This is a genomic window from Massilia sp. BGA-UO-ETr-WB1 (genome assembly GCF_059567845.1).
This window is the reverse complement of record NZ_JCAQOT010000026.1, coordinates 616,079-673,749: the sequence shown is the minus strand read 5'-3', so window position 1 is coordinate 673,749 and position 57,671 is coordinate 616,079. Positions and strand designations below refer to the sequence as shown.

The 57,671-nt window shown below is 66.5% G+C and carries 48 protein-coding genes (2 of these 48 running past the window's edge); 29 read left to right on the top strand and 19 right to left on the bottom strand.

Annotation, left to right across the window (positions count from 1 at the left end; translation table 11 throughout):
- From AC56DV_RS25350 to AC56DV_RS25340, 3 genes are all read right to left on the bottom strand, one after another.
- A protein-coding gene (locus AC56DV_RS25350; protein WP_496316980.1) for an ABC transporter permease crosses the window boundary here: on the bottom strand, positions 1-691 show its 5' portion. Its footprint begins 389 nt before the window's first position; the window shows 691 of its 1,080 coding nt (coding positions 1-691); it begins with the start codon at positions 689-691; its stop codon lies off the left edge, out of view.
- Positions 688-2,217 carry an ABC transporter ATP-binding protein gene (locus AC56DV_RS25345; protein ID WP_496316979.1) on the bottom strand — a complete coding sequence of 510 codons (1,530 nt, stop codon included), beginning with the start codon at positions 2,215-2,217 and terminating at the stop codon, positions 688-690. The genes AC56DV_RS25350 and AC56DV_RS25345 overlap by 4 nt, the downstream gene beginning before the upstream one ends.
- 85 nt (positions 2,218-2,302) lie before the next feature.
- Entirely contained in the window at positions 2,303-3,298 is a 996-nt protein-coding gene (locus AC56DV_RS25340; protein ID WP_496316978.1) for a BMP family lipoprotein, read from the bottom strand.
- A gap of 550 nt (positions 3,299-3,848) precedes the next feature.
- Between AC56DV_RS25340 and AC56DV_RS25335 the strand changes: the two genes are divergently transcribed.
- From AC56DV_RS25335 to AC56DV_RS25305, 7 genes are all read left to right on the top strand, one after another.
- Positions 3,849-6,101 (top strand): TonB-dependent receptor, encoded by a 2,253-nt coding sequence (locus tag AC56DV_RS25335; RefSeq protein ID WP_496317284.1) that lies wholly within the window; start codon positions 3,849-3,851, stop codon positions 6,099-6,101.
- 70 nt (positions 6,102-6,171) lie between these two features.
- The gene (locus AC56DV_RS25330; RefSeq protein WP_496316977.1) at positions 6,172-6,915 is read left to right on the top strand and encodes a DUF969 domain-containing protein; all 744 of its coding nucleotides are present in this window, start codon (positions 6,172-6,174) and stop codon (positions 6,913-6,915) included.
- Positions 6,912-7,868, top strand: coding sequence for a DUF979 domain-containing protein (locus AC56DV_RS25325; RefSeq protein WP_496316976.1), 957 nt, complete (start codon positions 6,912-6,914; stop codon positions 7,866-7,868). Before AC56DV_RS25330 ends, AC56DV_RS25325 begins: the two co-directional genes overlap by 4 nt.
- 12 nt (positions 7,869-7,880) lie before the next feature.
- On the top strand, positions 7,881-8,537 hold the full coding sequence (gene pcp, locus AC56DV_RS25320) for a pyroglutamyl-peptidase I (protein WP_496316975.1): 657 nt from the start codon (positions 7,881-7,883) through the stop codon (positions 8,535-8,537).
- A 161-nt stretch (positions 8,538-8,698) separates the two neighbouring features.
- A complete protein-coding gene (locus AC56DV_RS25315; RefSeq protein ID WP_496316974.1) occupies positions 8,699-9,523 on the top strand; it encodes a phage tail protein in 825 nt (274 codons plus the stop codon).
- 52 nt (positions 9,524-9,575) lie between these two features.
- Complete coding sequence (locus tag AC56DV_RS25310) at positions 9,576-10,397, top strand: phage tail protein (protein ID WP_496316973.1); 822 nt, start codon at positions 9,576-9,578, stop codon at positions 10,395-10,397.
- 33 nt (positions 10,398-10,430) lie between these two features.
- Positions 10,431-16,595, top strand: coding sequence for an Ig-like domain-containing protein (locus AC56DV_RS25305; RefSeq protein WP_496316972.1), 6,165 nt, complete (start codon positions 10,431-10,433; stop codon positions 16,593-16,595).
- A gap of 18 nt (positions 16,596-16,613) precedes the next feature.
- Here the strand turns inward: AC56DV_RS25305 and AC56DV_RS25300 are convergent, their stop codons facing one another.
- Genes AC56DV_RS25300 through AC56DV_RS25290 form a run of 3 tightly spaced genes read right to left on the bottom strand, consistent with a single transcriptional unit; the run spans position 16,614 to position 19,598 of the window.
- Positions 16,614-17,513 (bottom strand): LysR family transcriptional regulator, encoded by a 900-nt coding sequence (locus tag AC56DV_RS25300; RefSeq protein WP_496316971.1) that lies wholly within the window; start codon positions 17,511-17,513, stop codon positions 16,614-16,616.
- A gap of 12 nt (positions 17,514-17,525) precedes the next feature.
- Complete coding sequence (locus AC56DV_RS25295; protein ID WP_496316970.1) at positions 17,526-18,446, bottom strand: pseudouridine-5'-phosphate glycosidase; 921 nt, start codon at positions 18,444-18,446, stop codon at positions 17,526-17,528.
- Between the two features lie 21 nt (positions 18,447-18,467).
- The gene (locus AC56DV_RS25290) at positions 18,468-19,598 is read right to left on the bottom strand and encodes a carbohydrate kinase (RefSeq protein WP_496317283.1); all 1,131 of its coding nucleotides are present in this window, start codon (positions 19,596-19,598) and stop codon (positions 18,468-18,470) included.
- A gap of 255 nt (positions 19,599-19,853) precedes the next feature.
- Here AC56DV_RS25290 and xapA point away from each other — a divergent pair, with 255 nt between their 5' ends.
- From xapA to AC56DV_RS25255, 7 genes are all read left to right on the top strand, one after another.
- Positions 19,854-20,693 (top strand): xanthosine phosphorylase, encoded by an 840-nt coding sequence (xapA, locus tag AC56DV_RS25285; RefSeq protein ID WP_496316969.1) that lies wholly within the window; start codon positions 19,854-19,856, stop codon positions 20,691-20,693.
- A gap of 69 nt (positions 20,694-20,762) precedes the next feature.
- Positions 20,763-21,956 (top strand): phosphopentomutase, encoded by a 1,194-nt coding sequence (locus AC56DV_RS25280; protein WP_496316968.1) that lies wholly within the window; start codon positions 20,763-20,765, stop codon positions 21,954-21,956.
- Entirely contained in the window at positions 21,953-22,909 is a 957-nt protein-coding gene (gene deoC / locus AC56DV_RS25275) for a deoxyribose-phosphate aldolase (RefSeq protein ID WP_057153405.1), read from the top strand. Before AC56DV_RS25280 ends, deoC begins: the two co-directional genes overlap by 4 nt.
- Positions 22,910-22,936: 27 nt before the next feature.
- Positions 22,937-25,321, top strand: a complete 2,385-nt coding sequence (locus tag AC56DV_RS25270) for an aldehyde dehydrogenase family protein (RefSeq protein WP_496316967.1) — start codon at positions 22,937-22,939, stop codon at positions 25,319-25,321.
- A gap of 85 nt (positions 25,322-25,406) precedes the next feature.
- Positions 25,407-26,729: a thymidine phosphorylase gene (deoA, locus tag AC56DV_RS25265; RefSeq protein ID WP_496316966.1), complete on the top strand. Its 1,323-nt coding sequence runs from the start codon at positions 25,407-25,409 to the stop codon at positions 26,727-26,729.
- 66 nt (positions 26,730-26,795) lie between these two features.
- Positions 26,796-27,200 carry a cytidine deaminase gene (locus AC56DV_RS25260; RefSeq protein WP_496316965.1) on the top strand — a complete coding sequence of 135 codons (405 nt, stop codon included), beginning with the start codon at positions 26,796-26,798 and terminating at the stop codon, positions 27,198-27,200.
- A 5-nt stretch (positions 27,201-27,205) separates the two neighbouring features.
- Positions 27,206-28,429 carry a nucleoside deaminase gene (locus AC56DV_RS25255; protein WP_496316964.1) on the top strand — a complete coding sequence of 408 codons (1,224 nt, stop codon included), beginning with the start codon at positions 27,206-27,208 and terminating at the stop codon, positions 28,427-28,429.
- Positions 28,430-28,440: 11 nt separating this feature from the next.
- Here the strand turns inward: AC56DV_RS25255 and AC56DV_RS25250 are convergent, their stop codons facing one another.
- From AC56DV_RS25250 to AC56DV_RS25220, 7 genes are all read right to left on the bottom strand, one after another.
- The gene (locus tag AC56DV_RS25250; protein ID WP_496316963.1) at positions 28,441-30,060 is read right to left on the bottom strand and encodes an outer membrane protein assembly factor BamB family protein; all 1,620 of its coding nucleotides are present in this window, start codon (positions 30,058-30,060) and stop codon (positions 28,441-28,443) included.
- A gap of 77 nt (positions 30,061-30,137) precedes the next feature.
- Positions 30,138-30,521 carry a YybH family protein gene (locus tag AC56DV_RS25245; protein ID WP_496316962.1) on the bottom strand — a complete coding sequence of 128 codons (384 nt, stop codon included), beginning with the start codon at positions 30,519-30,521 and terminating at the stop codon, positions 30,138-30,140.
- A gap of 11 nt (positions 30,522-30,532) precedes the next feature.
- Positions 30,533-30,961 carry a VOC family protein gene (locus tag AC56DV_RS25240; RefSeq protein ID WP_496316961.1) on the bottom strand — a complete coding sequence of 143 codons (429 nt, stop codon included), beginning with the start codon at positions 30,959-30,961 and terminating at the stop codon, positions 30,533-30,535.
- A gap of 91 nt (positions 30,962-31,052) precedes the next feature.
- The gene (locus tag AC56DV_RS25235) at positions 31,053-31,814 is read right to left on the bottom strand and encodes a LytR/AlgR family response regulator transcription factor (RefSeq protein WP_496316960.1); all 762 of its coding nucleotides are present in this window, start codon (positions 31,812-31,814) and stop codon (positions 31,053-31,055) included.
- Positions 31,814-32,740: a sensor histidine kinase gene (locus tag AC56DV_RS25230; protein ID WP_496316959.1), complete on the bottom strand. Its 927-nt coding sequence runs from the start codon at positions 32,738-32,740 to the stop codon at positions 31,814-31,816. The genes AC56DV_RS25235 and AC56DV_RS25230 overlap by 1 nt, the downstream gene beginning before the upstream one ends.
- 15 nt (positions 32,741-32,755) lie before the next feature.
- The gene (locus AC56DV_RS25225; protein ID WP_496316958.1) at positions 32,756-33,019 is read right to left on the bottom strand and encodes a hypothetical protein; all 264 of its coding nucleotides are present in this window, start codon (positions 33,017-33,019) and stop codon (positions 32,756-32,758) included.
- A gap of 132 nt (positions 33,020-33,151) precedes the next feature.
- A complete protein-coding gene (locus AC56DV_RS25220; RefSeq protein ID WP_496316957.1) occupies positions 33,152-33,700 on the bottom strand; it encodes a GNAT family N-acetyltransferase in 549 nt (182 codons plus the stop codon).
- 62 nt (positions 33,701-33,762) lie between these two features.
- On the opposite strand from AC56DV_RS25220, the gene AC56DV_RS25215 reads away from it, so the two are divergent.
- Complete coding sequence (locus AC56DV_RS25215) at positions 33,763-34,857, top strand: collagen-binding domain-containing protein (RefSeq protein WP_496316956.1); 1,095 nt, start codon at positions 33,763-33,765, stop codon at positions 34,855-34,857.
- Here AC56DV_RS25215 and AC56DV_RS25210 read toward each other — a convergent pair.
- Positions 34,823-35,530 (bottom strand): TetR/AcrR family transcriptional regulator, encoded by a 708-nt coding sequence (locus tag AC56DV_RS25210; protein WP_496316955.1) that lies wholly within the window; start codon positions 35,528-35,530, stop codon positions 34,823-34,825. The genes AC56DV_RS25215 and AC56DV_RS25210 overlap by 35 nt on opposite strands.
- 11 nt (positions 35,531-35,541) lie before the next feature.
- Positions 35,542-37,020 (bottom strand): aminotransferase-like domain-containing protein, encoded by a 1,479-nt coding sequence (locus tag AC56DV_RS25205; RefSeq protein ID WP_496316954.1) that lies wholly within the window; start codon positions 37,018-37,020, stop codon positions 35,542-35,544.
- Positions 37,021-37,195: 175 nt separating this feature from the next.
- Here AC56DV_RS25205 and aptA point away from each other — a divergent pair, with 175 nt between their 5' ends.
- The 12 genes from aptA (at position 37,196) to AC56DV_RS25145 (ending at position 53,406) form a co-directional block, all read left to right on the top strand.
- On the top strand, positions 37,196-38,512 hold the full coding sequence (aptA, locus tag AC56DV_RS25200; protein WP_496316953.1) for an omega-aminotransferase AptA: 1,317 nt from the start codon (positions 37,196-37,198) through the stop codon (positions 38,510-38,512).
- A 32-nt stretch (positions 38,513-38,544) separates the two neighbouring features.
- Positions 38,545-39,660: an alanine dehydrogenase gene (gene ald / locus AC56DV_RS25195; protein ID WP_496316952.1), complete on the top strand. Its 1,116-nt coding sequence runs from the start codon at positions 38,545-38,547 to the stop codon at positions 39,658-39,660.
- Between the two features lie 15 nt (positions 39,661-39,675).
- On the top strand, positions 39,676-41,178 hold the full coding sequence (locus AC56DV_RS25190) for a CoA-acylating methylmalonate-semialdehyde dehydrogenase (protein ID WP_496316951.1): 1,503 nt from the start codon (positions 39,676-39,678) through the stop codon (positions 41,176-41,178).
- Positions 41,179-41,240: 62 nt separating this feature from the next.
- A complete protein-coding gene (locus AC56DV_RS25185; RefSeq protein WP_496316950.1) occupies positions 41,241-42,608 on the top strand; it encodes an NAD(P)-dependent oxidoreductase in 1,368 nt (455 codons plus the stop codon).
- Entirely contained in the window at positions 42,608-43,888 is a 1,281-nt protein-coding gene (preA, locus tag AC56DV_RS25180; protein ID WP_496316949.1) for an NAD-dependent dihydropyrimidine dehydrogenase subunit PreA, read from the top strand. The genes AC56DV_RS25185 and preA overlap by 1 nt, the downstream gene beginning before the upstream one ends.
- 48 nt (positions 43,889-43,936) lie before the next feature.
- On the top strand, positions 43,937-45,421 hold the full coding sequence (locus tag AC56DV_RS25175; protein ID WP_496316948.1) for an NCS1 family nucleobase:cation symporter-1: 1,485 nt from the start codon (positions 43,937-43,939) through the stop codon (positions 45,419-45,421).
- A 20-nt stretch (positions 45,422-45,441) separates the two neighbouring features.
- Positions 45,442-46,836 (top strand): dihydropyrimidinase, encoded by a 1,395-nt coding sequence (hydA, locus tag AC56DV_RS25170; RefSeq protein ID WP_496316947.1) that lies wholly within the window; start codon positions 45,442-45,444, stop codon positions 46,834-46,836.
- Between the two features lie 23 nt (positions 46,837-46,859).
- The gene (locus tag AC56DV_RS25165; RefSeq protein WP_496316946.1) at positions 46,860-48,098 is read left to right on the top strand and encodes a Zn-dependent hydrolase; all 1,239 of its coding nucleotides are present in this window, start codon (positions 46,860-46,862) and stop codon (positions 48,096-48,098) included.
- Complete coding sequence (locus AC56DV_RS25160; protein ID WP_496316945.1) at positions 48,095-49,813, top strand: putative bifunctional diguanylate cyclase/phosphodiesterase; 1,719 nt, start codon at positions 48,095-48,097, stop codon at positions 49,811-49,813. Before AC56DV_RS25165 ends, AC56DV_RS25160 begins: the two co-directional genes overlap by 4 nt.
- Before the next feature lie 53 nt (positions 49,814-49,866).
- On the top strand, positions 49,867-51,150 hold the full coding sequence (locus AC56DV_RS25155) for a paraquat-inducible protein A (protein WP_496316944.1): 1,284 nt from the start codon (positions 49,867-49,869) through the stop codon (positions 51,148-51,150).
- Positions 51,143-52,756, top strand: coding sequence for a PqiB family protein (locus AC56DV_RS25150; protein ID WP_496316943.1), 1,614 nt, complete (start codon positions 51,143-51,145; stop codon positions 52,754-52,756). Before AC56DV_RS25155 ends, AC56DV_RS25150 begins: the two co-directional genes overlap by 8 nt.
- Entirely contained in the window at positions 52,753-53,406 is a 654-nt protein-coding gene (locus AC56DV_RS25145; protein WP_496316942.1) for a PqiC family protein, read from the top strand. The genes AC56DV_RS25150 and AC56DV_RS25145 overlap by 4 nt, the downstream gene beginning before the upstream one ends.
- Before the next feature lie 19 nt (positions 53,407-53,425).
- Here AC56DV_RS25145 and AC56DV_RS25140 read toward each other — a convergent pair whose 3' ends face one another.
- On the bottom strand, positions 53,426-53,839 hold the full coding sequence (locus tag AC56DV_RS25140) for a tellurite resistance TerB family protein (protein ID WP_496316941.1): 414 nt from the start codon (positions 53,837-53,839) through the stop codon (positions 53,426-53,428).
- Positions 53,840-53,873: 34 nt separating this feature from the next.
- On the bottom strand, positions 53,874-54,839 hold the full coding sequence (locus AC56DV_RS25135; RefSeq protein WP_496316940.1) for a TerC family protein: 966 nt from the start codon (positions 54,837-54,839) through the stop codon (positions 53,874-53,876).
- A gap of 106 nt (positions 54,840-54,945) precedes the next feature.
- Here AC56DV_RS25135 and nhaR point away from each other — a divergent pair, with 106 nt between their 5' ends.
- Positions 54,946-55,845: a transcriptional activator NhaR gene (gene nhaR, locus AC56DV_RS25130; protein WP_496316939.1), complete on the top strand. Its 900-nt coding sequence runs from the start codon at positions 54,946-54,948 to the stop codon at positions 55,843-55,845.
- On the opposite strand, the gene AC56DV_RS25125 is transcribed toward nhaR, so the two are convergent.
- The gene (locus tag AC56DV_RS25125; RefSeq protein ID WP_496316938.1) at positions 55,824-56,735 is read right to left on the bottom strand and encodes a LysR family transcriptional regulator; all 912 of its coding nucleotides are present in this window, start codon (positions 56,733-56,735) and stop codon (positions 55,824-55,826) included. The two genes, nhaR and AC56DV_RS25125, sit on opposite strands and share 22 nt — an antisense overlap.
- A 79-nt stretch (positions 56,736-56,814) precedes the next feature.
- Here AC56DV_RS25125 and AC56DV_RS25120 point away from each other — a divergent pair, with 79 nt between their 5' ends.
- A complete protein-coding gene (locus AC56DV_RS25120) occupies positions 56,815-57,567 on the top strand; it encodes a sulfite exporter TauE/SafE family protein (RefSeq protein ID WP_496316937.1) in 753 nt (250 codons plus the stop codon).
- A 13-nt stretch (positions 57,568-57,580) separates the two neighbouring features.
- Here AC56DV_RS25120 and AC56DV_RS25115 read toward each other — a convergent pair whose 3' ends face one another.
- Positions 57,581-57,671, bottom strand: the end of a protein-coding gene (locus AC56DV_RS25115; RefSeq protein ID WP_496316936.1) for a LysR family transcriptional regulator. Its footprint extends 818 nt past the window's final position; 91 of the gene's 909 nt are visible here — the last part of the coding sequence; the start codon falls outside the window, past its right edge; the stop codon is at positions 57,581-57,583.

Genomic DNA, 57,671 nt, shown 5'->3' with positions numbered 1-57,671 from the left:
CGGTGGCGCGCAGCTTGTAGCCCCAGGCTGAACGGCTCACCACCACACCGTACACGGCCAGCGCGAAGATGGCCAGCAGGAAGCTCACGTTGAGCGGCGTGTCGCCCAGCACCGGGAACCAGCTGTTCAGGCGCGGCATTTCGGCGGCGGCCGAGAACACGCGGCTGGCGGTGTTCTGCTCGCCCGGCGGGATCAGGTATTTGACGATGAAGAAGTTCATCAGCGAGGCCGCGATGAAGTTGAACATGATGGTGGTCACCACGATGTGGCTGCCGCGTTTGGCCTGCAGGTAGCCCGGCAGGAAGCCCCACAGCGCGCCGAACAGCCCCGCGCCGAGGATGCCGCACGGGATCAGGAGCCACCACGGCAGCGTGGCGTCGAACGCCAGCATGGCCAAAGTCAGCCCCAGGCCGCCGATGTACATCTGGCCTTCGGAGCCGATGTTGAACAGGCCGGCCTGCATGGCGATCGACACCGACAGGCCGGTGAAGATGAAGGTGGAGGCGTAGAACAGCGTGTAGCTCAGGCCTTCCGGGTTGACGATGGCGCTGTTGATCAGGATGCGCATGGAGTCGACCGGATCTTCACCGAGCAGGTGGATCACCAGGGCCGCCACCAGCAGCGCCGAGAGCAGGTTCAGTACGGGCAGGACAAAGGCTGTCGCCCAGCGTGGCATATCGTTAGTGTTCATGATTTATGCATGCCCCCCATCAGCAGGCCGATGCGGGTGGTGTCGAATTCGTCGATTTTCAGTTCGCCGGTGATGCTGCCGCCGCACATGACCAGGATGCGGTCCGCCAGCGCGCGCACTTCCTCCAGCTCCACCGAAACCAGCAGGATGGCCACGCCCGCGTCGCGCAGCGCGAGCAGCTGGGTGTGGATGGACTCGATGGTGCCGATGTCCACGCCACGCGTGGGCTGGCCCACCAGCATCAGCTTGGGCTTGGCCAGCACTTCGCGCGCGATCACCACTTTCTGCTGGTTGCCGCCGGAGAGCAGGCCGATGCGCAGGTCCGGATTGGCCGGGCGCACGTCGAAGGCTTTCAGCAGGCCGGCGCAGCGCTCGGCCACGCCCTTGAAGTCGATCAGGCCCCAGGCGTTTTTCACCCGGTCCTGGTAGCCGAAGAAGGTGTTGTGCATGACCGAGAAGTTCTTCACCACGCCGTCGCGCAGGCGGTCTTCCGGCACGTGGCCGATGCCCAGGTGGCGGAATTCCAGCGGCAGGCCGTCGGCGTCCGAGCGGCCGGCGTAGGGCAGGGCCTTGCCCTGGAAGTCGACTGCGCCGGAAGTGGGCAAACGCATGCCGGACAGGATTTCCATCAGCTCGCTCTGGCCGTTGCCGGACACGCCGGCGATGGCGACGATCTCGCCCGCGCGCAGCGTGAAATTGAGCTTGTTCAGCAGGGTCACGCCCTGGTCGTCGGTCAGCTGCAGGTCGCGCACTTCCAGCACCGGCGCGCCGGGGTTGTAGGCGCCGCGCGGCAGGTTGTTCTCGATCGGGCGGCCCACCATCATGTTGGCCAGGTCCTCTTTCGAGGTCTGCGCGGTTTCCACTGCGCCCACCACGCGGCCGCCGCGCATCACGGTCACGGTGTCGGTGATGTCGAGGATTTCCTGCAGCTTGTGGGTGATCAGGATGATGGTCTTGCCCTGTTCCTTGAACAGGCGCAGGATCTCGAACAGCGAGGCGGTCTCCTGCGCGGTCAGCACGGCGGTCGGCTCGTCCAGGATCAGGATGTTGGCGCTGCGGTAGATCTGCTTGAGGATCTCGACGCGCTGCTGCGCGCCCACCGACAGGTCGTGGATGGTGGCCAGCGGATCGACGTCCAGGCGGTAGCGCGCGCAGATCTCGCGCAGCTGCGCTTCCACGGCGGCGCGCTTGCCGGCCAGCTTGAAGCCGCCCTCGGCGCCCAGCATCACGTTGTCGAGCACGGTCATGTTCTCGACCAGCATGAAGTGCTGGTGCACCATGCCGATGCCGAGGCGGATCGCCTCGTGGCTGCTGTGGATGTTGCGGACCTGGCCGTCCAGCAGGATGCTGCCGCTGTCGGCGCGGTAGTATCCGTACAGGATGCTCATCAGGGTCGATTTGCCGGCGCCGTTCTCGCCCACCAGGCCATGGATGGCGCCCTTGGCGATACTGAAGCTGACGTCCGTGTTCGCCTTGACCGCCCCGAAGTGCTTGGAGATGCCGCGAAATTCTACTGCTGGGTGCATAGGATCACTGGATGATGGTTGCTATGACTAAAAAACGCGCCGGACGGGATAACCCGCCGGCGCGTTCTCTTTTTGAATCACGTGATTAGACCGGGCAGCTGTTGCCAGTGCGGTAGTCGATCACCTTGATCTTGCCGTCGATGATGTCTTTGCGGACGCCCAGGACTTTCTTTTCGATTTCCGGGGTGATCAGCTTGCGGTTGTGCTCGTCCAAAGCCCAGTCCACGCCGCCTTCTTTCAAGCCCTTGGCCTGCACGCCGGCCTTCCAGGTGCCGTCTTTCATTTGCGTGAAGGAGTCGTACACGGCGTTGTCGATGCGCTTGACCATGGAGGTCAGCACGCTGCCCGGGTACAGGCTGTTCTGGTTGGAATCGACGCCGATCGACAGCTTGCCTTTTTCCTTGGCCGTCTGCAGCGTGCCCATGCCCGAACCGCCGGCCACGGCGAACACCACGTCCACGCCGCGCTCGAACTGCGAGCGCGCCAGTTCGCCGCCCTTGGCCGGGTCGTTCCACGCGGCCGAGGTGGTGCCCACCATGTTCTGGAACACTTCCGCTTTCTTGTCGGCCGCCTTCGCGCCTTGCGCGTAGCCGCAGGCGAAGGTGCGGATCAGCGGAATGTCGATGCCGCCGATGAAGCCCAGCTTCTTGCTTTTCGACGCCATGGCGCCGGCCACGCCCACCAGGTAGGAGCCTTCTTCTTCCTTGAAGGTGATCGAGTTCACGTTGGCGCCTTGCGCCACGCCGTCGATCAGCACGAAGCGCACTTTCGGGAACTCCTTGGCCACCTTCTGCACCGCCTGGGTCTGGGCGAAGCCGATCGAGGCGATCAGGTCCATGTTCTTGCGCGCCAGGCCGCGCAGCACCTGCTCGGCTTGCGTGTCGCTGCTGGCCTGCACTTCGATGAAGTTGATGCCGGTGTCTTTCTTGAAGCGCGAGGCGCCTTCGAAAGCGGACTGGTTGAACGACTTGTCGAACTTACCGCCCGCGTCGTAGACGACGGCCAGTTTCGGGGCAGCGGCGGAAGCGCCGGCGGCCACGCACATGGCGGCTATCGTCATACTGAGTTGTTTGATTTTCATGAGTAGGCTCCTGGAAGTTCGATATTGTATATTTTTTGCGGCCCAAACATGTAATTTGGCCTGTTTTTTAGAGGCCCGCATCCGTATCGTTGTTACTATGGCATCGCACTAAAAACGTGAAACTTGGTCATATTGTGTCGGGCCCATGTCGTGCTGATGCAACATTGCCGAAACACTGAAAATTATTTTCACCTGTTGCTTTTTCATGCTGTTGCCGATTGGTATTGCCAAATCGGCACCGCCGTCCCGCCCCACCGCCACCCTCTGCCGCACTATGGCGCCGGCACACTATATAAATGGTCTGCCTGGCGGTTGGATAGTCGCTTACTATGCATGAGCCGGTATATGTATGGCAAATACGTTTTTTGTTGCTTATTTATATGCTAAACATATAAATTGAAACTATTGCGCCGTAATTTCCAGTCAAAACTTTTCATGCTAGGATTCGCGCTTGTGACGTTTTTTCTTTGTTTTTTGTAAAGCTTAAACGAATGTTGCACGACTTATTTCGCACCGCCCGGTGTAAATCCCAGCAAGGAGTTGGTACATGATGACAAAAAGTAAGTACGCGTCCCGCACGCTGATCGCCCTGGCGGTCGCCGGCGCCTTCCCACTGCAAGGCGCGATGGCCCAGGAAGCCGCCCCAGCTGAAGCCAAGGCGCAAGCCGGCCAGCTCGAGACCGTGATCGTGACGGCAGCGCGCCGCTCGGAGAACATCAAGGATGTGCCTATGGCCATCTCCACCATGAAAGGCGAAAAGCTGGACGTGCTGACCGCCGGCGGCGACGACATCCGCTTCATGTCCGGCCGCACGCCGTCGCTGAACGTGGAATCGGACTTCGGCCGTTCCTTCCCGCGCTTCTACATCCGCGGCCTGGGCAACACCGACTTCGACCTGAACGCATCCCAGCCGGTGGGCCTGGTTTACGACGGCGTGGTGCAGGAAAGCCCGATGCTGAAAGGCTTCCCGGTCTTCGACGTGGAACAGATTGAAGTGCTGCGCGGCCCGCAAGGCACGCTGTTCGGCCGCAACTCGCCGGCCGGCGTGATCAAGTTCGACTCCGTCAAGCCATCCAACAAGCAGGAAGGCTACGTGTCGGCCGGCTTCGGCAAGGACGGCGTGTTCAACGCCGAAGGCGCGTTCAACCTGCCGGTCAACGAAATGATCAACGCCCGCGTGTCGCTGCAGTCGCAGTCGCGCGACGACCGCGTGCACAACCCGCGCATCACCGGCACCCAGGACTTCGAAGGCTACAAGGACAATGCGGCCCGCGTGCAGGTGGCGTTCAAGCCTAACAAGGACTTCAGCGCGCTGTTCAACATCCACCACCGCGACATGGACGGCAGCGCCACCCTGTTCCGCGCCGGCATTATCAAGAAGGGCACCAACGAGATCGTCGACGGCTTCGACTACGGCCTCTACCCGACCGACGGCTTCAACACCCAGAAGCTGAAAGTGACCGGCTCCAGCCTGACCCTGCGCTACGACCTGCCGGGCATGACGCTGCACTCGATCACCGGCTACGAAAAGGCCAAGTTCTACAGCCGCGCCGACGTGGACGGCGGCTACGGCACCGGCGCCACTTCCGGCCCGGCGCCGGCCTTCATCCCGTTCACGGCCGAAACCGCCGACGGCCTGCCAGACCACAAGCAGATCTCGCAGGAGTTCCGCGTCGAGTCCAACACCAAGGATCGCCTGCAGTGGATCGGCGGCGTGTACTACTTCAAGGAAGACATCGTTGTCGACAGCTTCAACTTCGACACCCTGGGCGGCGGCGTGGTCAACGGCTACGCGCAGCAGAGCCAGAACTCGCGTTCGTGGGCAGCCTTCGGTTCGGTGAACTACGCGCTGAGCGACGTCTGGAAAGTGCGCGCCGGCGTGCGCTACACCGACGACAAGAAGGACTTCGTGGCAGCCCGCACGCTGACCCCGTTCGGCGGCAAGAACGTCGGCCCGCTGCGCGCCAACCCGCAGGACACCAACATCAGCTGGGACCTGAGCACCAACTACGAGATCGACAAGAACACCAACGTATACGGCCGCATCGCGACCGGCTACCGCGCACCGTCGATCCAGGGCCGCGTGCTGTTCGGCGACACCATCTCGGTGGGCGAGTCGGAGAAAAACCTGTCGGTGGAAGCCGGTATCAAGCAGGACTTCCTGAACAAGCGCGCGCGCCTGTCGGCATCGGTCTTCAAGTACCGCGTGAAAGACCTGCAGCTGACCGCAGGTTCGGGCGCCGTCAACCAGAACCGCCTGGTCAACGCGGACAAGGCTGAAGGCCAGGGCTTCGAGCTGGATCTGCAAGCTATTCTTTCGGACGAATGGCGCGCCACCATCGGCGGCAGCTACAACGACACCGAGATCAAGGATGCGGGCCTGTTCGTATCGCCATGCGGCAACGGCTGCACCGTGACCAACCCGACCCAGACCGTGGGCGGCGGCACCATCGCGCTGATCAATGGCAATCCGCTGCCGCGCGCGCCCAAGTGGGTGGGCAACTTCACGCTGCGCTACAGCACCCCGGTGGGCAACGGCGAGCTCTACGCGTACACCGACTGGGCATACCGCGACAAGTACAACATGTTCCTGTACGAAGCGAAGGAATACAAAGCCAAGTCCATGCTGGAAGGCGGCCTGCGCGCCGGCTACAAATGGGCCGACGGCAAGTATGAAGTCGCCGCTTACGGCCGCAACATCACCGGCCGCGAGCAAGTCATCGCCGCGATCGACTTCAACAACCTGACCGGCATCGTCAACGAGCCGCGCACCTACGGTGTGCAGTTCAAAGCGAACTTCTGATAAGTTCCTTTATTAGCGAAGCCCGCGCATCGTAAGATGTGCGGGCTTTTTTACTTTCGGGGAGCGGCGCATGCAGTCTGCAGTGAGTTTATGGCCCTTGCTGGGCGTGGGGGTGATCGTGGCCGGCTTCCTGCTGCGCGCGCACCCGGTGCTGGTGGTGGTGGCGGCGTGCTTTACCACCGGCTTCGCGGCCATGATGCCGGTGGAGGCCTTGCTGGCGTCGCTGGGCCGGGCCTTCGTCAAGACGCGCAACCTGCCGCTGATCTACCTGCTGCCGCTGGCCGCCATCGGGCTGCTGGAGCGCTACGGCTTGCGCGAGCACGCGCAGGCGGCCATTGCGCGCGTGAAGTCGGCCACGGCGGGGCGCATCCTGATCGTCTACCTGACGGTGCGCGAACTGTCCGCCGCCGGCGGGCTGACCAGCCTGGGCGGGCATCCCAACATGGTGCGCCCGCTGGTGGCGCCGATGGCCGAAGCGGCGGCCGAGCTGCGCCACCCGGGCCTGAGCGAACGCCTGCGCCAGCGCGTGCGCGCCATGGCCGCCGCCACCGACAACGTCGGCCTGTTCTTCGGCGAGGATATCTTCGTCGCCTTCGGCGCCATCGTGCTGATGCAAACCATCCTGCACGGCGAGGGCATCGAAGTGAACCCGCTGCACGTGGCCCTGTGGGGCATCCCCACCGCCGTCACGGCCTACGTGATCCACGCCTGGCGCCTGCACCGCCTGGACCGCGAGCTCGAGCGCGAACTGGCCGCCGCTGCCGCCAAGGCCGCCGCCGGGCCAGCGGCCGCGCAGCCGGGAGCCCAGCCATGATCTTCAAGCTCGAATACTTCTACCTGCTGCTGGGCGCCGTGCTGGGCCTGATCGCGCTGCTCACGCTGACGGACCGCAGCAATCCGCGCCGCTACACCACCGCGCTGTTCTGGGCGCTGTACGCCGCCATCTACCTGGCCGGCGAAGCGCTGCCGGACGCCACGGCCGGCGCCATCATGATCGCCATGGCCCTGCTGGCCGGCTTCGGCGGCGTGCGCATGGGCGCGCCGAAGAACCTGCCCGAAGCGGAGCGCCGCGGCAGTGCACAGCGGCTCGGCAACAAGCTGTTCGTGCCCGCGCTGGTCATCCCGGTCGTCACCATGGCCTGCGCCACGCTGCTCAAGGACGTGCAGCTGGGCGGCCTGTTCCTGTTCGACCAGAAGCACCTGACCCTGGCCGCGCTGGGCTGCGCCTCCGTGATCGCCGTGGCCGTGGCCTGCGTGATGCTGCGCGCCTCGCCGCTGCAAGCCGCGCGCGAGCAGCGCCGCCTGGTGGACGCCATGGGCTGGGCCATCGTGCTGCCGCACATGCTGGCCGTGCTCGGCCTGCTGTTCACCGAGGCCGGCGTGGGCAAGGCGGTGGCGCACGTCAGCACCTCCTATATCAATATGGACTGGAAGCTGGTGGCGGTGGCCGTGTACTGCGGCGGCATGGCGCTGTTCACCATCGTCATGGGCAACGGCTTCGCCGCTTTTCCGGTGATGGCGGGCGGCGTCGGCATCCCGGTGCTGGTCAACGTCTACCACGCCAACCCGGCCATCATGGCCGCCATCGGCATGTTCAGCGGCTACTGCGGCACCCTGATGACGCCGATGGCCGCCAACTTCAACATCGTGCCCGCCGCGCTGCTCGACCTGCACGACAAGCACGCCGTCATCAAGGCCCAGATCCCCACCGCGCTGCCGCTGCTGGGCGCGAATATACTGCTGCTGTACTTCCTGATGAATTACTAGTCAATCAATGCGATGAAAACCATACTGCTGACCGGCTTCGAGCCTTTCAACCAAGAGACCATCAACCCCGCTTGGGAAACCGTGCGCGCGCTGGACGGCTGGAGCGAAGAGGGCTTCCGGGTGGTGGCGCGCCAGCTGCCCTGCGTGTTCGGCGAGGCCAACGAAGCGATGGCGCGGGCGCTGGCCGAACTCGATCCGGCCGTGGTGATCGCGGTGGGGCAGGCCGGCGGCCGCTGCGACCTGTCGGTCGAACGCATCGCCATCAACATCGACGACGCGCCCATCATGGACAACCGCCAGCAGCAGCTGGTGGACCAGCCCATCGTGCCCGGCGGCCCGGCGGCCTATTTCTCCACGCTGCCGATCAAGGCCATCGTGCAGGCCCTGCGCGCCGCCGGGTTGCCGGCTTCCGTGTCGCAGACCGCCGGCACCTTCGTCTGCAACCACGTGTTCTATGGCCTGATGCACGCCGCCGCCGCGCGGCCGGGCGCGCTGAGGGCCGGCTTCATCCACATCCCCTATCTGCCGCAGCAGGCGGCGGCCCATCCCGGCATGGCGAGCATGTCGCTTGCAGATATGAAGGAAGGCTTGCGCATCGCCGTGCGCAGCGCTTTGTCGGCGGATTACCACAGTGGCGCCGTGGCGGGACTGGGCGGCGCCACGCATTGACAGGGCGGCGGCCCCAAATAGCGCGTTAGTTAGAAATGGAGAGATTCTGGTGCATGCGCATGCACTAGACTTTATTTTGCCGATGATTACCTGCGGCAATAAATGTTGCTTACAAATAGCAAGTCTCCCGCCAGCATGCTGGCATCTAACTGGAGAGCTTCGTGATAAAAGTCCGCCGCCCCAAACGTGCCGCCCTGTTTTGCGCTGCCGCCCTGGCCAGTTCCGTTCCCCTGACCGCCGCCGCATGCGACTCCGAACCCTTCCTTGCGTCCATCTGCACTTTTGCGATGGACTGGTGCCCGAGAGGCTATGTGAACGCCGATGGCCGGACGCTTCCGGTCAACCAGAACAATGCCCTGTTTTCCCTGATCGGCTTTACCTATGGCGGCGACAATGTCAGCAATTTCGCCGTGCCCGACCTGCGCGGACGCGCGCCGGTCGGCACCGGCCTCGGGGGCGGGCTGGCCCTCACGGTGGCGCTGGCGCAAAAGATCGGCCAGCAGCAACTGCTGCTGAACGCCGCGCAGGTGCCGCTCGCGCCGCACACCCATACGGCCACCTTCACGCCGACCACGGGGCCGGCCACGCTGAACATTCCCGCCACGCCCGGCAACTTTAACGTGACGGCCGCACTGCCGGTCAGCACGGGGGGCGGTTTGAGCGGCACCACGGTGGGCCTGCCCGCCGGCCAGAACGGCTACCTGTCCGGCATGAAGGGCACCACCGGTGTCGACGACGTCACTTTCACCGGGCCTTACACCGCCTCGGCGCCGACCGGACCGGCCTACCTGCCGGCCACCGTGAAGGTGACCGGCTCGCCGTCCACGGCCGCCGCCAGCGTGCCGGTATCGATGTTCAACGGCGGCACCGTCACGTTGGCGCAGGCCGGGCAGGCCGCCGCCGCCGCGGTATCGACCCAGTCGCCGGCCATGGGCATGTCCGTGTGCATCGCCACCGTGGGCTTGTACCCGACACGGCCCAACTAGGCCTGCCGGCGGCCGCATCCATACCATCCCCTTCCAAGATCAGGAGCTCTCCATGGCACAACGCTTTCGCATGAACCGTATCGTTGCCTGTACCGCAGCCTTGCTGGGCGCGGCCCCCATGATGGCGCAGGCCTGCAGCAGCGAGCCTTATGTCGGCACCATCTGCACCTTCGCGATGTCCTGGTGTCCGCAAGGGTTCGTGCCGGCAGACGGCCGCCAGATGTCGATCAGGGAGAACACGGCGCTGTTCGCCGTGCTCGGCTTCCAGTATGGCGGCGACAACCAGAACTATTTCAACGTGCCCGACCTGCGCGGCCGCGTTGCGGTCGGCACGGGGCAGGGCACCGGGCTGACCGCCCCGGTAGTCCAGGCACAGAAGATCGGCCAGCAGCAGCTCTTGCTGACGGCGGCGCAGGCGCCGCTGCAGACGCACACCCATAGCGCCACCTTCGTGGCGACCACCGGCCCCACTACGCTGAACATCCCGGCCACGACCGGCAGCCTGAACGTGACGGCGGCGCTGCCGGTCAGTCCGTCGGTCGGCTCGGTGAGCGGCACCGTGGTGGCGCTCGGCGCCGGCCAGAACGGCTACCTGGCCGCCATGAAGGGCACCACCGGCGTCGACGACGTCACCTTCAGCGGCCCCTACACCGCCTCCGCGCCGACCAGTCCGGCTTACCTGCAGGCCAATGTGCAGATTACCGGCTCGCCGTCCACCGCCGCCGCCAGCGTGCCGGTGACGATGGTCACCGGCGGCAGCGTCACGGTGGCGCAGGCGGGGCAGGCTGCCGCCCAGGCGTTTTCCACCCAGTCGCCCGCGCTGGGCATGAGCGTCTGCATCGTCACGACCGGCCTGTATCCGTCGCGTCCCTGATCCACTACGTCAACCCAAGGTAGAGAGTCCGTCATGAACCACCAAGCCACCACCTCCGTTCCACTTGCCCGTGCCGCCCTGGCGGCGTACGGCCGCCGCAGGGAGGCGCTGCTGATCGATGCGGCGCTGGACGACTGCGACGTGCTGGCGGCCGGCGCGCCCGCCGGCATGGAGGTGGTGCGCTTCGGCGGCAGCGGCGACGGCCTGGCCGGGCTGGCGCGCTGGGCCGCCATGGCACAGGACTACGACGTGCTGCACCTGCTGTGCCATGGCGAGGCCGGGCGCCTGATGCTGGGCGCGCGCGCGCTGGACCGCGCCGCGCTGGCCGAGCCGCAGGTGTGGCAACAGCTGGCGGCGCTCGGGCAGGCGCTGGAATGGAACGGCTGCGTGCTGCTGTACGGCTGCAACGCGGCGCAGGGCGCCGAAGGCCGCGCCTTCATTGCCGAACTGGCGCTGGCGCTCGGCGTGCCGGTGGCCGCGTCCGCCGGCCTGGTCGGCGCGGCGGCGCTGGGCGGTAGCTGGACGCTGGAGCACACCACCGGGGAGGTTCACGCCGGCGCGCTGGCCTGGCCCGAGTATGGCGGCACGCTGACCATCGCGTCGACCACCACCGATTTTGCCAGCATCGGCGCCACCACCAATTACCAGGTGCTTATCTCGGGCTTTCCAGCCCCGGCGACCTTGACTCAGACCGACATCGCTAGCTCCGGCTGGGATGTGAGTGCGCAGGCAACCGTCAACAGCGCGGCTTTCCAGCTGCGCGGCATCAACTCGGCGGGTTTTGGCGATGGGGACAATACTTCGATCCGCATCCAGGCAGCGGATGTCGACTACGTCATCTTCAAATCCAACGCCAACGGATTCTATTTCGATCTCAGCACTTTCGCCATTCGCAACACTAGCCCCGCCAGCTTCACCGTGCAGGCGCTCGATGTCAACGGCGCGTTGACGGGCAGTGCGGTGGCGTTGTCCATTCCCGGCGGCGCCGGTTTCAGTCCGCTGTCGCTGGCCGGGAATTCCGACTTCACCGGAATCTTCGGCTTCAAGATCACGTTCACCACAGCGGCGGACTCGCCGTACATCGACAACCTGGTTGTTGCCAACATCGGCATACCAGCCGTGCCCACCACCACCGTGGCCACCGCCGCGCTGTCGGCCGACACCGGCGGCAGCAACAGCGACTTCGTCACCTACACGGCGGCGCAGACCATCAGCGGCACCTTGAGCGCCAACCTCGCCAGCGGCGAGACGGTGCAGGTCTCCTACGACGGCGGCAGCAGCTGGAACAACGCCGCCACCTTCAGCACCGGTTCCAGCGCATGGAGCACCAGCACCACGCTGGCCGGCAGCCACACCTTCATGGCGCGCGTGACCAATAGTTTCGGCAGCAGCACGGCGTACAGCCACAGCTACACGCTGGACACGGCGGCGCCGTCCGCGCCCGCCGCGCCGGACCTGGACATGGGCAGCGACAGCGGCAGCACCAGCAGCGACAACATCACCAGCGATGCCACGCCCACCGTCTCGGGCACGGCCGAAAGCGGCAGCAGCGTCACCCTGTACGACAGCGACGGCAGCACCGTGCTGGGCACGGCCACGGCCACCGGCGGCAACTGGTCGATCACCTCGTCCGCGCTGTCGCAGGGCACCCACAACCTGACGGCCAAGGCCACCGACCTGGCCGGCAACGTGTCGCTGGCCTCGTCCGCGCTGGCGGTGGCGGTCGACACCACGGCGCCGGCCAGCCTTGGCCTGAGCGCCAGCACCGTCACCACTTCCGGCGCCGGCGGCGGCGCCACCATCGGCACCCTGTCCGGCACCGACAGCCACGCCATCACCTACGCGCTGGCCACCGGCAACGGCATCAACGACGCCGGCAACGGCAGCTTCGCCATCTCCGGCACTTCGCTGAACGTGGGCGGCTCCGCGCTGGGCGCGGGCAGCTACAACGTCTACCTGTCGGCCACCGACGCGGCGGGCAACGTCAGCTACCTGGCGCAGACCGTGACGGTGCAAAGCGTGCCGGCCATCAGCTCCATCGTGCGCGCGGGCGGCGCCTCGGCCGGCGTGGCAGGCAGCGCCACCTCGGCCAGCTACACCGTCACCTTCAGCGAAAGCGTCAGCAACGTGGACGCGGGCGACTTCGCGCTGACCGCCACCGGCACGGCCAGCGGCGCCATCTCCGGCATCAGCGGCAGCGGCGACACTTACACGATAACGGTCAACACGCTGGCGGGCGACGGCACGCTGCGCCTGGACCTGAAGGGCAGCGGCACCGGCATCCTGGCCAGCGACGACGGCGTGGCCGTCGCAGCCGGCTACACCTCCGGCAGTACCTACACGCTGGACCACACCGCGCCGTCGGCGCCATCGACGGCGGACCTGAGCAGCGGCAGCGACACGGGCAGCGCCAATAGCGACAACATCACCAGCAGCACCACGCCCACGCTGACCGGCACGGCCGAAAGCGGCAGCACGGTCACCCTGTACGACAGCGACGGCAGCACCGTGCTGGGCACGGCGGTGGCCACCGGCGGCAGCTGGTCGATCACCTCGTCGGCGCTGGGGCAGGGCACGCACAACCTGACCACCAAGGCCACCGACGCGGCCGGCAACGTGTCGCCCGCGTCGTCCGCGCTGGCGGTGGTGGTCGACACCGCCGCGCCGTCCGCCCTGGCGCTGAGCGGCAATCTGGTCGCCACCCTGGCGGCCGGCAGCGGCGCTTCCGTCGCCACGCTGTCGGCCACCGACGGCCAGGCCATCACCTATGCGCTGGCCACCGGCAACGGCACCAACGACGCCGACAATGGCGCCTTCGCCATCTCCGGCAACACGCTGAGCGTGGGCGGTTCCGCGCTGAGCGCGGGCACCTATCTGATCTACCTGTCGGCCACCGACGCGGCGGGCAACGTCAGCTACCTGGCGCAGACCATCACGGTGGCCAATCTGCCGACGGTGAGCTCCATCGCGCGCGCCGGCGGCGCCTCCGCCACGGTGGCCGGCAGCGCCGCCACGGTGGACTACACCGTCATCTTCAGCGAAAGCGTGACCGGCGTGGACGCCGGCGACTTCGCCCTGACTTCCACCGGCACGGCCGGCGCCAGCATCGCCGGCATCAGCGGCAGCGGCGACACCTACACGGTGACGGTCAACACGCTGGCGGGCGACGGCACGCTGCGCCTGGACCTGAAGGGCAGCGGCACCAACATCGAAAACGGCGGCAGCCTCGGCATCGCCTCGGGCTACACCTTCGGCGCCACCTACACGCTGGACCATACCGCGCCGGCAGTGTCGTCGATTGCGCTGGGCGGCGCGGCCAGCACCAATGCCACCAGCGTCACTTACGTGGTGACGTTCGCCGAGAGCGTGACCGGCGTGAACGCGTCCGACTTTACGCTCACGGCGGGCGGCAGCGCGGCCGGCACCGTGGCCACGGCAAACGGCGGCGGCACCACGTACACCGTCACCGTCAACAACGTAACCGGCGACGGCACGCTGCGGCTGGACCTGAATGCCAGCGGCACCGGCATTACCGATGCGGCGGGCAACGCCATAGGCGCCGGCCACACCGGCGGCGCGTCCTACACTTTCGACCATACGGCGCCGGTGGTTTCTTCGATCGTCCCGGCGGGCGCCGCGGCCACCAACGGCGCCAGCAGCACCTACACGGTAACCTTCGCCGAAAGCGTGAGCGGCGTCGATGCATCCGATTTCGACCTGGCCTTCACCGGCACCGCCAACGGCAGCATCGCCTCCATCACCGGCAGCGGCGCCACCTACACCGTCACGGTGAACAACCTGTCGGGCGAGGGCACGGTGCGCCTGGACTTGAACGGCAGCGGCACCGCCATCGTCGACAGCGTGAACAATGCGGCGGCGGCAGGCTACACGGGCGGAACGGTGCTGACGCTGGACCAGACCGCGCCCACGCTGGCCATCACCAGCGACAAGGCGGCGCTGGCGGTGGGGGAAACGGCCACCATCACCTTCACCTTCAGCGAGGACCCGGGCGCCAGCTTCACCTGGAACGGCAGCGCGGGCGACATCGCCGTCAGCGGCGGCACGCTGGGCGCCTTGTCCGGCAGCGGCGCCGTGCGCACCGCAACCTTCACCGCGTCCACGGCGGGAGCGGCCAGCGTCACCGTGGCCGCCGCCAACTATACGGATACGGCGGGCAACAGCGGCGGGGGCGGCACGTCGCCGGCGCTGACGGTGACGGCGGCACCGACCGGGCCCACCACGCCGACGCCGGTGCCCGGCACGGTGGACGGCGTGGCCACCCAGACCGTGACCACCACCGACCCCGCCACCGGCCTGGTGAACCAGGCCGTCACCGTGCCGGTGATTACGCCGGGGCGCCAGGAGGACCCCAATTCGCCGCACGCCGCGCTGGCCGATATACCGCTCGGCATCGCCGCCAGCGGCGGCGGCCAGGGCACGCAGCTGACGGTGAGCCTGCCGACCGGCACCGGCCTGGTGGCGTCCGGCGCCACCACGCTGCTGTCGAACAGCCAGGCCTTGCTGGACCTGATACTGCGCATCGAAAGCCGCACCGCCAGCGGCTCCCAGACCCAGGCCGACATGACTGGCCAGGGCGGCGGCTTCCTGTCGCAGCTGGGGCAGGACGTGAAGCTGCAGACGCAGACGCTGGTGCTGAGCAGCGCGCCCGGCGCGGGAGCCACGGCGATCGAGATCCTGGGCAGTTCGGCGGCGCCGCCTGCCGGCGGCAGCAACGCCACCGCCATCGGCATCGTGATCGACGCCAGCCAGCTGCCGGGCGGCAGCACGCTGACGCTGAACAATGTGGACTTCGCCGCCGTGGTGGGCGCGGTGACGGTGCGCGGCGGCAGCGGCCAGAACTTCGTCAGCGGCGACGGCGCCAGCCAGAACATCATGCTGGGCGCGGAAGACGACTTCCTGTCCGGCGGCGCCGGCAATGACTTCATCGGCAGCATGGGCGGCAACGATACGCTGGACGGCGGCGCCGACAACGACCTGGTTGCCGGCGGCGCCGACAACGACGTGCTGCGCGGCGGCAGCGGCAGCGACATGCTGCAGGGCGGGCGCAGCGACACCGGCGGCTGGCAGTTCCTGGTCTCGGCCAGCGGCCAGTTGACGGCGCAGCACGACCACGCCGTGTTCGCGAACGGCCAGCTGGAAACGGTGCTGGCGTCGGAACTGAGCGGCACGGCCCAGGGCCTGGCCTTCCTGGCCGGCAGCAGCAGCGCGCTGGTGGACGTGGCGCTGCTGTATGGCGCGCTGGAGCGGGCGCCGGACCTGGCCGGGCTGGACTTCTGGGCGCAGCGCGGCCTGTCGCCGCTGGACGTGGCGCATGGCATATTGCAGTCGCCGGAATGGCAGGCCGCCAACGGCGCGCAGAGCGACGGCGCCTTCGTCTCCAGCCTGTACCAGCACATCCTGGGGCGCGCTGCGGAAGCGGCGGGCCAGCAGTATTGGGAGGGCTTGCTGGCGCAGGGCATGAGCAGGGCGCAGGTGCTGCTGGGCGTGGCGCTCAGTCCCGAGCACCGCGCGCTGGCCGTCACGGCGCAGGGCTACACGGTGGGCAGCGGCAGCGTGGCGCTCGAGCAGGGCTGGTTCGCCAGCAGCGGCGACGACCGCCTGGATGGCGGCGCCGGCAGCGACACGCTGGCCGGCGGCGACGGCACCGATACGGCGGTCTACAGCGGCACCCAGGCCGGCTACCGCTTCCTGCTCGACGCGGACGGCCAGCTCAAGGTGGGCGACAAGGCCAACGCGGACATCGATACGCTGAGCAGCATCGAGGCGGCCGCCTTCAGCGACGTCACGCTGGACCTGGCTTTCCTGCAGGCGCCGCAGGCGCAGCTGGAAAAACTGGGCCTGCTGTACCAGGCGGTGCTGGACCGTGCAGGCGACGTGGCGGGCGTGCGCTGGTGGCTGGCGCGCGGCGACAGCGTCAATAGCGCCGACAGCGGCGGCTGGGCCGCAGGCTTTGCCGCATCGGCCGAGTTCACGGCGCGCTACGACGGCATCAGCGACGCGGCCTTCGTGCAGGCGCTGTACAGCAACTCCGGCCTGGCCGAATCGGCCGCCGGCGGCATCGCCGCGTGGCAGGCCTACCTGGCCGGCCACACCCGGGTGGAACTGATCGGCGCGTGGATAGCGCAGGACGCGGTGCAGGCCGCGCAGTTCGGCACCGACGGCTTGTGGCTGGTATAAGTTCTGGTGTAACCGGGTTCAGGTGGCCGGCTTGAGGATGTTCAGGAAGGCGCGCACCACCGGCGCGTCGTCCAGCGTGGTGTAGGTGATGTACAGGTTGGCCGACGGCGGGTTGGTGCGGATCGGCACGAACACCACGCCGGGCCAGCCGATGCGGCTGGTGGTTTCCGGCAGCAGCGCCACGCCCAGGCCCGCGCCCACCATGGCCAGCAGCGTCTGCGGTTCGGACGCCTCCTGGAAGATGGTGGGCTGGAAGCCGGCCTTCACGCAGCACTGGATCAGGTAGCGCGGGAAGGCGGACTTGTCGAGCGCCAAGGTCAGCATCGGCTCGTTGGCGATGTCGGTCAGCTCGATCGCGTCCTGCTTGGCCAGCGGGTGGTGCTCGTTCAGCGCCACGCACACGTTCTCGCGGAAGCACAGCTCCTGGCGCAGGTTGTCGTTCTTCAGGTCGTCTTCGTTCAGCTTGGGCTCGCGCCAGAAGCCCACGTCGATCTGCTTGGCGCGCAGCGCCTCGTACTGCACCGTGGGGCCGAATTCATGGATGGTCCACGTCACGCGCGGGTACTTGCTCTGGAATTCCTCCAGCAGCGAAGGGATCGGTCCCCACATCGCCGAGCCCACGATGCCCACCCGCAGCCGGCCCACTTCGCCCCGGTCGATCTGGCGGATGGTGTCGATGGTCATGCGCATCTTGGCCAGCAGGTCGGACGCTTCGGACATCAGCGCCTTGCCCGCCACCGTCAGCTCGAAGGTGCGCGTGGTGCGCGCGAACAGGCGCACGCCCAATTCGCTTTCCAGCTTCATGATCTGCTGGCTCAGGGGCGGCTGCGAAATGTGCAGGCGCTCGGCGGCGCGGCTGAAACTCTTTTCTTCTGCGACGGCGAGGAAGTACTTTAGTTGTTTCAGATCGATGGACATGACATGCCTTCGTTATACGACAGGGTGCTCCAGCAGGGCGCGCGCCAGTTCGGCGCCTACCCGCGCGTTGTTCTTCACCAGCGCGATATTGGTGGCCAGGCTGCGGCCTTCGGTCAGCTGCTTGATGCGCGCCAGCAGGAAGGGCGTGACCTTTTTGCCGGCCACGCCGCCCGCCGCCGCCTCGCCCAGCGCCTGCGCGGTGATGGCGTCGATTTCCGCCTTCGGCATGGCCTCGGCCTGCGGCACCGGCGCGCTCACCACCACGCCGCCCTTCAGGCCCAGCTTCCACTTGGTGTTGATGAAGGCGGCCTGCTCGGCCGGCGTGTCGAGCTGGAAGTCGGCGTTGAAGCTGCTCTCGCGCGTGAAGAAGGCCGGGAAGCCGGGCTGGCCCACGCTCACCACCGGCACCCCGTGGGTCTCGAGATACTCCAGCGTCAGGCCGATGTCGAGAATCGACTTCACGCCGGCGCACACTACCGCCACCGAAGTCTGCGCCAGCTCCTGCAGGTCGGCCGAGATATCGAAGCTGGTCTCGGCGCCGCGGTGCACGCCGCCGATGCCGCCGGTGACGAAGACGTGGATGCCGGCCAGTTCGGCGCAGATCATGGTGGCGGCCACGGTGGTGGCGCCCAGCTTGCCCTGCGAGAGCACGTAGGGCAGGTCGCGGCGGCTCACCTTCATGGCGTCCGGCGAGTTGCCCAGCAATTCCAGCTGCTCGGGCGACAGGCCGATGCAGATCTTGCCGCCGATGATGGCGATGGTGGCCGGCACGGCGCCCGCGTCGCGGATGATCTGTTCGACTTCCTTCGCCGTCTGCACGTTCTGCGGGTAAGGCATGCCGTGCGAGATGATGGTCGATTCCAGCGCCACCACGGGTTTGCCCGCCGCGCGCGCGTTGGCCACTTCGGCCGAGTAGGAGAGGAATTGGTGCATGGTAGGGTTCCTTGGGTTTCCTTATGGGGCCGGGGCCTGGTATTGGAATGCGCTGATCTCGTCGAGGATGTCGGCGGCCAGCAGCGGGGAGACGGTATCGGGGCTTTCCAGCGTCATGGCGGCCACCTTCAGGCCGCGCCGGCAGGCCAGCGTGAGGTCGCCGCTGCCCTGGTAGATGGACCAGCACACGCCGGCCGAAAACGCGTCGCCGGCGCCGGTCACGTCCACCACGTCCACTTGCGGCGCGGGCAGCCAGCTCAAGCCGTCCACGCCGGTGTGAGAATTTGTGTGATACACGCCCTCGCCGCCGCAGGTGATGATGATGTCCCGCGCGCCTTGCTCCTGCACTTCGCGGCAGGCCGCCGACAGCGCCGCCTCGTCCGGCAGCGCGCGGCCGACGCGGGTTTCCAGTTCGCCCCGGTTGAGCACCAGCAGGCGCAGGCCGTGCAGCTCACGCGGCAGGCGCGCCATCTTGGGCTGCGACACGGCCACGATGACCAGCGCCACCGCGTCGCGCCGCGCGTCCTGCAGCAGGGCGGCCACGCTGTCGAGCGGCAGGTTCAGGTCGGCCACCACCATGGCCGCGCCGCTGCGCTGCGGCGCGCGGCTGGCCAGGAAGTCCGGCGTCATCTGGTCGTACAGCGCCATGTCGGCCAGGGCCAGCACCATTTCGCCGCGCTCGTCCAGCACCGCCGTATAAGTGCCGCTGTAGGTGTCGTTCAAGCGCAGGCTGCCTCGCGTGTCGATGCCGGCGCTTTCGGCGCGCGATTGCAGCGAGTTGCCGGCCGCGTCGTCGCCCACCGCCGTCAGCAGCGCGGCGGGCAGGCCGAGGCGGGCCAGGTTCTCGGCGATGTTGCGCGCCACGCCGCCGTGCACTTCCTCGGCGTAAGCCGGATTGGAGGTGCCCATTTGCAGCGCGGCCAGCGTGCGCAGCTTGCGGTCCAGGTTGGCAGCGCCTATACAGAGTACAGGACGTTTATCCGGCAGCACGTAGGCGCGGCCGAGCAGGCGGCGTTCGCGTATCAGGCTGGCGACATGGCCGGCCACGGCCGAGCGCGAAAGGCGCAGCTCGACCGCCAGGTCTTGCTGCGACACGAAAGGATTGGCGCGGATCAGCTGGTAGAGCTGTTCTTTTTTGGAGGTGTCCGTCACGGGCGGGAGCCTTGTAAACATTTGTCCTTCATCGTAAACATGTGTTTGTTGATTGTCAAACCCCTTCAAACCACCGCGTCAAACCGGGCGCCAAGGGTAATTTATATGAATTTACTATAAATGACCAAGAAAAATGGTATTTGCCATACATATAGCCGCTAAGGCATAGTGTCGCCTGTATATTCATACGTCAGATATCCGCCACACGCAGCAGCCCAATCTCATAGTTAAAACATCTTAAAAACGAGGATAACCATGTCTAACAATTCTCCATTCCAGGCCGCCGCCATTGTCCGTTCGCGCATGCCGGCGAGCTTCCAGCCGCGCCTGGCGATGATCCTGGGTTCCGGCCTGGGCGTACTGGCGGAACAGATGACGGACGCGGTGACCATCGGCTTCGACGAGCTGCCGGGCTTCCCTATCTCCACCGTGCACGGCCACGCCGGCGCCATGGTGCTGGGCACGCTGAACGGCGTGCAGGTGGTGTGCCTGAAGGGCCGCGGCCACTTCTACGAAGGCTACGGCCTGGGCGTGATGACCTCCGCCGTGCGCACCCTGAAACTGCTGGGCGTGGACTTCCTGTTCGTCACCAACGCGGCCGGTTCGCTGCGTCCCGAAGTGGACGCCGGCTCGCTGGTGGCGCTGACCGACCATATCAACTTCCTGCCGGGCACCCCGATGATCGGCCCGAACGACGAACGCTTCGGCCCGCGCTTCTTCAGCATGGCCAATGCCTACGACGCCGAGCTGCGCAACCTGCTGAAGAGCACCGCGGCCGAGCAGTCCATCACGCTGCACGAAGGCGTCTACATCGCCTACGCCGGCCCCAACTTCGAAACCCCTGCCGAGATCCGCGCCTTCAAGACGCTGGGCGCGGACGTGGTGGGCATGTCGGTGGTGCCGGAAGTGGTGCCGGCGCGCCACTGCGGCCTGAAAGTGGTGGGCGTGTCCGTCATCACCAACCTGGCCGAAGGCCTGTCGCCGTTCCCGCTGTCGCACGAGCAGACCCTGAAATACGCCGCCATCGGCGCCGAAAGCCTGATCAAGCTGATCCTGGGCTTCGTGGAGAACGTGGCAAAAACGCCCAAGGCGTAACAAGAAAGGGGCGGCTGGACCGCCCCTGTGCTTTATTCGGCATAAACTGACCTTTTGAGCGAGCCTATCATGTCACGCGCATTCATCCTCCTATTGGATTCCTTCGGCCTGGGCGCAACGCCCGACGCCGGCAAATACGGCGACAGCGCCGCCAACACCTTCGGCCACATCGCCGCCTGGGCTGCCAGGGAAGGCAAGCCGATGTCGCTGCCGAACATGGAAAAACTGGGCCTGGCCGCTGCCGCCCACGCAGCCTGCGGCCAGTGGGCCGAAGGCTTCGCCCAGCGCGACGGCTTCACCGCAGCCTACGGCGCGGCGCGCGAACAATCGACCGGCAAGGACACGCAGAGCGGCCACTGGGAAATCGCCGGCGTGCCGGTGCTGTTCGACTGGGGCTACTTCCCGAAAACCGTGCCGTCGTTCCCGAAAGAGCTGACCGACAAGCTGCAGGAACTGACCGGCGTGCCCGGCTTCCTGGGCAACTGCCACGCATCCGGCACCACCATCATCAACGAGCTGGGCGACGAGCACGTCGCCAGCGGCAAGCCGATTCTGTACACGTCGGCCGACTCGGTGCTGCAGATCGCCTGCCACGAAGAGCACTTCGGCCTGGAGCGCCTGTACGACATGTGCGAGAAGGCCTACGAGCTGGTCAAGCCGTACAACATCGGCCGCATCATCGCGCGTCCCTTCACGGGCGCCGACGGCAACTACAAGCGCACCTCCAACCGCCACGACTACGCGATTCCGCCGCACGCGCCCACGCTGCTGGACCACGTGCATGACGAAGGCGGCGAAGTCATCGCCCTCGGCAAGATCAGCGACATCTACGCCGCCAAGGGCGTGAGCCGCGTGGTCAAGGGCGCGGACAACATGGCCCTGTTCGACGCGCTGCTGAAGGTGCAGGACGAAGCGGGCGACAAGTCGCTCACCTTCGTGAACTTCGTCGACTTCGACCAGGCCTTCGGCCACCGCCGCGACGTGGCCGGCTATGCCAACGCGCTGCATGAAATGGATGCGCGCCTGCCCGAGTTCCTGGCCAAGCTGAAAGACGGCGACCTGTGCGTGATCACCGCCGACCATGGCTGCGATCCAACCTCGCCCGGCTCGGACCACACCCGCGAACATATCCCGATGATCTTCTTCGGTCCAGGCGTGCAAGGCCGCCCGCTCGGCATCTCGGAGACCTTCTCCGACATCGGCCAGACGCTGGCCCACCACCTGGGCGTGAAACCACTTTCCAACGGAACCAACCTCCTATGACCATCCCGCACGACTTCAAGCGCACCGAGGCCATGGCCCTCGACCTGAGCTGGCTGAACCATATCCACGTGAACAAGGCGGCGGCCGACCGCCGCGCCGCCTCGCTGGCGAACCGCCGCTCGGTGAAGAAAGAGTACCAAGCCGCCTGGCTGGTGAAGGCCATCGGCCTGATCGACCTGACCACGCTGTCGGGCGACGACACCCCGGGCCGCGTCGAGCGCCTGTGCATGAAGGCCATGCGTCCGCTGCGTTCGGACCTGGTGGAAGCGCTGGGCATCTCCAACGTGACCACCGGCGCGGTGTGCGTGTACCACGAGATGATCAAGCCTGCCGTGCAGGTGCTGCAAGGCCGTTTGCCGATTGCCGCCGTATCGACCGGCTTCCCTGCCGGACTAACCAGCATGGAAACCAAGGTGCGCGAGATTGAACTGAGCGTGGCCGCAGGCGCCACCGAGATCGACATCGTGATCACCCGCCAGCACGTCCTGACCGGCAACTGGCAGGCGCTGTACGACGAAATGCTGGCCTACCGCAAAGCCTGCGGCGAAGCGCACGTGAAAGCCATCCTGGCCACCGGCGACCTGGTGACGCTGGAAAACGTGGCCAAGGCATCGTGGGTCTGCATGATGGCTGGCGCGGACTTCATCAAGACCTCCACCGGCAAGGAAGGCGTGAACGCCACCATCCCGGTGTCGCTGGTGATGGTGCGCGCCATCCGCGAATTCTACGAGCAGACCGGCTTCAAGATCGGCTACAAGCCTGCGGGCGGCGTGGGCACCGCCAAGGGCGCCTTGCAGTACATGACCGTGATGAAAGAGGAACTGGGCAACGAGTGGCTGGAGCCGCACCTGTTCCGCATCGGCGCATCGAGCCTGCTGACCGACATCGAGCGCCAGCTTGAGCACTACGTCACCGGCAACTACTCCGCTGCCCATCGTCATGCCCAACCCTGACGCGCAACCATAATCGAAGACACCGCTATGCCAACTATTAACGAGATCCTCAACACCATGGAATACGGCCCGGCACCAGAAAGCCAGAAAGAAGCGCAAGCGTGGCTGGAGCAGAAAGGCCGCCAGTTCGGCTTGTTCATCGACAACGCCTGGAGCGACGCCGGTGAAACCTTCGCCTCGAACAATCCGGCCGACGGCAAAGAGCTGGCCAGGCTGACGCAAGCGACCGGCGACGACGTCGACCGCGCCGTGGCAGCCGCGCGCCGCGCGCAGCCGGTATGGCAAGGCCTGGGCGGCCACGGCCGCGCCAAGATCCTGTACGCCATCGCGCGCCTGATGCAGAAGCACGCGCGCCTGTTCGCCGTGCTGGAAACGCTGGACAACGGCAAGACCATCCGCGAAACCCGCGACGCCGACCTGCCGCTGGTGGCGCGCCACTTCTACTACCACGCAGGCTGGGCCCAGCTGCAGGACGAAGAATTCGCCAACCACCGCCCGGTGGGCGTGGTCGGCCAGATCGTCCCGTGGAATTTCCCGCTGCTGATGCTGGCGTGGAAAATCGCCCCGGCGCTGGCCGCCGGCAACACGGTGGTCTTCAAACCGGCCGAATTCACTTCGCTGACCGCCATGCTGTTCGCCGACATCTGCGTGCAGGCAGGCGTGCCTGCCGGCGTGGTCAACATCGTCACCGGCGACGGCCGCGTGGGCGAAGCCATCGTCAAGCACGCGGGCATCGACAAGCTGGCCTTCACCGGCTCGACCGAAGTGGGCCGCCTGATCCGCCAGACCACCGCAGGCAGCGGCAAGAAGCTGTCGCTGGAACTGGGCGGCAAGTCGCCCTTCATCGTCTTCGAAGACGCCGACCTGGACGCCGCAGTCGAAGGCCTGGTCGATTCCATCTGGTTCAACCAGGGCCAGGTCTGCTGCGCCGGTTCGCGCCTGCTGGTGCAGGAATCGGTGGAACAGCGCTTCCTGCACAAGCTGCGCGCGCGCATGGACAACCTGCGCCTCGGTTCGCCGCTGGACAAATCGATGGACATCGGCGCGCTGGTCGATCCGGTGCAGCAGCAGCGCATCGCCGGCCTGGTTGAATCGGCGCGCAGCGAAGGCTGCACCGTGTACCAGCCCGCCGGCTGCGAAATCCCGGCCGACGGCTCGTGGTTCCCGCCGACGCTGATCACCGGCGCCTCGACCTCCGCCGCCGTGGCGCAGGCAGAAATCTTCGGCCCGGTGCTGGTGGCGATGAGCTTCCGCACCCCGCCCGAAGCGGTACAGCTGGCCAACAACACCGTGTACGGCCTGGCCTCCTGCGTCTGGACCGAGAACATCTCGCTGGCGCTGGACGTGGCGCCGCAGATCAAGGCCGGCGTGGTGTGGATCAACACCGCCAACCAGTTCGACGCCGCCTGCGGCTTCGGCGGCTACCGCGAATCCGGCTACGGCCGCGAAGGCGGCCGCGAAGGCATGTACGAATACCTGGTGCCGGTGTCGGAAGACGCGCGCCCTGCGGCGCCGCTGCTGGCCGCGCCTGCGAAAGCCAAAGCGGCTCCGGTGGCGGCCGACGCGTTCGCCATCGACCGCACCGCCAAGCTGTACATCGGCGGCAAGCAGGCCCGCCCGGACGGCGCCTACAGCCGCGCCATCCACGGCGCGGACGGCAAGTTCATCGGCGAAGTGGGCGAAGGCAACCGCAAGGACATCCGCAACGCCGTGGAAGCCGCGCACAAGGCCACCGGCTGGACCAAGGCCACCGCGCACAACCGCGCGCAGGTGCTGTTCTACATCGCTGAAAACCTGGCCGCGCGCGGCGAGGAATTCGCCGCCCGCATCGGCGCCATGACCGGCGCCAAGAATCCCGAGAAGGAAGTGCAAGCGGCCATCGAGCGCCTGTTCTACTGGGCCGCGTGGGCCGACAAGTACGACGGCCTGGCGCACCAGCCGCCGATGCACGGCATCACCGTGGCGCTGAACGAAGCCATCGGCGTGATCGGCATCGTGGCGCCGAACGAATCGCCGCTGCTGGGCTTCATCTCGCTGGTGGCGCCCGCCATCGCAGTCGGCAACCGCGTGGTGGTGGTGCCTTCCGAAGCGCATCCGCTGTCGGCCACCGATCTGTACCAGGTGTTCGATACCTCGGACCTGCCGGCCGGCGTGGTCAACATCGTGACCGGCTCGGCCGACGAACTGGCGCGCACGCTGGCATCGCACTCGGACATCGACGCCGTGTGGCGCCATGACGGTTCGGCCGAAGGCTGCGCCGAAGTGGAACGCCTGTCGGCTGCCTCGCTGAAGCGCACCTGGACCGGCGGCGCCAAAGGCCGCGACTGGTACAGCACCGCGCAAGCGGGCGGCCGCGCCGTGCTGGCGCACGCATCGCAAGTGAAAAACATCTGGATTCCATACGGCGTATAAGGCGCCTGTGAATCGTGGGGCCGCCGCGCCATCGCAACAGCGATGGAGCGGCGGCCCCAAGTACCTTACAAGGAAGAGAAAAACCATGTTCCTCACCCAAGAGATCATCCGCAAAAAACGCGACAAAGGCGCCCTGAGCGCTGAAGAAATCCAGTTCTTCGTGCGCGGCATCACCGACGGCAGCGTCAGCGAAGGGCAGATCGCCGCGCTGGCCATGGCCGTCTTCTTCAATGACATGAACATGGACGAACGCGTGGCCTTCACCCTGGCCATGCGCGATTCCGGCCAGGTGCTGGAGTGGAAATCGCTGAACCTGCCGGGCCCGGTGATGGACAAGCACTCCACCGGCGGCGTGGGCGACGTGGTGTCGCTGATGCTGGGACCGATGATCGCCGCCTGCGGCGGCTTCGTGCCGATGATCTCCGGCCGCGGCCTGGGCCACACCGGCGGCACGCTGGACAAGTTCGACTCGATCCCCGGCTACTCGACGGTGCCGGACAACGACAAGTTCCGCCAGGTGGTGCGTGACGTGGGCGTGGCCATCATCGGCCAGACCGCCTCGCTGGCGCCGTCCGACAAGCGCTTCTACTCGATCCGCGACGTCACCGCGACGGTGGAATCGGTGGCCATGATCACCGGCTCCATCCTGTCGAAGAAACTGTCGGCGGGCCTGGACGTGCTGGCGATGGACGTCAAGGTAGGCTCCGGCGCCTTCATGCCGAGCTACGAAAAATCGGTCGACCTGGCCGAGAGCATCGTCAAGGTCGGCAACGGCGCCGGCACCTTGACCTCGGCGCTGCTGACCGACATGAACGAATCGCTGTCGCCGTGGGCCGGCAACGCGGTCGAAGTGCGCGGCGCGATCGACTACCTGACCGGCAAGTTCCGTCCGGCGCGCCTGCACGAAGTGACGATGGCGCTGTGCGCCGAGATGCTGGTGCTGGGCAAGCTGGCCGCCACCGAAACCGAAGCGCGCGCCAAGCTGCAGCACGCGCTCGACTCCGGCGAAGCCGCCGAGCGCTTCGCGCGCATGGTGACCGCGCTGGGCGGCCCGTCCGACCTGATGAGCAATATGGACAAGCACCTCGAGCAGGCGCCCGTCGTGGTTGACGTGCCCGCGCTGACCTCGGGTTATGCCAGCAAGACCGTGTGCCGCGACATCGGCCTGGCCGTGGTCGCCTTGGGCGGCGGCCGCCGCCTGCCGACCGACAAGATCGACTTCGCCGTCGGCCTGACCGACCTGATCGAGCTGGGCCAGCCGGTGCAAGCCGGCCAGCCGCTGGCGAAAGTGCACGCCCGCACCGAAGCGGCAGCGCAAGCCGCCGTCGCGCAGATCCAGGCCGCCTACACCATCGCCGACACCGCGCCCGCCGCCAACCCGGTCATCTACCGCACCATCCGCCCCTAATCAGCCGAGCTGAGCCGCATTCGGGGTCAGACCCCGAATGCGGCTCAGACTGCTTCCGGAGAGAGCATGAATAACGAACAATTGATCGCTGAAGCCGCGCAGGCGCGCTTGAAGGCTTACACGCCGTATTCGAACTTCAAGGTCGGCGCTGCGTTGCTGACCAACGACGGCAAGGTGTTCCACGGCTGTAACGTGGAGAACGCGTCCTACGGCCTGTGCAACTGCGCCGAGCGCACCGCTTTCTTCAGCGCCATCGCGCACGGCTACAAGCCGGGCGACTTCGACAAGCTGGCCGTGATCGGCGAGACCGACGGTCCGATCGCCCCGTGCGGCGCCTGCCGCCAGGTGACCCTGGAGCTGGGCGGCAACGAGCTGCCGGTGGTGCTGGCCAACCTGAAGGGCGACATCTTCGAGACCACCGCGGCGGCCCAGCTGCCGAACGCCTTCGGCGGCGCAGATCTGAAGAAGTAAGCATCTTGAAGAAGGTCATCGACGTACAGGCTGCGGTCGCCGTTGCGGCGGCCGAGGCCATCGTGGCGAAAACGCAGGGCACTTTCGGTGTCGGTGGCGCCATGCTGGATCAAACCGGCAAGGTGCTCAAGTCGCTGCACAACAACGTCATCCGCCAGGGCATGGTGTACGACCCCACGGCGCATGGCGAGCGCCAGCTGATCGACTGGTATTACGCCGAGCGCGCCAAGGGCGTGCCGCTGCCCGAGCCGAAGGACATCACCATCGTCACGTCGCTCGACCCGTGCTGCATGTGCACCGGCGCCATCCTGGCCGGCGGCTTCAACGTGCTGGTGGCGGCCACCGACGCCAACGCCGGCATCAACTACGACAGCACGGCGCGCTTCGATGCGCTGCCCGAGGGCCTGCGCGCGCAGGCGCAAGCCACCTTCGGCTACCCGGCCGTGCTGGGCGATTCGCAATACGCGCGCGCCGCGCACGGCATGGCGCCCAAGTCCTTCTTCATCGGCAAGACCATCGCCGAGCCGACGCAGGCCTTGTGCTCGCTGGTGTTCGAGGCCACGGCCAAGGGCGCCATGGCGCTGTTCAATGTCGATCCACCGCGCGCGCAGCTGAAGGACCCGGCCACGCTGTCGCCCAAGCACGCCATCGTGTGCGCGCTGAAGAAGGTGTTCCCGGAGGCGCTGTCGGTGCGCTGCGAACCGCAGCGGCCGGACGCGCAACTGGCGCCGGCCCTGAAGAAGGCCATGGCGCGCGACAGGGTGATGGGCGGGCGGGGCGACGCGGTGGCTTTGCTGGACTCGTTCGGCAACCTGCTGCTGTGCATGCCGGGCCGGCGCAACAAGTCCGGCATCCGCACCGCGTTCATGGAATGCACGCGCGCGTATGCGCAGCTGCGCTTCAAGCTGCTCGATGGCGCCAAGGCCAGCGCCGAGCAGCGCGAGGAAATCCGCCAGTACCTGGGCCACCCGAAGGACGGTACGTTCGTGTTTGCGAACGGGCCGGACGACGGCGCGCTCAGTTTCATGGAGTTGGGGGCTTACGGGTCGACAATGGAGGGCGAACTGCCGGAATCGAATCCGGCGCAGTTCCAGTATGTGCGCCCGGCCTTGCCGCAGCAGGCGCTGGAGCACATCTGCCGCTCCATGCCGCCGCTGTACCGCCACCTGATCCGCATCCGCCCGGTGCAGGTGGCGGACGCGGAACTGGTGGCTGCGCTGGGCGCTTAGATCAGCGCAGCTTAGCGCAGATTAATCGCCACCAGGCCGTTGACCGGGTGGGTGATGTAGAGGATGCCGTTGTCCGAAATGGCGATGGCGCCGCCTGCCGGGTACTCCCACACCACGTTGTGCGTGGCCAGGTCCACCGCCACCACGCGCGACTGCGACGCTGCGAACACCAGGTTGTTGGTGGCCAGCACCTGGGTGTACGGCCCGCCTGCGCCCAGCGCGGGGCTGCTCCACAGCGGCATGCCGCTGGCCGTGTTGCGCGCTTCCAGCTTGTCGCCGTTGACCGCATACACCACGCCGGCCGCCACCGCGGGATAGGTGGTGAAGTTCGCCTGTACCTGCCAGTTCAGTTTGCCGGTCGCCGGATCGAACGCGGCCAGGCCGCCGCCGAAGCTGTCGGACTCGGTCACGAACAGTTGGCCGTCGGACAGCACCGGCGCCATGGTGGCGGGCGCGCTGACGTAAGGCAGGCGGCTGGCCACGGCATATTTCAGGGTGCCCGTGGCCGCTTCAATGCCCAGCATCCAGCCCTGGCTGTAGTTGTAGATCAGGCTGTCGTCGGTCGTGATGGCCCAGCCGCCATTGTTGCGGCGCGCATCCTTGTAGCTCCACTGCAGCGCGGTGGCTGCCGCGTCGAACTTGGCCAGCGTGCCGACGGCGCCATACTGCCCGTAGAACATGCCGGACGACACCAGCGGCGCGCCGTAGGGCGCAGTCAGGGTGCCGGCATTGCTGATGGTGAGGGCACTGATCTGCCCCGTGCCGACGTTGTAGTTGCGGTAGCCGTTGCTGGCGGGGCCGGAGATGAGCAGGCTTATGCTGCCGCCGGCCAGCACCGGCGCGCTGACCTGGTTCCATTTGCCCACGTCGCCGCGCCAGCGCTCCTGGCCGTTCGATTCTTCTATGGTTTGCAGCGTCCACTGGGGATCGGCGCTGCCGGCGCTCGGCGCGCTGCTCAGCATGTACACCGTCTTGTCGGCGACCACGACCGGGCTGTAGCGGCGTTCCTTGGCGCTGTCCGCATCCACCGACCAGCGGAAGTTGAAGGCCGACGGCGTGAACGTGGCCGGGATAAAGCTGGTGCGCGCGGCGTCGTACTGGGCCTGGGTCCAGGCGTGCATGCCGGCCACCGGCGTGAGCGCGCTCAGCGTGCCGACCTTTTTGACCGTCAAGGTGACCGGCAGCAGCCATGGCGAACCGGCCACCGGCTGGCGGCAGGTGGCGGCCGCGTCGGTGCACAGTTTCACTTCGATGGTGCTGGTGTAGGTGCCCGGCAGCAGCGCGGCGCTGGTGGTGATGCGCGCTTCGTACTCCTGCGCCGACACGGTGGTCAGGCTGGTGTTGGTGAACAGGTCCGCCTTGGCCGCGACGGCCGCGTTGACGTTCGACGGAACGGCCTTGTTGGCCTTGATGCTGACGGTGAAGGTGGTGGCGGTGCCGGCGTTCTGCGTCACTGCGGCGGGCGACGGCGCCAGCGTCAGCACGATGGGTTCGACCGGGGCGGGCGGCGTGACGGTGCCAGGGTCGGTTCCGCCGTTGCCGGGCGCGGTAGTGCCGCCGCCCCCGCCGCCGCCGCCGCAGGCGCTCATCGCCAGCAGCGCGGCGGCCGTCATCATGTTTGAAAAGGTCAAGCGCATGTCGCCTCTCTGGTGTGTTTCCCGAAAGCACCAGTATAGCGCAGCCAGGTTGCCCTGGCGTAACCAGCTTATCAAATAGGCACCGGAACCAGCAGATTGGCGTCGCGCGCCAGTTGCCAGGCACCGTCGTGGCGCCTGCGGAAGACCGACAAGGTGTGGCCGGCGCGCCGCATCGGGCGGCCGCCTTCGGCCAGCGGCAGCACGCGCACCTCCAGCGTGGTGCGGCACCAGGCCATGTCGCCGCACACTTGCACTTCGTCCACCGTGCTGTCCGATTCGATGCGGTGCGCGGCCAGCAGTGCGCGCATGCCGGCCGCGAAGCCGTCGCGCCCGTGCATGGGCGGCTGGCCCGCCACCAGGAACACCACGTCCGGCGTCATCAGGGTCAGCACTTTGTCCACGTCGCCGGCGCGTGTCGCTTCCACCCAGGTGGCGACCAGGCGCCGGATTGCCATCTCATCGTCCATCAATGGGCCCAGGGATCGTACGTTCCCACGCTCCACAGCTGGCCTTCCGGGTCGCGGCAGGTAAAGCCGCGTCCGCCGTATTCCTCGTCCTTGAGCGGCATGACGATGGGCGCGCCGGCCTCGACCGCGCGCTGGTGCACCAGGTCGGCGTCGTTCACCACCAGGTAGCAGCACTGGGTGACCTTCATGCCGGTGTCGGCCGGCTGCGCCATCAGCTCGCCGAATTCGGTGTTGAAAATGGAACTGAGCATCACCATGCCGTTGCCGTAGGTGAGCTGGGCGTGCGCGATGGTGCCGTCGTCGTTGGGAACAACCAGTGCCCGCTCGAAACCCAAAGTGCGGCACAGCCAGTTGATGGCGGCGGGCGCGTCGCGGTAACGCAAGCAAGGCGTAATGGTGGCGCGTGTGGTCTTCGGTATGCTGGACATGTGCTCCCCCTGTAGTGTGAGTCTAGTCCAAACAATATAGACCAGCGGGCGAGGGGGAGCAAATTGTTGCAGTGCGCGAGTGGCGGGGATTCTACATCTGCTGGAACAAGTGGGTGTTGCCCCGGCTGACCTCGAGTTCCTCCGCCGAATGGCGCACGCGCACCATCTGCCGGCCGCGCAGGTCGCGCTTGACTTCGGCGATCGCGTCCACCCGCACCAGCGTGGAGCGGTGGATGCGCCAGAATTCTTTCGGGTCCAGCTCGTCTTCCAGCTCTTTCAGCGTCTTGCGGATCAGTACTTCGCCTTCCATGGTCTGCACCCGCGTGTACTTTTCGTCGGCGCGGAAGAACAGCACTTCGCGCGTGCTGATCATGCGCAGGCTGCTGCCCACCTGGGCCTGTATCCATTTCAGGAATTCCTGCGGCTTCTTGCGCTGCGCGGTGTGCGCCAGCAGCTGGCTCAGCTGGCGTTCGATGTTGTCGGGCGCCTTGCCCAGGCGCGCCTGCAGCCGCTCGCAGGTGGTCTTCAGGCGCTCGCCGCCGGCCGGTTTCAGCAGGTAGTCCAGCGCGCCCTGTTCGAACGCTTCGATGGCGTACTGGTCGTAGGCGGTGACGAACACGATGTGGCAGCGGTTGAACAGCATGCGCGCCGCTTCGATGCCGGACAGGCCGGGCATGCGGATGTCGAGGAACACGATGTCCGGCTGGTGCAGCCCGGTGAGCGCGATGGCTTCCACGCCGTTGGCGGCCTCGGCCACGATCTCCAGCTGCGGCCACGCCTCGTGCAGGCGCGCGCGCAGCAGCTGGCGCATCGGTTCCTCGTCGTCGGCGATGATGGTGGTCGGGGTCTTCATCACAGCTTGCTTCCGGCAAAAATATCGGGGGCGAAGGGCATGCGGATGATGGCGCGCGCGCCGCCGTCCAGCGGCGCTTCAATGATGAGCTGGGCGCGGCTGCCGTACAGCAGGCGCAGGCGCTCGCGGATATTGGTCAGGCCCAGGCCGTCGCCGGCGTGCACGTCGAAGCCCACGCCGTCGTCCTGCACCTCCAGCTGCAGCACGTTGCCGGCGGCGGTGCTGCTGGCGCTGGCGCGGATGTCGATGCGGCCGCCTTCCACCTTGGGCTCCAGGCCGTGCTTGATGGCGTTCTCGATCAGGGTTTGCAGCATCATCGGCGGGAAGGACGCGCTCAGCAGGTCCGGCGCCACGTCGATCGACACCGCCAGGCGCTCGCGCATGCGGGCCTGCATGATGGCCAGGTAGGCGCGCGACATCTCGATCTGGCGGCCCAGGGTGCCGTTGCCCTTGGCGCGCATCTGCGGCAGCGTGGCGCGCAGGTAGTCGATCAGGTGGGCGTGGATCCTGGCCGCCTGCGGCGGATCGGTCTCGATCAGCTGGCCGATCAGCGCCAGCGTGTTGAACAGGAAGTGCGGCTCGACCTGCGCCTGCAGCGCGGCCATCTGCGCTTCCACCAGGCGCCGCTCCAGCGTTTCGGTGCCGGCGTGCTGCTCGGCCTCGCGCGCCTGCCCCTCGGCGCGGCGCTTGCCGCCCGCCAGTACTTTCAGGCCGACCGAAAAGACAATGAACATCGACACCGCTTCGCCGAGCTGGAACGGCGCGGCGACGATCAGCGCCACCAGGGCGATCACGGCCAGCTTGCGCCATTCGACCTGGGCCAGCCAGTCGAAGAAGTTCCACCACAGGGTGCGCGCGGTGTCGCCCACCTCGCCGATAAACGCGACCAGGCTGCGGGTGCCTTTTTTAGTGCGGCTGAATGCCATTTCAGTATTCCTTGCTTAGTGTTCTTTGTTTTCGTGGATATGCTTGTTCGCGTTGTGGCCGGCAATCAGGGCGATGGCGATCTTCAGCAGCAGGAAGATGGCAAACAACGTCAGCGCCAGCGGCAGGATGGTGAGCAGCAGCGCCATCATGATGCAGCTTGCTAGCAGGGCCGGCCAGGACATGCGCGACAGCGCGCGGGTGAAGGCGCGGCCGATCTGCCGGGCTGCCTGGCCCACTTCGCGGAAGACGCCGCCGACTGTGCGATTGATGGTTTTCATATGGACCTCCGTGGTTGGTATGGTCCCAATGTATCAATCCGCGCGGCGCGCCGCAGCCGCTTTCCGACGAATTGGCATTTCCGCGGGATAAGCTGTGCCCAGCGGGCGCCGAACTGCGCCGCCCGCAAGCCCTTATTGGCCGCGTGCGGCGTCCCAGTCCGAGCGCAGCAGGCCGAAAAAGTCGGTATCGCAGATTTCGCCGTCCACGATCCAGCGCTGGCGCAGGTGGCCTTCGTGCACGAAATGCAGGCGCTTGAGCAGGACCGCCGAAGCCGTGTTGCGCGGGTCGACGTCGGCCTCGATGCGGTGCAGGTCGAAGGCCTGGAAGCCGTGGCTGATGGTGGCCGCGATGGCTTCCTGCATATAGCCCTTGCCCCAGTGCGCGCGCGACAGGATGTAACCCATTTCGCAGCGGCGGTTCTGGCGGTTGAACTGGTGCAGGCGGCACGTACCGATCAGCTCGCCTGTTTCGCGCAAGGTGATGCCCATCGTAAAGATGGAGCCGTCCTCGTAACCGGCCCGCGTCATGGCCACGTGGGCGTGGGCCTGCGCCATCTCCTGCCATGGCGGGCTGCTCCAATAGCGCATGGTTTCCGGGTCGGAATAAATGGCATACATGGCCGGGGCGTCGTTTTTTTCAATCGGACGCAACAGCAACCGCTCTGTCTTGAGGTTTATCATGCTAAAATTATACACACTGTTGCCGTAATGTAAAATAATCAAAGTTGCGAAAGAGCCCATTCATGCCGTTTCGTCCCGTTCTTGCCACCCTGGTCCTGACCGTTTCCGGTCTGGCCTCCGGTTCCGCCCACGCTGTATCGCTGTCGTCGTCGGAGATCCTGAAGCAGTTTAATACGGTTGTGCTGGGCAGCGCCACGTCCAGCTCGCATACCGATGGCCGTACCTATGTCGGCGGCGCGCTGTCGGGCGGCGATTACGTGCAGCATATAAACCAGACTCCGCAGTCCAGCTACGCCGGGCTGACCGTGGCCGGCGCGGCGACCAACGTCAAGGTGAACGGCCTGGGCGCGGTGGTCGGCGGCGGCCTGAGCAACTCCACCGTCAACAAGGGCAGCAGCGTGATCAAGGGCGGCGTCAGCAACAGCAACCTGAACGGCGCGGCCTACGTCGAGGGCAGCAGCAGCGGCAATTTCAACGGCGGCAAGCTGGACACGCCGGATGAGGTGATGGTGGCCAACCTGGTGGCCTCCACCTCCACCAACTTCGGCAACGTGCTGGGCGGCCTGTCGAACAGCCTGAAAACGCTGGGCAGCACCGGCAGCAGCGTCGTCTTCGACGGCAACCTGGCCATCTTCAACGCGGTGGCCAACGCCAGCGGCGTGGCCGTGTTCGACCTGACCGCGATCGACACCGTGCTGTTCTCCAAGGGCGAGTTCCTCTTCAACCTGAACGGCGCCAGCAGCGTGATCCTGAACACCGACGTCAAGAGCGCCAACATCAGCGCCAACTTCCTGGGCGGCTCGGCGCAGCAGTACGGCAGCAAGCTGCTGTGGAACTTCTACGACGCCACCGACCTGACCATCAACAACCAGTGGGGCGGCTCGCTGCTGGCCACCGGCGCCTATCTGACCAACAACCAGAACATCGAAGGCGGCGTGTTCGTCAACGGCCTGAACCAGCGCGGCGAAATCCACCTGCAAAGCTTCACCGGCACGCTGGCCGGCAATGGCGGCGACGGCGCCGCCGGCGCGCCCGCCTCCAGCGTGCCGGAACCGGGCAGCATGGCGCTGTTCGCGGCCGGCCTGGGCGTGATGGGCTGGCTGTCGCGCCGCGCGCGCCGGCCTAGCGCGCCGCGCCATCAGCCGCTGGCTGGCTGACCACCGCCGGCTGGCTGATCGCGGCCAGCACCATGCGCACGATGGTGTCCTCGCCATCGTCGTAATCCTTGCGGGCCAGCTGCCTCTTGTCCAGCACCAGCGCCATCTGCGCCGAGAAGTCGGCGTAGGACTGCGTCATGGCCCAGATCATGAAGATCAGGTGGGTGGCGTTGAGCGGCGCGATGCGGCCCGCCGCAATCCATTTTTCAAACACCTCGATATCCTTGCGCAGCAGCGGCACCACGCGGCGCCGGATCTGCTCGCCGTACAGCTGCGCGCCGCTGATGACCTCCATCGCATACACGCGGGACGCCCACGGCTGCTCGCGCGAAAAGCGCAGCTTGGCCTGGATGTAGGCGCGCAGCACGTCGCGCGGGTCGTGCTCCTCGTCGGCCAGGCTCTCCATGCGTTTCAGCCAGTCGTCCAGCACGTCGTCCAGCACGCGCTGGTACAGCGCCTGCTTGGTGGGGTAGTAGTACATCAGGTTCTGCTTCGACATCTCGGCCGCGTCGGCGATCGCGGCGATGGACGTGCCTTCGTAGCCGCACTCGGCGAACATGCGCACCGCCACGGCGGCGATGTCGGCCTCCAGCTTGTCGCGGTTGATGACGCGGCGCTTGCTCTTGGGGGCGGCGGCGAGGCCGGGAACCACATTCAGTTTGGCTGCTGGCATGGCGCTCTCTTTCAACTTGGACGAACCGATTGCAGGAACTGGCGCAGCTGCGGGCTGTCGCTGTAGGCGGCGTTGAAGCGGAACCAGATGCTGGTGCAGGGGCGCAGCATGAAAAACTCGCCCGGCGACAGCAGGATGCCGGACTTCAGCGCCAGGTCGGCGATGGTCCTGCCGTTCATGGCGGGCGAGGGCGGCTGTTCCCAGCCCGCGCTGACGAACATGCCGCCGCGCGGCTGCGCCAGCGGCCGCACCCCGGCCGCCGCCAGGTTCTCGATGCTGCGGCTGCGGCCTTCCTCCAGCTGGCTGGCCAGCTTCTCCACCATGCGCCGGTAGGGCCGCGCGGTAATCGCGTGGAACACCGCGCGCTCGTTGATTTCGGAGGTGGTGAGGCCGGCCAGCATTTTCACGCGCAGCAGTTCCGGCAGCAGCGAGTTGGAGGCCGAGATGGAACCGACCCGCAGCACCGGCGACAGGGTCTTGGAGAAGCTGCCCACGCGGATCACGCGGCGCAGCCCGTCCATCGCCGCCAGCGAAGCTTCGCCGCGCTGGGTCAGCTCGCGGTAGATGTCGTCCTCCACCAGCCAGAAGTCGAACTGCTCGGCCAGTGCCAGCAGGCGGTGCGCCTGGGCGTGCGTGAGCGAGGTGCCGAGCGGATTTTGCAGCACCGTGTTGACGAACATCAGCTTGGGGCTGTGGGCCTTGGCCTGCTCGGCCAGCGCCGCCATGTCCAGGCCGTTGGCGTCGCGCGCAATGCCGACCGGGATGCAGCCGTGGTGGCGTATCAGCGACAGCAGGTTGCTGTAGCCGGGGTCTTCCACCAGCACGGTGTCGCCCGGCTTGGTCAGGGTACGCAGCACCAGGTCGAAGGCGTGGGTGGCGCCGTGCGTGAGCAGGATCTGCTCCGGCTCCACCGGGTACAGCTCCTCGCTCAGCACCGCCGCCATGTGCTGGCGCAGCGTGGGGAAGCCGAGCGGGTGGCCGTAGCCGCGCAGGCGGTTGGCGGGAATGCGCATGGCCTGGCGCACCGCGTCCAGGATGGTGTCCTCGCCGTACCACTCGGGCGGCAGCCAGCCGGCGCCGACCGGCAGCGCCTCGGACACGCCGGAATACAGCTCGGGCGTGAGCGCGTCGATGTGGACCGGGGCGGGGTGGTGCGGCTGCGGCAGCAAAGTGGCGGGCACGTCCTGGCGGGCCACGAAATAGCCGGAACCGCGCCGCGAGGACAGCAGGCCGAGCGTGACCAGGCGGTCGTAGGACTCGACAACTGTAAAGGTGGACACGCCATTACACTTTGCGAATTGTCTAACCGACGGCATTTTCGTGCCGATGCGCAACTCGCGGCGGGCTACCATGCCGGTGATGGCGGAAACGATCTGGTCCACCAAGCTGCCTTTGCGGGCCCGCTCTATGGACAGCACGGGCCAGCCGCCGCCATCGTCCTGGCCGCAGCCCTGCTCGTCCGCCGGCGCTGTGCTCACCGCTTCATCCATTAAATGGTTTCCAAATAAAGTTATTACAAAACTGTATCGTTTTTGTGACCTGTACGGTTGGCTGGTTTTGCTGATTGTGTATCTGTGCCATAGTGAAGCTGCTGACTATTATTGCACCATGATTTTGCCAACTGGTAAAGACTTTTACGGTTTGTAAAAAATTAAGGAGAAATGCATGAACGAGTCCCGCCCCGCATCCATGTCGTCGTTCTGGATGCCCTTTACGAACAACCGCGATTACAAGGCCAATCCGCGCCTGCTGGTGTCGGCCGAAGGCGTGTACTACAAGGACGTGGACGGCAACGCCATCCTGGACGGCACGGCCGGCCTGTGGTGCGTGCCATGCGGCCATGCGCAGCCGAAGATCGTGTCGGCCGTGCGCGAGATGATAGGCCAGCTCGATTTCGCGCCCACCTTCCAGATGGGCCACCCGGCCGCCTTCGACCTGGCCGAGCAGCTGATGGAGTACACCAACCACAAGTTCGGCCACGTGTTCTACACCAACTCCGGTTCCGAAGCGGTCGACACGGCGCTCAAGATCGCGCTGGCGTACCACAAGGCGCGCGGCGAGGCCAGCCGCACCCGCTTGATCGGCCGCGAGCGCGGCTACCACGGCGTGGGCTTCGGCGGCATCTCGGTGGGCGGCATCGCCGGCAACCGCAAGCCCTACGGCGTGATGCTGCCCGGCGTGGACCACCTGCCGCACACGCACAACCTGGAAAAGAACGCCTACACGCGCGGCGAGCCGGAACACGGCGCCAACCTGGCCGACGAACTGGAACGCATCGTCGCGCTGCACGACGCGTCCACCATCGCGGCGGTGATCGTCGAGCCGGTGGCCGGTTCCACCGGCGTGCTGATCCCGCCCAAGGGCTACCTGAAGCGCCTGCGCGAGCTGTGCACCAAGCACGGCATCCTGCTGATCTTCGACGAAGTGATCACCGGCTTCGGCCGCCTCACCACGCCGTTCGCCGCCGACTACTTCGGTGTGGAGCCGGACATGATGACCACCGCCAAGGGCCTGACCAACGGCGTGATCCCGATGGGCGCGGTGTTCTCCAAAAAATTCATCCACGACGCCTTCATGGAAGCGCCGGCCGGCATCGAGCTGTTCCACGGCTACACCTATTCGGGCCATCCGGTGGCCTGCGCCGCATCGCTGGCGACGCTGGAAGTGTTCAAGGAGCAGAACATCCTGGAGCACGCCAAGGGCATCCAGGAGTACTGGGCCGACGCGGTGCATTCGCTGAAAGGCCTGCCGCACGTGATCGACATCCGCAGCATCGGCCTGATCGCCGGCATCGAGCTGGCGCCGATCGAAGGCAAGCCGGGCGCGCGTGCCTTCAACGCCTTCAAGAAGGCCTTTGCGGACGGCATTTTGATCCGCACCACGGGCGACATCATCGCGCTGTCGCCGCCGCTGGTGTTCGAGAAGAAGCACATCGATGAACTGTTTGAGAAGCTGGCCAAGGTACTAAAAAATCTCGACTAAGACTATAAGACTAAACCCACAAGGAGACAGTCATGCTGGTAGGCGTACCGAAAGAGATCAAGAATCAGGAATCCCGCGTTGGCCTTACCCCGGCCAGCGTGAAAGAGCTGGTCCTGCGCGGACACCAGGTGCTGGTGCAGAAAAACGCAGGCGCGGCCATCGGTCTGACCGACGCGATGTACGAGGGCTCGGGCGCTTCCATTATCGATACGGCGGCTGAAATCTTCGCCCGCGCGGAGATGATCGTGAAGGTGAAGGAACCGCAGCCGCAGGAATGCGCCATGCTGCGCGAAGGCCAGATCCTGTACACCTATCTGCACCTGGCTCCCGACCCGGAGCAGACCCGCGCGCTGGTGAAATCCGGCGCGGTCTGCCTGGCGTATGAAACCATCACCGGCGCCAACGGCGGCTTGCCGCTGCTGGCGCCGATGAGCGAAGTGGCCGGCCGCATGTCGATCCAGGCCGGCGCCGCGCACCTGGAGAAATCGAAGGGCGGCATGGGCCTGCTGCTGGGCGGCGTGCCGGGCGTGGCGCCGGGCCACGTGGCCATTATCGGCGCCGGCGTGGTGGGCACCAATGCGCTGCAGATGGCGGTGGGCATGGGTGCGCGCGTGACGGTGCTCGACAAAAGCGTGGACCGCCTGCGCCAGCTGGACCTGGTGTTCGGCAACCGCGTCTCCACCATGTACTCCAACGCGCACACCATCGAGGAAGCGGTGCTGGACGCGGACCTGGTGATCGGCGGCGTGCTGGTGCCCGGCGCGGCTGCGCCCAAGCTGGTGACCAAGGACATGATTTCGCGCATGAAGAAGGGCGCCGTGGTGGTGGACGTGGCCATCGACCAGGGCGGCTGCTTTGAAACTTCGCACGCCACCACGCACGAGCAGCCCACCTTCATGGTGGACGGGGTGGTGCACTACTGCGTGGCGAACATGCCGGGCGCGGTGGCGCGCACCTCCACCTTCGCACTGAACAACGCCACCATCGCGCACGCGGTGGCGCTGGCCGACAAGGGCTGGAAACGCGCGCTGCAGGCGAACCCGCATTTGAAGAACGGACTGAACGTTTGCCTGGGCCAAGTCACCTATGAAGCGGTGGCGCACGGCCTGGGCTACCCCTATATTTCGGCCGACTCGCTGTTGGCCTGACCGGAGCAAAGAAGCATGAGCAATTTAGACACCATCACCCATTTCATCAACGGCGCCAAGGCGGATACCACGAGCGGCCGGTATGGCGACGTGTTCAATCCCGCGCTGGGCGAACCGGTTGCGCGCGTGGCGCTGGGCACGGCCGAGGAAGTGGATGCGGCCGTGCAGGCCGCCGCTGCAGCCTTCCCGTCCTGGTCGGCCACGCCGCCGCTGACCCGCGCGCGGGTGCTGTTCAAGTACCTGCAGCTGTGCCAGCAGCACACCGACGAATTCGCCGCCATGCTCACCCGCGAGCACGGCAAGACCTTCAGCGACGCGCAGGGCGAAGTGGCGCGCGGCATCGAGATGGTGGAGTTCGCGGTGGGCATCCCGCAGCTGCTGAAAGGCGAATTCACCGACCAGATCTCGCGCGGCATCGACGCCTGGTCCATGCGCCAGCCGCTGGGCGTGGTGGCCGGCATCACGCCGTTCAACTTCCCGGTGATGGTGCCGATGTGGATGTTCCCGGTGGCCATCGCCTGCGGCAACACCTTCGTGCTCAAGCCTTCCGAACGCGACCCGTCGCCTTCGCTGCTGCACGCGAAACTGCTGAAGGAAGCCGGCCTGCCGGACGGCGTGTTCAACGTGATCCAGGGCGACAAGGTGACGGTGGACGCCATCCTCGACCATCCGGTGGTGCAGGCGGTGAGCTTCGTCGGCTCCACGCCGATCGCCGAATACATCTACGCGCGCGGCAGCGCAAGCGGCAAGCGCGTGCAGGCTTTGGGCGGCGCCAAGAACCACATGGTGGTGATGCCGGACGCGGACATGGACATGGCGGTCGATGCGCTGATGGGCGCGGCCTACGGTTCGGCCGGCGAACGCTGCATGGCGATCTCGGTGGTGGTGGCCGTGGGCGACGCGGGCGACAAACTGGTGGGCGCACTGAAACAGCGCACCGCTGCACTGAAAGTACGCGACGGCATGGAGGCGGGCGCTGAAATGGGGCCTGTGGTCACCAGCGCCGCCAAGCAGCGCATCGAGCGCCTGATCGGCGAGGGCGTGGAGCAGGGCGCCACGCTGGTGGTCGATGGCCGCGATTTCAAGGTGCCGGGACGCGAGAACGGCTTCTTCGTCGGCGGCACCTTGTTCGACCACGTCACCTCCGACATGACCATCTACAAGGAAGAAATCTTCGGCCCCGTGCTGTGCGTGATGCGCTGCCCGGACGTGGTCCACGCCGTGGAGCTCATCAACAACAACGAGTACGGCAACGGCGTGGCCATCTTCACGCGCGACGGCGGCGTGGCGCGCGAATTCGTGCGCCAGATCCAGGTGGGCATGGTGGGCGTGAACGTGCCGCTGCCGGTGCCGATGGCCTTCAACAGTTTCGGCGGATGGAAGCGCAGCCTGTTCGGCGACCATCACGCCTACGGCCCGGAAGGCGTGCGTTTCTACACGCGCCACAAGGCCGTGATGCAGCGCTGGCCCAACACCGCCAGCGCTGGCGCGGAATTTGCATTTCCGCAGATGAAGTGACTTTGACTGCAGGGGCAGCCCCAATAGGGGCAGGCCCCAGAATTTTTTCTCGGGATAAAAACATGATCGCCACACTCACTCACCTACCGCAGCCGAAAGCCACGAACGCCGAGTTGGGCGAACACTTCACCGACCTGGCGCCGCCGCTCAACGCGCGCCAGGCCGCGATTGAAAGCGCGCGCTGCCTGTACTGCTACGACGCGCCGTGCACGCGCATCTGCCCTACCGAAATCGATGTGGCCAGCTTTATCCGCAACATCCACGACCACAACGTCAACGGCGCGGCGGTCGGCATCCTGAAGCAGAACATCCTCGGCGGCAGCTGCTCGCGCGTCTGCCCCACCGAGATCCTGTGCGAGGACGCCTGCGTGCGCAACCACGACGCCGAAGGCCAGCCGGTGAAAATCGGCCTGCTGCAGCGCTACGCGCTCGACAACATGACGCTGCAGGAGCATCCCTTCCAGCGCGCCGCATCCACCGGCAAGAAGATCGCCGTGGTGGGCGCCGGCCCGGCCGGCCTGTCCTGCGCGCACCGCCTGGCCATGCTGGGCAACGACGTGGTGATCTACGAGGCGCAGCAGAAATCCGGCGGCCTGAACGAATACGGCATCGCCAAGTACAAGCTGACCAACGACTTCGCGCAGAAGGAAGTCGAGTTCCTGCTTGGCATAGGCGGCATCGGAGTGCGCCACGGCCAGACCCTGGGCGGCAACCTGCAGCTGAAAGACCTGCACGCGCAGTACGACGCCGTGTTCCTCGGCCTGGGCCTGGGCGCCAGCCGCCAGCTGGGCCTGACCGGCGAGGACGCGCCAGGCCTGCTGGCCGCCGTGGACTATATTTCCGAGCTGCGCCAGGCCGACGACCTGAGCAAGCTGCCGGTGCCCAAGCGCGCCATCGTTATCGGCGCCGGCAACACGGCCATCGACATGGCGGTGCAGATCCAGCGCCTGGGCGCGGAGGAAGTCACGCTGGTTTACCGGCGCGGCTTCGGCGACATGAGCGCCACCCGCCACGAGCAGGACATCGCCAAGGCCAACCAGGTGCGCATGCGCACCTGGGCCGCGCCGCAGCAGGTGCTGCTGGACGGCGACGGCAAGGTGTGCGGCATGCGCTTCGAGAACACGGTGCTGGAGAACGGCCGCCTGGTCGGCACCGGCGTCACCTTCGAGCTGCCGGCCGACGCCGTGTTCAAGGCCATCGGCCAGAGCATGGACGGCGCCAGCCTGTCGGACCCCATGGCGTCAACCATCGCGCGCGAAGGCGACAAGATCCACGTGGACGGCCATTACCGCACCGTGGTGCCCGGCGTGTACGCGGGCGGCGACTGCGTGGCGCCGGGACAGGACCTGACGGTGCAGGCGGTACAGCACGGCAAGTTGGCAGCGCAGGCGATTCATCACGACATTCTTAACCAAGTGGAGGCTGCATAATGGCCGATCTGAGCGTCAACTTCTGCGGCATCAAATCGCCTAACCCGTTCTGGCTGGCCTCCGCGCCGCCGACCGACAAGGCGTACAACGTGGTGCGCGCATTCGAAGCAGGGTGGGGCGGCGTGGTGTGGAAAACGCTGGGCGAAGATCCCGCCGCCGTCAACGTGTCGTCGCGCTACTCGGCGCACTACGGCAAGAACCGCGAAGTGCTGGGCTTCAACAACATCGAGCTGATTACCGACCGCTCGCTGGAGATCAACCTGCGCGAGATCACGGAAGTGAAGAAGGCCTGGCCGGACCGCGCCATCGTGGTGTCGCTGATGCTGCCGTGCGAGGAAAAGCTGTGGGCCGACATCCTGCCGCTGGTGGAAGCCACCGGCGCGGACGGCATCGAGCTGAATTTCGGTTGCCCGCACGGCATGCCGGAGCGCGGCATGGGCGCGGCCGTGGGCCAGGTTCCCGAGTACGTGGAGATGGTGACGCGCTGGTGCAAGACGCACAGCAAGCTGCCGGTGATCGTCAAGCTCACGCCCAACATCACCGACGTGCGGGCGCCGGCGCGCGCGGCCAAGGCCGGCGGGGCGGACGCGGTTTCGCTGATCAACACCATCAACTCCATCACGCACCTGGACCTGGACCGCATGGTGGCTTTCCCTGCGGTGGGCAACGCCAGCACGCACGGCGGCTACTGCGGCACGGCCGTCAAGCCGATCGCGCTGAACATGGTGGCCGAGATCGCGCGCGATCCGCAGACCAGGGGCTTGCCGATTTCTGGCATCGGCGGCATCGGCAACTGGCAGGACGCGGCCGAGTTCATCGCGCTGGGCGCCGGCTGCGTGCAGGTGTGCACGGCGGCCATGCTGCACGGCTTCCGCATTGTCGAGGAAATGAAGGACGGCCTGTCGCGCTGGATGGACGAGAAGGGCTACAAGAACATCGGCGAGTTCACCGGCAAGGCGGTGCCGAACACCACGGACTGGAAATACCTGGACATGAATTACCAGGTGATCGCGCAGATCAACCAGGACGAATGCATCAAGTGCGGGCGCTGCTACGTGGCCTGCGAGGACACCTCGCACCAGTCCATCGCGCAGTTGATCGACGCGGCGGGCGTGCGCACTTACGAGGTGATCAAGGAGGAATGCGTGGGCTGCAACCTGTGCGAGATCACCTGTCCGGTGCAGGGCTGCATTACCATGGTGCCGCAGGATACGGGCAAGCCGTATATGAACTGGACCCAGGATCCACGCAACCCGCGGCGCGAAATCAAAGCCGCGTAAGCGTAGTATGAGCAGCGACCATAAGCCGCAACTTCCGGGAGAGATGCAGTGAATAATGATTTGTCCGGCAGCACCCAACTCTGGAACGAAGACCTGGCGCCGACCAGCGCCGCCCAGCGCACCTGGCGCTGGTATCACTTTGCGGCCCTGTGGGTCGGCATGGTGATGTGCATTCCGGCCTACACCCTGTCGGCCAGCCTGATCGAAGGCGGCATGTCGGCCTACCAGGCCGTGTTCACCGTCTTCATCGCCAACGCCATCGTGCTGCTGCCCATGCTGGCCATCGGCCACGCGGGCACCAAGTACGGTATCCCGTACGCGGTGCTGGCGCGCGCCTCCTTCGGCACCACCGGCGCGCGGCTGCCGGCGCTGATGCGCGCCATCGTCGCCTGCGGCTGGTACGGCATCCAGACCTGGTTCGGCGGCCAGATGATCTACACGCTGATCGGCGTCATGCTGGGCGGCGAGATCGGTGGCGAAAAGATCGCCGGCCTGGGCATCAACGGCATGCAGCTGCTGTGCTTCCTGGCTTTCTGGGCCATCCAGTTCTGGTACATCGTGCACGGCATGGACGCCATCCGCAAGCTGGAAACCTACACCGCGCCGCTGAAGATCCTGATCTGCTTCGTGCTGCTCGGCTGGGTGTACCAGAAGGCCGGCGGCTTCGGCCCGCTGCTGGACCAGCCCTCGCAGTTCGTCGAAGGCGGCAAGAAGGCCGGCCAGTTCTGGTCCACCTTCTGGCCTTCGCTGACCGCCATGGTCGGTTTCTGGGCCACGCTGGCGCTGAACATCCCCGACTTCACCCGCTTCGCCAAGACCCAGCGCGACCAGCTGGTGGGCCAGAGCGTGGGCCTGCCGGTGCCCATGGGCCTGCTGGCCGCGCTGGCGGTGATCGTCACCTCCGCCACGGTGGTCCTGTACGGCAAAGCGATCTGGGACCCGGTGGACCTGGCCAGCCGCATGACCGGCGTGGCCGTGCTGGTGGCGCTGATCATCCTGCTGATCGATACCGTCAGCGTGAACCTGGCGGCCAACCTGGTGGGCCCGGCGTATGACTTTTCCGCGCTGGCGCCGAAGCAGATCAGCTACCGCGCGGGCGGCTACATCACCGCCTCCATCGCCATCGTCATGATGCCGTGGAAGCTGCTGGAGTCCACCCAGGGCTACATCTTCACCTGGCTGATCGGCTACTCGGCGCTGCTGGGCCCCATCGCGGGCATCCTCATCATCGACTACTACCTGATCCGCAAGACTGAGCTCAACGTGGCGGACCTGTACCGCGAAGACGGCCAGTATTCCTACGGCACCGGCTGGAACACCGCCGCCATCGTGGCCTTCGTCCTGGGCGTGGCGCCGAACATTCCCGGCTTCCTGAACGCGGCCTTCCCGGCCTCCTTCCCCGGCGTGGGCGAGGTGTTCAAGACCATCTACACCTACGCCTGGTTCGTCGGCATCGCCATCTCGGCGCTGGTCTACGGCGTCATGATGAAGGGCCGGGCGGCTGCGGCGCTGCGACCGGCCGCACAGCCTTAAATCCTCTGGAGAACCACAACATGACCACCATTATTCGCGGCGGCACCGTCGTCAACGCCGACCGGGCGTTCAAGGCCGATGTGCTGTGCTACGGCGACAAGATCGTCGCCGTGGGCGAGAACCTGGATGCGCCGGCATCGGCCACCGTCATCGACGCCAGCGGCCAGTACGTGATGCCGGGCGGGATAGATCCGCATACGCACATGAACCTGCCCTTCATGGGCACGGTGACGGCGGACGACTTCTTCACCGGCACCGCAGCCGGCCTGGCGGGCGGCACTACCACCATTATCGACTTCGTCATCCCGAGCCCGCAGCAACCGCTGATGGAGGCTTACCACCAGTGGCGCGGCTGGGCCCAGAAGGCGGCCGGCGACTACACCTTCCACGTTGCCATCACGTGGTGGGACGAGAGCGTGCACCGCGACATGGGCACGCTGGTGCGCGACCACGGCGTGAACAGCTTCAAGCACTTCATGGCCTACAAGAACGCCATCATGGCGGACGATGAAACGCTGGTGAAGAGCTTCCGCCGCTGCCTGGAGCTGGGCGCGATCCCCACCGTGCACGCGGAGAACGGGGAGCTGGTCTACCAGCTGCAGCAGGACCTGATCCGGCAGGGGCTGACGGGGCCAAGCTCGCATCCGCTGTCGCGTCCTCCCGCCGTGGAGGCGGAAGCGGCCAACCGCGCCATCGCGATTGCGAACGTGATGCATACGCCGCTCTACATCGTGCATGTGTCCTGCCAGGAGTCGCTGGAGGCCATCACGCGGGCGCGCGCCAACGGGCAGCGCGTGTACGGCGAAGCGCTGGCGGGCCACCTGATCATCGACGACAGCGTGTACCAGCACGAGGACTTCGAGTTCGCGGCGGCGCACGTGATGAGCCCCCCGTTCCGCAGCAAGCAGCACCAGGCCGCGCTGTGGCACGGCCTGCAGGGCGGGAACCTGCACACCACCGCCACCGACCACTGCACCTTCTGCGCCGAGCAGAAGGCGGCCGGCAAGGACGACTTCAGCAAGATCCCGAACGGCTGCGGCGGCGTGGAAGACCGCATGGCGGTGATCTGGGACGCGGGCGTGAACACGGGGCGGTTGACGCCATCCGAGTTCGTCAAAGTGACCTCGGCCAACGCGGCGCAGATCTTCAACATCTACCCGCGCAAGGGACTGATCGCGGTGGGTTCGGACGCCGACATCGTGGTGTGGGACCCGCAGGGCACGCGCACCATCTCGGCCAGGACCCAGCACGCCAAGGGCGGCTTCAACGTGTTCGAAGGCCGCACCGTCAAGGGCATACCGACCACCACGCTGGCGGCGGGGAATCTGGTCTGGCACAAGGGCGAGCTGCGCGCCGTCGAGGGCGCCGGCCGCCATATCGACCGCCCTGCGTTCAAACCCGTGTCGGCTGTTTAAACCGCGCCGTATAAGGAGCAACCATGAATGAATTACGCGTCAACGGCGACCGCCTGTGGGCATCCCTGATGGAACTGGCCAAGATCGGCGCCACCGAGAAGGGCGGCGTCAAGCGCCTGACCCTGACGGACCTGGACAAGCAGGGCCGCGACCTGGTGGTCGGCTGGGCCAGGGAGGCCGGCATGAGCATCACCATCGACCAGATCGGCAACGTCTTCATGCGCCGCGACGGCGCCAACAACGCGCTGCCGCCCATCATGACCGGCAGCCATATCGACACCCAGCCCACCGGCGGCAAATTCGACGGCAACTACGGCGTATTGGCCGGCATAGAAGTGGTACGCACGCTGAACGACCATGGCGTGAAGACCGAAGCGCCGATCGAAGTGGCCTTCTGGACCAACGAGGAGGGCTCGCGCTTCGTGCCCGTGATGATGGGCTCCGGCGTGTTCTGCGGCGCCTTCACGCTGGAGCATGCGTACGCGGCCAGGGACACCGAGGGCAAGACCGTCGGCGAGGAGCTGGAGCGCATCGGCTACAAGGGCGACCAGGTGCCGGGCCAGCACCCCATCGGCGCCTACTTCGAGACCCATATCGAGCAAGGCCCGGTGCTGGAAGACGAGGACAAGGTGATCGGCGTGGTGCCCGCCGTGATGGGGCTGTCGTGGTACGACTGCACCGTCACCGGCATGGAGGCGCACGCGGGGCCGACGCCCATGCATTTGCGGAAGGACGCGATGCAGGTGTCCACCCGCATCATCCAGGAAGTGGTGTCGATTGCAAACCGCTATCCGCCCTACGGCCGGGGCACGGTCGGCATGTTGCAGGTTTTCCCCAACAGCCGAAATGTTATTCCCGGCGAGGTAAAATTCAGCATAGACTTGCGTAACGTTAACGACGAACTGCTCAACACCATGCACGAGGAAATGTTGGCCTTCATCGACAAGACCCGCAGCGAAACCGGGCTCGGCATCAAGATCGAGCGGGTTTCCTACTATCCGCCATGCCCGTTCCACCCGGACTGCGTGGACGCGGTGCGCAGCGCGACGGCCAAGCTGGGCTACTCCACCATGGACGTGGTGTCCGGCGCGGGGCACGACGCCATATACGCGGCGCGCGTGGCGCCGGCCGGCATGATTTTCGTGCCGTGCAAGGACGGCATCAGCCACAATGAAATCGAGGACGCGAAAGCCGAACACCTCGAAGCAGGCTGCAACGTGCTGCTGCACGCCATGCTGGAACGGGCAAGAGCCATGCAATGACCAGCGATCCGCGCCCGCTGCCGAGGGATACCGAAGCTCAGCGGCTGGGTGCGCGTCTCGCTTGCACGCTCGATAATATTACCGACGCCTTCCTGATGCTGGACCGGGACTGGCGCCTGACCTTCATCAACCGCGAAGCCGAGCGCCTGCTGCAATGCAAGCGGCAGGATGTGATCGGCATGAATATCTGGGAAAAATTCCCGGAAGCGGTGGGCGGGCCGTATTACAAGGCCTACCACCAGGCCGTCGCCACCCGCAGTTCGGTACTGTTCGAAGAATATTACGAACCGCTGAACCTGTGGACCGAGGTGCGGGCCTACCCGTCCGACGACGGGATTGCGATCTACTTCCTCGACATCAGCACCCGCAAGGCGCAGGAAGCCGAATTCCACAAGCTGGCCTTTTTCGACCGCCTGACCGGCCTGCCCAACCGCCAGCTGCTGGTGGACCGCATCGGCCGCGCGCTGGAGCGGTGCAAGCGCAGCCGGCATTGCGGCGCGGTGCTGTTCATCGACCTGGACAACTTCAAGTCCGTCAACGACGCGCGCGGGCACGACAAGGGCGACATCCTGCTGCAGCAGGTGGGCGGGCGGCTCACGCAGTCGGTGCGCGGCAGCGACACTGTGGCGCGCTTTGGCGGCGACGAATTCGTGGTGCTGCTGGAGGAGATGGGCCAGGGCGGCGAAGTGGCGGCACAGCACGCACGCGGCGTGGCCGACAAGATACTGCGCGCTTTCGACACGCCGTTCGACATCGACGGCGTGCAGCATTACAGCACGCCCAGCGTGGGCGTGACCATCATCGACAGCACCAGCGGCAGCACGGAGGACGTGCTGAAGCGGGCCGACCTGGCCATGTACCAGTCCAAGGCGGCGGGGCGCAACACCAGCACCTGGTTCGAAGCCGGCATGGAGCAGCGCGTGGCCGCGCGCGCGGCGCTGGAGGCGGACTTGCGGCAGGCGCTGGGCGAGGGCCAGTTCGAGCTGCACTACCAGCCGCAGTGCGACCTGCGGCGGCGCATGACGGGCGCCGAGGCGCTGCTGCGCTGGCGCCATCCGCAGCGCGGCATGGTGCCGCCGGGCGAGTTCATTCCGCTGACCGAGGAAACCGGTATCATCATCCCGCTCGGCGGCTGGGTGCTGCGCACCGCCTGCGCGCAGCTGGCGCGCTGGGCGGAGGATCCGCACACCGAAGGGCTGCGCATGGCGGTGAATGTCAGCGCGCAGCAGTTCCACCGGCCCGACTTCGTGGAACAGGTGATGGCGTCGCTGGCCGAAACCGGTGCGCGCGCCGACCGCCTGAAGCTGGAGCTGACCGAAAGCCTGCTGCTCAAGGACGTGGAGACCACCATCGCGCGCATGGAGCGCCTGCGCGCGGTGGGCGTGGGCTTTTCGCTGGACGACTTCGGCACCGGCTACTCGTCGCTGTCCTATCTGCACCGGCTGCCGCTGGAGCAGCTGAAAATCGACCGCTCCTTCATCTGGGACGCTGGCACCGGGCGTCACGGCAAGGCCATCGTGCACACGATCGCGGGACTGGGCAAGGCGCTGCGCATCGAGGTGATGGCCGAAGGCGTGGAGACCGAGGCGCAGCTGGCGCTGATCGACGAGGGCGGCTGCCACCTGTTCCAGGGCTATTTGTACAGCAAGCCGCTGGCGCCGGATGAGCTGGCGGCATTTATAGCACAGGCGGAACTGGCCGGTTTTCACGTATGATGCAGGCTGGCCCACGCGAATAAGAACCTGTGCAAGAACCTGTGCAAGCCCCGATGCATCGAAATGACCTGGTCAGCTGCCATGACTGCGGCGTGCTGCATCTGCGCCGCCCGCTCGGGCCGCGCGAGAAGGCGCGCTGCGTGCGCTGCGGCTCGGTGCTGTACCGGGGCGCGCCGCCGAACCTGGACCGGATCACCGCCATCACGCTGGGCGCCATCATCGTTTTCCTGATCGCCCAGTTCTTCCCCATCGTTGAACTGGACGTCAACGGCTACACTACCAGTGCCACGCTGCTGGGCGCCATCCGCGTGCTGTGGCAGGAGCAGATGCAGGTGGTGGCGGTGAACGTGCTGCTGTTTACCTTCGTCTTCCCCGCCATCGAACTGGGCGCGCTGCTGTACGTCACGCTGGCGCTGCGCGCCGGCTACCAGCCGCCCGGCTTCCACCGCCTGCTGCGCGCGGTGCGCAAGGCGCGCCAGTGGGGCATGACCGAGGTGCTGATGATCGGCATCCTGATCACCATCATCAAGATGACCAGCCTGGCGCAGGTGATCGCGCAGCCCGGCCTGTTCGCCTTTGGCGCGCTGACGCTGCTGCTGACGGTGGTGGTGTCCTTCGATCCGCGCGCGCTGTGGATCATCGGCGACAGCATTGATGCGGCGGCCGGTGCGCCGCAGCCGGGCCGCCCGATGCGCTACGCCGCCCTGGCCCGTGGGGCCCGCCCGCTGGCCTGCCACGCCTGCGGCCTGGTGGCCGCCGACAGCGGCGCGCATGGGCCGGGACAGCGCCAGCACTGCGCGCGCTGCGGCAGCACCTTGCACCGCCGCCTGCCGGACAGCATAGGCCGCACCTGGGCGCTGCTGCTGGGCGCGGCCATCCTCTATATTCCCGCCAACCTGCTGCCGGTGATGTATACGCACTCCCTGTTCGGCAAGGAAGACGACACCATCATCAGCGGCGTGGTCTACTTTTGGACCAGCGGCTCGCCCGCGCTGGCGGCCATCATCTTCATCGCCAGCATCGTGGTGCCGGTGGCCAAGCTGGGCGCGCTGGCGCTGCTGGCCTACACCTCGCAGCGCGGTTCGCGCTGGCGGCCGCGCCAGCGCACGGTGCTGTACCGGATGGTGGAATTCGTCGGCCGCTGGTCGATGCTCGATATTTTCGTCATCACGCTCACGGTGGCGCTGGTGCGTTTCAGTTCGCTGGCCGTCATCACCGCCGGACCGGGCGCGCTGGCGTTCTGCGCGGTGGTGGTGCTGACCATGCTGGCGTCCATGCAATTCGATCCCCGTTTGATCTGGGATCCTGTACAGAAATCTGGAGAGAACCATGCCTGAACAAGAAGGCGAACAAGCTGTTTTACACGAGCCGCAAGTGGAGAAGGCCAGCCGCTGGCTGCCTTCGCTGGTGTGGCTGGTGCCGCTGCTGGCGGCGCTGATCGGCCTGGGCCTGGTGGCCAAGTCGGTGCTGGACCAGGGACCGGTGGTGGAGGTGAGCTTCCGCAGCGGCGACGGCCTGGAGGCGGGCAAGACCAAGGTGAAGTACAAGGACGTGGACATCGGCATCGTGCGCACCATAGCGCTGCAGGAGGACCTGTCCAAGGTGCTGGTGACGATAGAGATGACAAAGGAAGCCAAGCGCTTCACGGCGGCAGACACCCGCTTCTGGGTGGTGCGGCCGCGCGTGGGCGCATCCGGCGTGTCCGGCCTGGGTACCTTGCTGTCGGGCGCCTACATCGGCGTGGATGCCGGCAAGGGCGCGCTGGGCACCGAAAAATTCACGGGGCTGGAGCGCGCGCCGCCGGTGACGGTGGACCAGAAGGGTAGCCAGTTCACGCTGCACGCGGACAGCCTGGGCTCGATCGACATCGGTTCGCCGGTGTTCTACCGCCGCATCCAGGTGGGGCAGGTGATCGATTTCGCGCTGGAGCCGAAGGGCGCCGGCGTGAGCATGCGGGTGTTCGTGAACGCGCCGTACGACCAGCACGTGGGCAAGAACACGCGCTGGTGGCACGCCAGCGGGGTGGACCTGCGGCTGGACTCGAGCGGCTTCAAACTGAATACGCAGTCGCTGGCGGCGCTGCTGGTGGGGGGCATCGCGTTCGAGTCGCTCAGCGGGCAGAAGCCCGATGCGGTGGCGCCGGGCGGCTCGGAGTTCCTGCTGGCGGACGACCAGGCCAGCGCCATGCGCGAGCCGGACGGGCAGCCGATATCGAGCGTGTTCTATTTCGACCAGTCGCTGCGCGGCCTGTCGCCCGGCGCCACGGTGGACTTCCGCGGCATCGTGCTGGGCGAGGTGCGTTCGGTGGGCGTGGAGTACGATCCGAAGAAGAAGAACTTCCGCATGCCGGTGACGGTGGACCTGTATCCGGCGCGGCTGGGCAAGCGCTTCCAGCAGGCGCTGGCGGCGGAGCCGGAAGGCAAGGCCGGTTCCGAGGTGCTAGAGCGCATGGTGAGCCGTGGCTTGCGCGCGCAGCTGCGCACCGGGAACCTGCTCACGGGGCAGCTGTATATCGCGCTGGATTTCTTCCCGAACTCGGCGCAAGTGAAGCTGGACGTGGACGCGTATCCGCTTGAGATACCGACCGTGCCGAACAGCCTGGAAGAACTGCAGACGCAGATCGCCAGCATCGCGCGCAAGCTGGACCAGGTACCGTTCGCGGACATCGGCAACAACCTGAACGCCACGCTGAAGAATGCCAACGCGCTGTTCAAGCAGCTCGATTCGCAGGTGCTGCCGGAGATGCAGGGCACACTGGGCGCGGCCAAGCAGACTTTCGGCGCGGCCGAGCAGCTGCTGCAAAAGGATTCGCCGGTGCAGTCCGACCTGCGCGAAGCGCTGCAGCAGCTGACGCAGACGATGCAATCGCTGAACGCGCTGTCCGATTACCTGGAACGCCATCCCGAGTCGCTGATCCGGGGCAAGCAAGGAGATAAGAAATGATGCGATCCTTCCGCCATGCCGCCTTGGCGGCAGCCGCCGCACTGCTGACGGGTTGTGCCGGCTCGTTGCCGGCGGAGCGCTTCTACAGCCTGACCGCCGGCGCGGCGCAGCCTGCGGGGCCGGCCGCTGGGCCGGCACCAGCACCCTCGTCGGCTGCGCCTTTGTACGTCGAACTGCAGGCCGTCACCGTGCCGCAGCAGGTCAGCCGCAACCAGCTGGTGGTGACCAGCGGCGCGGGCAGGGTGGAGCTGCTGGAGCAGGAGCGCTGGGCTGCGCCGCTGGCGTCCGAGATCGGGCAGGCGCTGTCGCTGGGCGTGACCGCCGAGCTGGGCGCCATCGATGTGTTCCGCACGCCGACGCCGGAACAGGCCACGGTGTACCGCGTCAGCACCAATGTGCAGCGCTTTGAATCGGCGCCCGGCCAGTACGCGCTGGTGGACGCCGTGTGGAGCGTGCGCAGAGTGGGCAGCAACAAAGTGCTCACCTGCCGCAGCACCGCCGAGGAAAAGGTGGCGCCGGGCTACGACGCGCTGGTGGCAGGCTACCGCCGCGCCGTCGCGCGCATCGCCGCGGACATGTCGCAGGTCATCCGCTCGATGAGCGCCGGCGCGCCGCCGGCATGCCCGGCCGCAGCACCGGCCGCAGCTTAGGCCGAAGCACGGCCCGTCATTACTGTGCCAGGTCCGGCTCGGTGATGAAGCGCGACTCGGCCGCCCACACGGCGCAAGCCCGCGCCAGCAGCTTGGCTTCGCCGTCGGCCAGCACGCCGTCGGCATCGGCGATATTCCACATGCCGCGCAGCAGCTCGCGGCGCAGCTCCGAGTCCGTGATATCGGCCAGCAGCATGTCGATGTTGGCCGGGTCCAGCTCCACATAATCCTGTTTTACGCTGCTGCTCAGCAGGTCGTAGCACAGGTCCTGCACCAGGTCATGAAAAGTATCCAGGTCGATATCGATATGTTCCAGCAGGCGCGAACGTTCCAGCGCGCGCAGCTCGGACGGCGCCATTTGGCCGTCGACCACCATGGCCAGCGCCAGGATACGGCCCGCCGCGCTGGCGCTGTTTGGAATGTAATGTCGCATTGTGTTGCTCCTTCTTCGGGTGAATCGAGTGAAATCAGTTGTTCTTGCTATTGCGCGTTGCGTACAGGCTGGCCACCACGCTGCCCGCGATCAGTGTCGCCACCACGGTCAGCGAGACGTGCACCGGCATGTGATACCAGGGCATGATCAGCATCTTCGCGCCGATGAACACCAGCACCATGGCCAGGCCATATTTGAGCAGGTGGAAGCGGCCCGCTATGTCGGCCAGCAGGAAGTACAGCGCCCGCAAGCCCAGGATGGCGAACATGTTCGACGTGAACACGATGAACGGGTCCGACGTGATGGCGAAGATGGCCGGGATCGAATCGACCGCGAACACCAGGTCAGTGGCTTCGATCAGGATCAGCACCAGGAACAGCGGCGTCACATAGCGCAGGCCATCCTTGAAGACGAAGAACTTCTCGCCATGGTCGCCCTCGGCCACCCGCAGGTGGCGCCGCGCCAGGCGCAGCACGGGGTTCTTCTCCAGGTCCGGCTCGTGGTCCGCCGCCACCATCATGCGGATACCGGTGATGGCCAGGAAGGCGCCGAACACGTACAGCATCCAGCTGAACTCACTCACCACCCAGGCGCCGGCCATGATCATCACGGCGCGCATCACGATGGCGCCCAGCACGCCGTAAATCAGCACGCGGCGCTGGTACTCGGGCTTCACGTGGAAGGACGAGAAGATCAGCAGGAAAATGAAGATGTTATCGACCGACAGCGCCTTCTCGATCAGGTAGCCCGACAGGAATTCCAGCGCCTTGCGCTCGGCGATTTCCGGCCCCACGGCGCCCTGCAGATACCACCACAGCCCGGCGTTGAACAGCAGAGCGAGCGAGAACCAGATCACCGACCAGGTGCCCGCTTCGCGCACCGTGACCTTGTGCGCCTTGTCGCCGCCAAAGACGTATAAGTCCAGTGCCAGCATCGCCAGCACGAAGGCGACAAAGCCGGCCCACATGGGCGCTGTCGCAAACTGCTCCAAACCGTTCATAGCCAACCTCCTTTGTCGAAAGACCATGGTAAGCATTCCTGTGGCATCGAACAATTCGAATATACTTGCTCAATACATCGAAAAAACTGATGTTTAAGGAAAACTGATGACCACGCTGAACTTCAAGCACCTACGATATTTCTGGATGGTGGCGCGCACCGGCAGCATCGCCAAGGCGGCCGAGCAGCTGCATTTGACGCCGCAATCCATCTCCGGCCAGCTGAGCGAGTTCGCCGATACGCTGGGCGTGGAACTGTTCCGCCGCGTGGGACGCCGGCTGGAATTGACCGACACCGGCCAGCGCATGCTGCACCACGCGGAGGAGATCTTCCGTTCCGGCGACGAGCTGCTGGAAGTGGTGCGCGACCAGGCCGCCACGGCCACGGCCAGCTTCCGCGTCGGCGTGTCGGACTCGGTGTCCAAGGCGATTGCCTGCGAGCTGGTGGCGCCGGCGCTGTCGCTGCCGTCGCCGACCCGGCTGATTTGCCGCGAAGGGCGCATGGAAGCCTTGCTGGCCGACCTGGCGGTGCACAAGCTGGATCTGATCATCGCGGACCGCGCCATGCCCAGCCACCTGCACGTGCGCGGCTACAGCCACCTGCTCGGCGAAAGCCAGCTGCGGGTGCTGGCCGCGCCGGTGCTGGCTGCAGGGCTGCAGGGACAGTTCCCGGCCTGCCTGAACCACGCGCCGCTGCTGCTGCCGGGCGAGGACTTCGCCGTGCGGCCCAAGCTGATGCAATGGCTGCAGGAGAACGTGGCGCATTCCAACGTGGTGGGCGAATTCGACGACAGCGCCATGATCAAGGCCTTCGGCCAGTCCGGCGCGGGGCTGTTCTTCGTGCCGGCCGCGATTGCGGGCCGCGTGTGCCAGCAGTACGGCGTGGCGGTGGTGGGCAGCATTCCGGCGCTGCGCGAGCGCGTGTATGCCATCACCACCGAGCGCCGCATCAGCCATCCGATCACGCAGGCCATCAGCCAGGCCGCTCAGCGCACCTTGTCCGCCTGAGGCCTGAGCGCGTCCACCAGCTCGCGCGCGTAGCCGGGCAGGTCGCTGTAGTGGCGCATGCAGATCAGCAGCTTGCGCACGGCCCACGGGTCGGTGAGGTGGACGTGGCGGATATCCATCGCGTCGCGCGAGCGCAGCACGGCCGATTCGGGCAGCACCGCCAGGCCGGCGCCGCTGGCGGCCATGCGGCACACCGCGTCCAGGCTGCGCAGGCGCACGCGGTAGATCAGCCGCTTGCCCAGCCGCGCCGCATGGCCGGCGATGTATTTGTGCAGCGCGCTGTCGCCCGCCAGGCCGATGAAGTCGTAGCCCAGCGCGTCGGTAAAGGCCATGCTGCGCTTGCGTTTCAGCTGCGCGGCCAGCGGGTGCTGCGGCGACATTGCCAGCACCAGCCTGTCGTCGCGGAAGGGGCAGGTTTCCAGGCCGGTGCTGTCCACCGAATCGGCGATCACGCCGATGTCGGCCAGGCCGTCCTTGATGGCTTGCACGATGTCGTAGCTGAGCCGCTCTTCGAGGTCGATGTTCACCTGCGGATGCGCGGCCATGAAGCCGGCCAGCGCGTCCGGCAGGAATTCCGCCAGCGCGGAGGTATTGCACAGCACCCGCACATGGCCTTTGAGGCCGGACGCATACTCGCCCAGGTCGGCGCGCATCTTTTCCATTTGCTGGGTGATCATGCGCGCATGGTGCAGCAGCGTGCGTCCCGCCTCGGTGGTCTCCACGCCGCGCCGGCCGCGCTCGAGCAGCGGCACGCCCAGCATGTCCTCCATGCCGCGTATGCGCGCGCTGGCCGACGCCAGCGCCAGGTGCGACTGTTCGGCGCCGGAAGTGATGCTGCCGCTTTCGGCCACGTGCATGAAAAGGCGCAGGTCGGTCAGGTCGAATCTCATGGTGTCTTCGGATTTTACGTAGGCAGCCTGAGTATATTCCACATTTTCGCCGCCAGCGTGCCGTGCCAGACTGCGAACTATGGAAAATATCATCTACATCACCGTGGTGTTCCTGCTTGCAGGGTTGGTCAAAGGCGTAACCGGCATGGGGCTGCCGACGGTGGCGGTGGCGCTGCTCAGCCTTGTCATGACGCCGGTGGAGGCGGCGGCGCTATTGATTGTGCCTTCGCTTTTGACGAATGTCTGGCAGCTTTTGTCGGGCGCGCCGGTGTATCCGCTGTGGCAGCGCCTGTGGCCGATGATGGCGGGGATCTGCATCGGGACCGGTGCGGCCACACTGGTAGGCACGCTGGTGGGCGGGGCACTGGCTTTCGATGCGAAAATGGCCAGCGGCGCGCTGGGCATGGCGCTGGTGGCGTATGCGGCCATGGGGCTGCTGTCGCTGCGCTGGCGCTGGCGCGGCAGCGAGGCGGCCATGTCGCCGGCGGTCGGCGCGCTTACCGGCGCCATCACGGCGGCCACCGGCGTGTTCGTGATCCCGGCGGTGCCGTACTTGCAGGCGCTGGAGCTGGAGAAGGACGATCTGGTGCAGGCCATGGGGTTGGCGTTCACGGTGTCGACACTGGCGCTGGCAGTGTCGCTGGCGGCGCGCGGCGCCTGGCAGCCGGCGGCGGCGGGGCTGTCCTTCGCGGCGCAGCTGCCGGCGGTGGCGGGCATGCTGCTGGGGCAGCGCCTGCGCAGCCGCATGCCGCCCGAATTGTTCCGCAGGTGCTTCCTGTTTGCGATGCTCCTGCTGGGCATGCACCTGGCGCTGGACGCGGCCTGGCATTGAGCCCGGCCATGCGTCAAGGCAGCGTGTTCAACACCTCGGCGATCTGCTCGCGCAGCCAGCGGTTGGCCGGGTCGCTGTCGACGTTGGCGTGCCAGTACAGCTGG

Bases quoted from the DNA above. Each gene is read 5' to 3' on its own strand.
- AC56DV_RS25345 (WP_496316979.1), bottom strand. From the start codon at position 2,217: ATGCACCCAGCAGTAGAATTTCGCGGCATCTCCAAGCACTTCGGGGCG.
- AC56DV_RS25340 (WP_496316978.1), bottom strand. From the start codon at position 3,298: ATGAAAATCAAACAACTCAGTATGACGATAGCCGCCATGTGCGTGGCC.
- AC56DV_RS25335 (WP_496317284.1), top strand. From the start codon at position 3,849: ATGACAAAAAGTAAGTACGCGTCCCGCACGCTGATCGCCCTGGCGGTC.
- AC56DV_RS25330 (WP_496316977.1), top strand. From the start codon at position 6,172: ATGCAGTCTGCAGTGAGTTTATGGCCCTTGCTGGGCGTGGGGGTGATC.
- AC56DV_RS25325 (WP_496316976.1), top strand. From the start codon at position 6,912: ATGATCTTCAAGCTCGAATACTTCTACCTGCTGCTGGGCGCCGTGCTG.
- pcp (WP_496316975.1), top strand. From the start codon at position 7,881: ATGAAAACCATACTGCTGACCGGCTTCGAGCCTTTCAACCAAGAGACC.
- AC56DV_RS25310 (WP_496316973.1), top strand. From the start codon at position 9,576: ATGGCACAACGCTTTCGCATGAACCGTATCGTTGCCTGTACCGCAGCC.
- AC56DV_RS25305 (WP_496316972.1), top strand. From the start codon at position 10,431: ATGAACCACCAAGCCACCACCTCCGTTCCACTTGCCCGTGCCGCCCTG.
- AC56DV_RS25300 (WP_496316971.1), bottom strand. From the start codon at position 17,513: ATGTCCATCGATCTGAAACAACTAAAGTACTTCCTCGCCGTCGCAGAA.
- AC56DV_RS25295 (WP_496316970.1), bottom strand. From the start codon at position 18,446: ATGCACCAATTCCTCTCCTACTCGGCCGAAGTGGCCAACGCGCGCGCG.
- xapA (WP_496316969.1), top strand. From the start codon at position 19,854: ATGTCTAACAATTCTCCATTCCAGGCCGCCGCCATTGTCCGTTCGCGC.
- AC56DV_RS25280 (WP_496316968.1), top strand. From the start codon at position 20,763: ATGTCACGCGCATTCATCCTCCTATTGGATTCCTTCGGCCTGGGCGCA.
- deoC (WP_057153405.1), top strand. From the start codon at position 21,953: ATGACCATCCCGCACGACTTCAAGCGCACCGAGGCCATGGCCCTCGAC.
- AC56DV_RS25270 (WP_496316967.1), top strand. From the start codon at position 22,937: ATGCCAACTATTAACGAGATCCTCAACACCATGGAATACGGCCCGGCA.
- deoA (WP_496316966.1), top strand. From the start codon at position 25,407: ATGTTCCTCACCCAAGAGATCATCCGCAAAAAACGCGACAAAGGCGCC.
- AC56DV_RS25260 (WP_496316965.1), top strand. From the start codon at position 26,796: ATGAATAACGAACAATTGATCGCTGAAGCCGCGCAGGCGCGCTTGAAG.
- AC56DV_RS25245 (WP_496316962.1), bottom strand. From the start codon at position 30,521: ATGGCAATCCGGCGCCTGGTCGCCACCTGGGTGGAAGCGACACGCGCC.
- AC56DV_RS25240 (WP_496316961.1), bottom strand. From the start codon at position 30,961: ATGTCCAGCATACCGAAGACCACACGCGCCACCATTACGCCTTGCTTG.
- AC56DV_RS25235 (WP_496316960.1), bottom strand. From the start codon at position 31,814: ATGAAGACCCCGACCACCATCATCGCCGACGACGAGGAACCGATGCGC.
- AC56DV_RS25230 (WP_496316959.1), bottom strand. From the start codon at position 32,740: ATGGCATTCAGCCGCACTAAAAAAGGCACCCGCAGCCTGGTCGCGTTT.
- AC56DV_RS25225 (WP_496316958.1), bottom strand. From the start codon at position 33,019: ATGAAAACCATCAATCGCACAGTCGGCGGCGTCTTCCGCGAAGTGGGC.
- AC56DV_RS25220 (WP_496316957.1), bottom strand. From the start codon at position 33,700: ATGATAAACCTCAAGACAGAGCGGTTGCTGTTGCGTCCGATTGAAAAA.
- AC56DV_RS25215 (WP_496316956.1), top strand. From the start codon at position 33,763: ATGCCGTTTCGTCCCGTTCTTGCCACCCTGGTCCTGACCGTTTCCGGT.
- AC56DV_RS25210 (WP_496316955.1), bottom strand. From the start codon at position 35,530: ATGCCAGCAGCCAAACTGAATGTGGTTCCCGGCCTCGCCGCCGCCCCC.
- AC56DV_RS25205 (WP_496316954.1), bottom strand. From the start codon at position 37,020: ATGGATGAAGCGGTGAGCACAGCGCCGGCGGACGAGCAGGGCTGCGGC.
- aptA (WP_496316953.1), top strand. From the start codon at position 37,196: ATGAACGAGTCCCGCCCCGCATCCATGTCGTCGTTCTGGATGCCCTTT.
- ald (WP_496316952.1), top strand. From the start codon at position 38,545: ATGCTGGTAGGCGTACCGAAAGAGATCAAGAATCAGGAATCCCGCGTT.
- AC56DV_RS25190 (WP_496316951.1), top strand. From the start codon at position 39,676: ATGAGCAATTTAGACACCATCACCCATTTCATCAACGGCGCCAAGGCG.
- AC56DV_RS25185 (WP_496316950.1), top strand. From the start codon at position 41,241: ATGATCGCCACACTCACTCACCTACCGCAGCCGAAAGCCACGAACGCC.
- preA (WP_496316949.1), top strand. From the start codon at position 42,608: ATGGCCGATCTGAGCGTCAACTTCTGCGGCATCAAATCGCCTAACCCG.
- hydA (WP_496316947.1), top strand. From the start codon at position 45,442: ATGACCACCATTATTCGCGGCGGCACCGTCGTCAACGCCGACCGGGCG.
- AC56DV_RS25165 (WP_496316946.1), top strand. From the start codon at position 46,860: ATGAATGAATTACGCGTCAACGGCGACCGCCTGTGGGCATCCCTGATG.
- AC56DV_RS25160 (WP_496316945.1), top strand. From the start codon at position 48,095: ATGACCAGCGATCCGCGCCCGCTGCCGAGGGATACCGAAGCTCAGCGG.
- AC56DV_RS25155 (WP_496316944.1), top strand. From the start codon at position 49,867: ATGCATCGAAATGACCTGGTCAGCTGCCATGACTGCGGCGTGCTGCAT.
- AC56DV_RS25150 (WP_496316943.1), top strand. From the start codon at position 51,143: ATGCCTGAACAAGAAGGCGAACAAGCTGTTTTACACGAGCCGCAAGTG.
- AC56DV_RS25145 (WP_496316942.1), top strand. From the start codon at position 52,753: ATGATGCGATCCTTCCGCCATGCCGCCTTGGCGGCAGCCGCCGCACTG.
- AC56DV_RS25140 (WP_496316941.1), bottom strand. From the start codon at position 53,839: ATGCGACATTACATTCCAAACAGCGCCAGCGCGGCGGGCCGTATCCTG.
- AC56DV_RS25135 (WP_496316940.1), bottom strand. From the start codon at position 54,839: ATGAACGGTTTGGAGCAGTTTGCGACAGCGCCCATGTGGGCCGGCTTT.
- nhaR (WP_496316939.1), top strand. From the start codon at position 54,946: ATGACCACGCTGAACTTCAAGCACCTACGATATTTCTGGATGGTGGCG.
- AC56DV_RS25125 (WP_496316938.1), bottom strand. From the start codon at position 56,735: ATGAGATTCGACCTGACCGACCTGCGCCTTTTCATGCACGTGGCCGAA.
- AC56DV_RS25120 (WP_496316937.1), top strand. From the start codon at position 56,815: ATGGAAAATATCATCTACATCACCGTGGTGTTCCTGCTTGCAGGGTTG.